Annotated in this window: 38 protein-coding genes, 1 tRNA gene and 11 pseudogenes; 44 read left to right on the top strand and 6 right to left on the bottom strand. The window is 50.7% G+C overall.

Annotated elements, in window-relative coordinates; translation table 11 throughout:
- The 17 genes and pseudogenes from HZB31_02460 to HZB31_02380 all read left to right on the top strand — a co-directional run.
- On the top strand, positions 1-7,899 hold a 7,899-nt coding region (locus tag HZB31_02460), incomplete at its 5' end, for a LamG domain-containing protein (protein MBI5846802.1).
- A gap of 43 nt (positions 7,900-7,942) precedes the next feature.
- Positions 7,943-9,205, top strand: a complete 1,263-nt coding sequence (locus HZB31_02455) for a putative metal-binding motif-containing protein (GenBank protein MBI5846801.1) — start codon at positions 7,943-7,945, stop codon at positions 9,203-9,205.
- A gap of 146 nt (positions 9,206-9,351) precedes the next feature.
- Positions 9,352-10,734 carry a tandem-95 repeat protein gene (locus HZB31_02450; protein MBI5846800.1) on the top strand — a complete coding sequence of 461 codons (1,383 nt, stop codon included), beginning with the start codon at positions 9,352-9,354 and terminating at the stop codon, positions 10,732-10,734.
- A 981-nt stretch (positions 10,735-11,715) separates the two neighbouring features.
- A pseudogene (locus HZB31_02445) lies at positions 11,716-12,261 on the top strand (thrombospondin type 3 repeat-containing protein).
- 171 nt (positions 12,262-12,432) lie between these two features.
- Positions 12,433-12,789: pseudogene (locus HZB31_02440) on the top strand (DUF1566 domain-containing protein).
- A gap of 30 nt (positions 12,790-12,819) precedes the next feature.
- Positions 12,820-13,533: pseudogene (locus HZB31_02435) on the top strand (DUF1566 domain-containing protein).
- A gap of 846 nt (positions 13,534-14,379) precedes the next feature.
- A pseudogene (locus HZB31_02430) lies at positions 14,380-14,841 on the top strand (DUF1566 domain-containing protein).
- Positions 14,842-14,919: 78 nt separating this feature from the next.
- Positions 14,920-15,708: pseudogene (locus tag HZB31_02425) on the top strand (thrombospondin type 3 repeat-containing protein).
- Positions 15,709-15,840: 132 nt separating this feature from the next.
- Positions 15,841-16,152 (top strand): annotated as a pseudogene (locus HZB31_02420) (DUF1566 domain-containing protein).
- Positions 16,153-16,470: 318 nt separating this feature from the next.
- Positions 16,471-16,752, top strand: a pseudogene (locus tag HZB31_02415) (DUF11 domain-containing protein).
- Between the two features lie 132 nt (positions 16,753-16,884).
- A pseudogene (locus HZB31_02410) lies at positions 16,885-17,277 on the top strand (thrombospondin type 3 repeat-containing protein).
- A gap of 138 nt (positions 17,278-17,415) precedes the next feature.
- A pseudogene (locus HZB31_02405) lies at positions 17,416-17,736 on the top strand (DUF1566 domain-containing protein).
- Positions 17,737-18,039: 303 nt separating this feature from the next.
- A pseudogene (locus HZB31_02400) lies at positions 18,040-18,429 on the top strand (DUF11 domain-containing protein).
- On the top strand, positions 18,427-19,644 hold the full coding sequence (locus HZB31_02395) for a choice-of-anchor D domain-containing protein (GenBank protein MBI5846799.1): 1,218 nt from the start codon (positions 18,427-18,429) through the stop codon (positions 19,642-19,644). Before HZB31_02400 ends, HZB31_02395 begins: the two are co-directional and overlap by 3 nt.
- Positions 19,645-19,709: 65 nt before the next feature.
- On the top strand, positions 19,710-20,417 hold the full coding sequence (locus HZB31_02390) for a choice-of-anchor D domain-containing protein (GenBank protein ID MBI5846798.1): 708 nt from the start codon (positions 19,710-19,712) through the stop codon (positions 20,415-20,417).
- A gap of 211 nt (positions 20,418-20,628) precedes the next feature.
- Positions 20,629-21,258, top strand: coding sequence for a nitroreductase family protein (locus HZB31_02385; GenBank protein MBI5846797.1), 630 nt, complete (start codon positions 20,629-20,631; stop codon positions 21,256-21,258).
- Positions 21,259-21,281: 23 nt separating this feature from the next.
- On the top strand, positions 21,282-21,860 hold the full coding sequence (locus HZB31_02380) for a superoxide dismutase (protein MBI5846796.1): 579 nt from the start codon (positions 21,282-21,284) through the stop codon (positions 21,858-21,860).
- Between the two features lie 209 nt (positions 21,861-22,069).
- On the opposite strand, the gene HZB31_02375 is transcribed toward HZB31_02380, so the two are convergent.
- Entirely contained in the window at positions 22,070-23,236 is a 1,167-nt protein-coding gene (locus HZB31_02375) for a radical SAM protein (GenBank protein MBI5846795.1), read from the bottom strand.
- A 43-nt stretch (positions 23,237-23,279) separates the two neighbouring features.
- On the opposite strand from HZB31_02375, the gene HZB31_02370 reads away from it, so the two are divergent.
- The 6 genes from HZB31_02370 (at position 23,280) to HZB31_02345 (ending at position 28,186) form a co-directional block, all read left to right on the top strand.
- A complete protein-coding gene (locus tag HZB31_02370) occupies positions 23,280-23,645 on the top strand; it encodes a hypothetical protein (protein ID MBI5846794.1) in 366 nt (121 codons plus the stop codon).
- A 47-nt stretch (positions 23,646-23,692) separates the two neighbouring features.
- Positions 23,693-24,163, top strand: a complete 471-nt coding sequence (locus HZB31_02365; protein MBI5846793.1) for a ferritin family protein — start codon at positions 23,693-23,695, stop codon at positions 24,161-24,163.
- 11 nt (positions 24,164-24,174) lie between these two features.
- Positions 24,175-25,893, top strand: a complete 1,719-nt coding sequence (locus HZB31_02360) for a 2-oxoacid:acceptor oxidoreductase subunit alpha (GenBank protein ID MBI5846792.1) — start codon at positions 24,175-24,177, stop codon at positions 25,891-25,893.
- On the top strand, positions 25,877-26,728 hold the full coding sequence (locus tag HZB31_02355; GenBank protein MBI5846791.1) for a 2-oxoacid:ferredoxin oxidoreductase subunit beta: 852 nt from the start codon (positions 25,877-25,879) through the stop codon (positions 26,726-26,728). Before HZB31_02360 ends, HZB31_02355 begins: the two co-directional genes overlap by 17 nt.
- Positions 26,728-27,318, top strand: a complete 591-nt coding sequence (locus tag HZB31_02350; GenBank protein MBI5846790.1) for a VOC family protein — start codon at positions 26,728-26,730, stop codon at positions 27,316-27,318. Before HZB31_02355 ends, HZB31_02350 begins: the two co-directional genes overlap by 1 nt.
- A 61-nt stretch (positions 27,319-27,379) precedes the next feature.
- Entirely contained in the window at positions 27,380-28,186 is an 807-nt protein-coding gene (locus tag HZB31_02345) for an alpha/beta hydrolase (GenBank protein ID MBI5846789.1), read from the top strand.
- A 6-nt stretch (positions 28,187-28,192) separates the two neighbouring features.
- Here the strand turns inward: HZB31_02345 and HZB31_02340 are convergent, their stop codons facing one another.
- On the bottom strand, positions 28,193-28,513 hold the full coding sequence (locus HZB31_02340; GenBank protein MBI5846788.1) for a cytochrome c: 321 nt from the start codon (positions 28,511-28,513) through the stop codon (positions 28,193-28,195).
- Between the two features lie 105 nt (positions 28,514-28,618).
- Between HZB31_02340 and waaF the strand changes: the two genes are divergently transcribed.
- The 10 genes from waaF to HZB31_02290 all read left to right on the top strand — a co-directional run bounded on the left by waaF (position 28,619) and on the right by HZB31_02290 (position 37,043).
- Positions 28,619-30,184: a lipopolysaccharide heptosyltransferase II gene (gene waaF / locus HZB31_02335; GenBank protein MBI5846787.1), complete on the top strand. Its 1,566-nt coding sequence runs from the start codon at positions 28,619-28,621 to the stop codon at positions 30,182-30,184.
- A complete protein-coding gene (waaC, locus tag HZB31_02330) occupies positions 30,177-31,202 on the top strand; it encodes a lipopolysaccharide heptosyltransferase I (protein MBI5846786.1) in 1,026 nt (341 codons plus the stop codon). The genes waaF and waaC overlap by 8 nt, the downstream gene beginning before the upstream one ends.
- On the top strand, positions 31,199-31,501 hold the full coding sequence (locus HZB31_02325) for a hypothetical protein (GenBank protein MBI5846785.1): 303 nt from the start codon (positions 31,199-31,201) through the stop codon (positions 31,499-31,501). Before waaC ends, HZB31_02325 begins: the two co-directional genes overlap by 4 nt.
- A 12-nt stretch (positions 31,502-31,513) precedes the next feature.
- On the top strand, positions 31,514-31,690 hold the full coding sequence (locus tag HZB31_02320; GenBank protein ID MBI5846784.1) for a hypothetical protein: 177 nt from the start codon (positions 31,514-31,516) through the stop codon (positions 31,688-31,690).
- Between the two features lie 45 nt (positions 31,691-31,735).
- Positions 31,736-33,427 (top strand): glycosyltransferase family 39 protein, encoded by a 1,692-nt coding sequence (locus HZB31_02315; protein MBI5846783.1) that lies wholly within the window; start codon positions 31,736-31,738, stop codon positions 33,425-33,427.
- Positions 33,428-33,470: 43 nt separating this feature from the next.
- Complete coding sequence (locus tag HZB31_02310) at positions 33,471-34,724, top strand: molybdopterin molybdotransferase MoeA (GenBank protein MBI5846782.1); 1,254 nt, start codon at positions 33,471-33,473, stop codon at positions 34,722-34,724.
- A 103-nt stretch (positions 34,725-34,827) separates the two neighbouring features.
- Positions 34,828-34,902 (top strand) — tRNA-Val (locus HZB31_02305).
- Positions 34,903-35,133: 231 nt separating this feature from the next.
- Positions 35,134-36,369, top strand: a complete 1,236-nt coding sequence (locus HZB31_02300) for an ATP-binding protein (protein ID MBI5846781.1) — start codon at positions 35,134-35,136, stop codon at positions 36,367-36,369.
- Between the two features lie 170 nt (positions 36,370-36,539).
- Positions 36,540-36,764, top strand: coding sequence for a toxin-antitoxin system, antitoxin component (locus HZB31_02295; GenBank protein MBI5846780.1), 225 nt, complete (start codon positions 36,540-36,542; stop codon positions 36,762-36,764).
- A 3-nt stretch (positions 36,765-36,767) separates the two neighbouring features.
- Positions 36,768-37,043: a type II toxin-antitoxin system RelE/ParE family toxin gene (locus HZB31_02290; GenBank protein MBI5846779.1), complete on the top strand. Its 276-nt coding sequence runs from the start codon at positions 36,768-36,770 to the stop codon at positions 37,041-37,043.
- Positions 37,044-37,174: 131 nt separating this feature from the next.
- On the opposite strand, the gene HZB31_02285 is transcribed toward HZB31_02290, so the two are convergent.
- Positions 37,175-38,032: a DUF4878 domain-containing protein gene (locus HZB31_02285; protein MBI5846778.1), complete on the bottom strand. Its 858-nt coding sequence runs from the start codon at positions 38,030-38,032 to the stop codon at positions 37,175-37,177.
- Positions 38,033-38,299: 267 nt separating this feature from the next.
- Here HZB31_02285 and HZB31_02280 point away from each other — a divergent pair, with 267 nt between their 5' ends.
- A complete protein-coding gene (locus HZB31_02280; protein ID MBI5846777.1) occupies positions 38,300-38,662 on the top strand; it encodes a hypothetical protein in 363 nt (120 codons plus the stop codon).
- A gap of 57 nt (positions 38,663-38,719) precedes the next feature.
- On the opposite strand, the gene HZB31_02275 is transcribed toward HZB31_02280, so the two are convergent.
- Both HZB31_02275 and HZB31_02270 read right to left on the bottom strand, forming a co-directional pair.
- Positions 38,720-39,136 (bottom strand): cupin domain-containing protein, encoded by a 417-nt coding sequence (locus HZB31_02275; protein ID MBI5846776.1) that lies wholly within the window; start codon positions 39,134-39,136, stop codon positions 38,720-38,722.
- Positions 39,137-39,147: 11 nt separating this feature from the next.
- Positions 39,148-39,363: a hypothetical protein gene (locus HZB31_02270; GenBank protein MBI5846775.1), complete on the bottom strand. Its 216-nt coding sequence runs from the start codon at positions 39,361-39,363 to the stop codon at positions 39,148-39,150.
- Positions 39,364-39,519: 156 nt separating this feature from the next.
- Between HZB31_02270 and HZB31_02265 the strand changes: the two genes are divergently transcribed.
- Positions 39,520-40,242, top strand: coding sequence for a PilZ domain-containing protein (locus HZB31_02265; protein MBI5846774.1), 723 nt, complete (start codon positions 39,520-39,522; stop codon positions 40,240-40,242).
- Between the two features lie 195 nt (positions 40,243-40,437).
- Here HZB31_02265 and HZB31_02260 read toward each other — a convergent pair whose 3' ends face one another.
- Positions 40,438-41,256 carry a substrate-binding domain-containing protein gene (locus HZB31_02260; GenBank protein MBI5846773.1) on the bottom strand — a complete coding sequence of 273 codons (819 nt, stop codon included), beginning with the start codon at positions 41,254-41,256 and terminating at the stop codon, positions 40,438-40,440.
- 274 nt (positions 41,257-41,530) lie between these two features.
- Between HZB31_02260 and HZB31_02255 the strand changes: the two genes are divergently transcribed.
- From HZB31_02255 to thrS, 9 genes and pseudogenes are all read left to right on the top strand, one after another.
- Complete coding sequence (locus HZB31_02255; GenBank protein ID MBI5846772.1) at positions 41,531-41,689, top strand: hypothetical protein; 159 nt, start codon at positions 41,531-41,533, stop codon at positions 41,687-41,689.
- Positions 41,689-44,808, top strand: a pseudogene (locus HZB31_02250) (type I restriction endonuclease subunit R). The gene HZB31_02255 and the pseudogene HZB31_02250 overlap by 1 nt, the downstream one beginning before the upstream one ends.
- Positions 44,802-46,436, top strand: a complete 1,635-nt coding sequence (locus tag HZB31_02245) for an SAM-dependent DNA methyltransferase (protein ID MBI5846771.1) — start codon at positions 44,802-44,804, stop codon at positions 46,434-46,436. Before HZB31_02250 ends, HZB31_02245 begins: the two are co-directional and overlap by 7 nt.
- A complete protein-coding gene (locus HZB31_02240; GenBank protein MBI5846770.1) occupies positions 46,429-47,703 on the top strand; it encodes a restriction endonuclease subunit S in 1,275 nt (424 codons plus the stop codon). The genes HZB31_02245 and HZB31_02240 overlap by 8 nt, the downstream gene beginning before the upstream one ends.
- Before the next feature lie 833 nt (positions 47,704-48,536).
- A complete protein-coding gene (locus tag HZB31_02235; protein ID MBI5846769.1) occupies positions 48,537-48,791 on the top strand; it encodes a hypothetical protein in 255 nt (84 codons plus the stop codon).
- Positions 48,788-49,198 carry a type II toxin-antitoxin system VapC family toxin gene (locus tag HZB31_02230; protein MBI5846768.1) on the top strand — a complete coding sequence of 137 codons (411 nt, stop codon included), beginning with the start codon at positions 48,788-48,790 and terminating at the stop codon, positions 49,196-49,198. The genes HZB31_02235 and HZB31_02230 overlap by 4 nt, the downstream gene beginning before the upstream one ends.
- Positions 49,199-49,350: 152 nt before the next feature.
- The gene (locus tag HZB31_02225; GenBank protein MBI5846767.1) at positions 49,351-49,509 is read left to right on the top strand and encodes a hypothetical protein; all 159 of its coding nucleotides are present in this window, start codon (positions 49,351-49,353) and stop codon (positions 49,507-49,509) included.
- Between the two features lie 55 nt (positions 49,510-49,564).
- Positions 49,565-49,777 carry a hypothetical protein gene (locus tag HZB31_02220; protein MBI5846766.1) on the top strand — a complete coding sequence of 71 codons (213 nt, stop codon included), beginning with the start codon at positions 49,565-49,567 and terminating at the stop codon, positions 49,775-49,777.
- Between the two features lie 258 nt (positions 49,778-50,035).
- Positions 50,036-51,810, top strand: a 1,775-nt coding sequence (gene thrS / locus HZB31_02215; GenBank protein MBI5846765.1) for a threonine--tRNA ligase, incomplete at its 3' end; no start/stop codon positions are given.

The following is a 51,810-nucleotide window of genomic DNA, read 5'->3' as shown; positions in this document are numbered from 1 at the left end:
TCGTCGAATGCGTACTATCAGCACGACCACCCTGTGTATTACCCCTGGCCCCTTGACTGGCTGCTCCAACCCCCCTTCTCGTCATACAACTATCATCATGCCTGCGAGGTCGGGTACTGGGACTCCAATTGGTATTTGAGCGAGAACGAATGCAGGCAGTGGTATGGACAGAACCCTGCACCATGCTATTCTGCCCCCTTTGTCTTTTCAAGTGCGCTTGATTATAACACTGGTCTCAACAGACCGTCCTTCCCGAAGACCTATACAGAGGACCGTGCTGCCCAGTATCTGTATTCCAGAAATGTCTGCATTGCCAGCGCTACCGGCTATCGTGAAAGCGATGACCGTGCTACGGGTCTTGTGGTGAAATTTGACGAGTCAGACTATACCACGCCCAAAACAATGATTTATGTGTCCGGATATTTCCAGGGTGGCAGCTCGGACGGCAGCAGCACTTTTGACTTCAGGTTTTCTGACGGGACAAATACGAAAAATGCCATGGCTTCCGACATAGGAAATAAGGACCTTTTTGTTTTGAAGATATACGATCAGGGGCCTAATATGTTCGGCAATCCCGCCCCGGTTCCGAACCCGTCGGTTAAGTGGCTTATTGATTCTTCAGGCACAACGTCAAATGATTCGATCTGGGCGAATGCCATTGCGATGGACCCTGACGGAGACCTGTATATAGCCGGCGGGTACAAAAATGCCCCCAAGCTCGGGGCAACACAGCTCCATGATACGACCGGCGGCACGACTGCCCCGGTTAACGCCTTTGTGGCAAGACTTTTCGGCGGCAGCGATGTAACTGCAGCATGGCAATGGGCCAGGTCAGCAGGTCCTACATCAACAGCAAACGTTGCCGAGGCCTTTTCACTGTCGGTCGATAAATTGGAATTGGCCAACCGCGGGGTTTATGCAACAGGTAATTTCAAGGGCAACCTCCAGCTGTATGATAACGGCAGTGTGGTCGATACAATAACCGCCAAGGGAAATGCTCAGAATGATGCCTTTGTTGCAAAGTATTCTGCAGGAAGCGGCGGATTGGCATGGGCTACGAGGGGTGGTTTGTACGACGACGAAAATGTCCGGAGCATTGTCGCTGATGGCTCAGGGACGAACTTTATTGCCGGAAGTTTTAGAACAGCCTCAAGTTTCATCGAAGGCTCAACCATGAGTTTTGACGGCAGTAAACAGCAATACATCTTCGGTGAAGAATCGATCAGCGATACCAGCTACTCTGTTGCCTTCTGGTTCAAGACCGGGGACCCGAATGCAGGTATCCTTTCGATAACAAACGGCGCGAAGGTAGCAAACGGGGACAGGGACATCTGGCTCTCAAACGGCAACCTGAAGGCCAAAGTCTTTAACAGTACAGAAGAGATCATTCAGACGGTCGGGAGTAATTTTGCAGACAACCAATGGCACTATGCAGTGCATACGTTCGGCGGGGCCATAACCCAGAAACTGTATGTCGACGGGATTGAAAGGGCCTCAGGGACAAAGACGAGTTCTTCCAGGACAGTTCACACAGGGGTAACGATAGCCTATGCAAGCAGTGTCAGCGGCACAAATTATTTTACCGGCATGATCTCCGGTCTGGAGTTCGGAAATGTCCTGAGCGCATTGACCATAATGGATAATTTTATAGATCCGAATAATAAGCCAAACAATATTTCAAGCGGCAAGATCCTCTTTTCAGCCGGGAATGCTGATATCTTCCTTGCGAGTGTCAGTCAGCTCGGACGTTGGAGGGAAAGCGAGGTCTGGACAGTCGGACAGGAAGTCCCGATGCCTGACGGAGCAGTGGCCATGAAGCCGGAATTCATGTCTCCTGATTCAGAAGACAACTTTTTCTGGAGCGAGTACAGCAAAAAGCTCTATTCGGTATGGGGCGACGTGGGAGCAGTGATCAAATGGCGTATCTCGACTGACCTTCTGAACTTCTCACGGGTGCTCTCTACAGGGGTGAGCAAGTGGCCTGACAAGCCGCAGATGCATGTCGCCGGTGTGCCGGTTGAGCTCCAGCCGTCAACCACAACCTATAGTTACACCGGGATCCAGCGAACTGGAAACAGCGCTACGGACACCCAGAAGAACGCATCCGGAGGCGCGCTTTTTAATGCATCCAAAGAAGGCTATTCGGTCATTCGCTACGGTAACGGAGGGTTTGATCTGATCAATTTCCCTGTTGCATTTGAGATTGTGAAGACCTATTTTTGGGATAACACCACGGTGTTTCAGGACGATGCGTCCTGCACGGTAGGACAGAGGATAACGGATTTTGTCCATAATGATCCTCTCGGAAAGAACGGATACGTTTATTTCAATAAGTCATTTCACGACGGGTACGGCACGAAGCGGTCTTATGACAAAGAAACCCGGATGGGGCCGATCATCCCTGTAAATGAGGTTACCACAACAAAGAGTACGCATCTGACCGACCCCGATGCAGGACGCGATATGGTGGTTGTCTGGTCAGAGACAAACCTGAAGAACATCCCCTGGCCGGTAAGGTCTGTGCGTTATGACTGCAAATGGCCGGCAGACAGTGTTGTATACAAGATCATTATAGCCAGTGAACTCGGTTCTGATGTGCTGAACCAGCCTGCGCTGGACACTGCGGTCTATCCGGATGCCTATATCTACCGTCAGCCTGACTCAAATCAGGCCGGGTATAATCCGAATGAGGAGCATGCTTCGCTCTTCCCCTCAGCAACAGGCAATGGTTTTGCAGCGGTCTTTGCGCTTAGAAATGACCTCTACAATCCGCTCACCAATCTGCCGTCAAAGCCATATGTAATGCTCAAGTACAAAAACCCGGCAGACAACCAGTGGTCTATGCTGACCTACAAGGTGCTGACAACCGGCTATGGCTATAACTCGTTTAATTATCAGGGAACTGCAGGTACAACGATCAATCCACCGTATCCTATTCGTCTGCTGAGCGGTTGCCCACAGTCATTTGGAGAAGGTGATCCCTACTGGCAGGACAGCGTAAACAACCAGTATTGGGCCCGCTCTGCCGGGACAGTAACCGCGCGGTATTATTATCCGCTTTTGAGTGATTTTGATTATCCGAATAATCCGACATTGCCTCAGATTTTCGACGGCTCTGCCGGGCAGTGTGTAGGCTGGCTTGACAGGCGGTCGGGAGGAGGAGGGCAGCCAATAGGTGTCTCCTATTCCATCAGCTGGCCGGCTGACGTGCCGGTGCTGCATGTGGGAGAAACCCTTTTGACTGCAAAGAGGGGTCTTCCTGACATCGTGAACCAGGCTGGAATCAAGGTAGTCTATGATGAGCTTGATCCAAATGTGGAGGACCCGAATAATTCGCTTGTCCAGTTGATTGATCCGCTGTCTCCGCGTGAGCTGCTCCTTGATGACGGAAACGGGATATGGGTGAACCTTCCTTCAGAGATCAGCACCAGTGAGGATAGCGGACAATTGATCTTCAATGACCTGCCGTTTCATCTGATGGTCAGGTTCTATTACAACCCCTTGACCCGGAAGCTCGGATTTAAGGGCTATTTTGACAATACCGGCATGGGTGACCCGCTCCTTCTTATTAATGTGATGTCAGCGAGCGAGCTTGATGAGCTGCTTGCCCTCAGTGATGACGAGGATTATGTCAGGACAGTCAAGGCATTGTTCAACCTCACGAGAAACCCCCAGAAACTGCGTCTTCAGAATGCATCGGGAGTGAGGCCTGTTGCGCCGCAGTCAGTTGACCTTACGAACTGGGAGAACCTCGACAGTACGGCAAAGCGGACACTGCTTCAGAGTATGCCGTCTCTTATCGGCTTACAGGACTTTCAATATGATACAGAGAAGCAGAAGATGACGGATTTGAACGGCAATTTCCTGAGTGACGGCGTGCCTGAGCGGCTGGAAGCATTGGGTGGAGGGTTTGCCCTGACCGCAGGAGCAGCCGCAGGCACCGGGTTCGTAACGCTTGCTTTTAACGATGACGCGAGTCTTGGGTCGCTGCCGGTCAGTCTCCAGATTATTCGGGTAGACTGTGCGCCCTATCAGGGACAGATACAGGTAGTTCAGTCAGATATTATCTTTGATGAAAAACTGGTGCTGCGGCATAGCGGAGACTTCGGCGGCAGGCCGGAGAATTTCGAGTTTGAGTGGTATTACCACCCTGACCCTGGTACTGGCAGAGGACCTGAGCCGCCGCCGACACCCGAGACCGATGAGTTTTCAACAGCCACGGGCAGATGGCTCCCCTTTAATGTGCCTGATCCATTTGGGGCCATCGATATAACCATCAAGGGTGCTACGGAGACGACGATATCTGACAACTGGTTCTATGTCAGGTATAAGGGGTACCCAGTCTGCAATAACACCTCTGTAGCAACCCCCTGGGCAGGAGACCCTTCAGGGACTGCCGACACACCAAGGCCTCAGCTTGCCGAGGGCTGGATAAAGCGGGTCTTACGTGCCCTGAACCCGTTTGAAGCCCGGGTAAAAGACTTTGCTGCTGCTCCCACGAACACTTTTGGCAGCATGCTTATTCAACTTGGGGAACGGTATGAAGGCGCCGTTGCGATGAATAACGATCCGGATAACCTTAACAGTATGGGGCTGATTTCCGCGTACGAAACTGTGCTTCGCAGGGGCATCGGACTTTCGATCGGCGGCACTCCTCCGATCAATTACGCTCCGGCCAATGCAGCGCTTCTGCTTGCAGCCTCCCGGATATCCGACTTCTACATGCTGCTTGGCAATGAGGCATATGGTGACGCTCAGGATCCGACGATAGGTTTTGGAACAAACAGTATCGAATACGGCTCTGAGTCCTCCTCGATCTTTGCCTTCCAGAACCAGGTCGATTCTCTCCTTGAAGAGGAACTTACCCTGCTGCGCGGTTTTGATTATCGATCAGCGAGGCCGGTGTATAACCGTGCAGTCTGGAATTTCACCTCTAATGACGGTGAGGTGGCATATTCACAGGTCTATAATATCAAAGACATGAACGGTGATGGATTTATCGACGAATATGATGCGAGGATCATGTTCCCGCAGGGTCATGGAGACGCATGGGGCCACTATCTCACTGCTGCAAAAGGCTATTACCGGCTGCTCCGCCATCCCTTCTATACGTGGGACCCAAGGGCTGAATCAGTACTTGTTGCAGGGGCCCCCGTCAGGGTCGATTACCTCGACGAAAGAAAGTTTGCCAGAGTGGCAGCGGCCAGGGCCAAGGCCGGAGCCGAGATTATGAACCTTACGTACCGGTTGAAGTATGTTGATGACCCGGCCGGACAGTGGCAGGGATATAAGGACAACACCCTGACAGACCCTGCTGACCCTCAGTCCGCGCGTGCCTGGGGACTCTCGGAGTGGGGTAGAAGGACAGGGCAGAGCGCGTTTTTTGACTGGGTTGTGGCCAATTCGATATTGCCTGAAGTTGACAATGACCCGCTGCATGATCCGGCTAAAACCGGCACCTATCTGACGAAGATAGACCGGAGGACGGTCAAGGAGCTGTCAGAGATTCCGATGAATTTTCTGGAGGTCCAGGTGCAGCTTGATAAGGCCGACGCCGGGCTTAACCCGCTTGGGCTATCGCGGGATGTTGTCCCCTTTGATATTGACAACACTATATCATCGGGCATGGAGGGAATGACGCATTTTGAACAGATCTATGAGCGTGCAAACGCGGCGCTTCAGAATGTGGTAGGTGTTTGGGATTATGCGAATAAAGCCAGCAATATGCTCAGGCAGAATGAAAATACCCTCTACGAATTCGGCGGTAATGTGTATGTTCAGGAAGTTGACTACATGAACCGTCTGATCGAGATATACGGATATCCTTATGCCGGTGATATGGGACCAACAGGAACATATCCGAGCGATTATGATGGACCTGATCTCCTTCATTACATGTGGATAGATAAGTCAGAACTGACCGGCGAATCAGCTCCACCTGATGACGCTCACGCAGTGACCCTCAGTTTTACGCCCATATGTTACGGGCAGTCTCCCATGGAGACAGTCCTGAACCCCATAATAGCTAAGTGCAAAGCACCGGCGTATCCGCCGGCTAACCCGACTACCAGTAATGTTACCTATCGGTTTTCTACCAGAGGTCTTGGGATTATCAAGCCCGATAACGTGGGGCAGCGCAAAGCAGAGGGAGAGATACAGCGGGCATTTACTGATTTGTATCTTGCCAGAAATGCATATGAAGTTTCCCTGAGGAACTACGAAAATTATCTTAAGGATATTAATGACAAGGTCAAGAGTTTAGAGGCACTCTACGATTTCCAGACCGACAAGCTTTCATTGATCCAGCAAAGCGCTACCATAAGCCTTGGACTGGATGCCATCCTTGGTGTCATGGAAACGGCTAATATCATTATGAGGCGGATTTCTGCTGCGATAAATTTTGTCTCTGAAGATGCAGCCCATTGTCCGCCGAGAGCTGTCGGATTGGCTGTTGATGCCGGAAGCCCTGTTGCCTGCACAGTCGAGATTGCCGGAGATAGTGGGGCCTTTGCCCTTGACACCGTTGTCGATGTCGTAGACATTCTCAAATTATGGACGGAGTACGGAAAGAATGTCTCGGAAAAGGCCTTCGAGATCTCGATCGAAAGGACGGGGCAGAACTACGAGTTTGCAAGTGCATTTGTTGAGCTTGAGACGCTTATCAGGCAGGAGCCTGCAGCCCGTCTGGACGTCTTTGCCCAGAAGGGGGTTGTCCAGCAGGCGATACAGAATTATTATGCAGTGCTTGCAAAGGGAGAGAGACTCCAGTCTGAGATCTATGTGTACCGGGCATGGGTGGCCAGTGAAGTCCAGGAGGCCCGGTACCGGGATATGACCTTCAGGATTTTCAGAAACGACGGCATACAGAAATACCGGGCACAGTTTGATCTGGCATCGAGGTACACGTATCTGGCTGCCAAGGCGTATGACTATGAGACAGGATTGCTCAGAAGCGACAGGGCCTCTGGCCAGAAATTTCTGACCAATATTGTGAAGCAGAGAAGTCTTGGACAGATGATTGATGGCAGGCCTGTTGTCGGAGCAAGGGGATTATCTGACCCGCTTTCCCGCCTTGGCCAGAACTTCGACATCCTCAAGGGACAGCTTGGGTTCAACAACCCGCAGATTGAAACGAACCGGTTCTCACTCAAAAGCGAGCTCTTCAGGCTTACGGATAATGTGGACTGGAGGACCCTCCTTTCGAGCCCTTATGACCCGGCAGGTGGTTCAGGCTTCTATGCCGCTGACCTCTGGCAGATACCTGAGTTCAGGAAATACTGCCGGCCATTTACGATTGACAGCACAGTCCCCCAGCCTGGACTCGTGATCCCGTTCAGCACGGAGATCAATTTCGGACGCAACTTCTTCGGCCAGCAGCTCGGGGCTGGTGACAGCGCCTATGATCCTACGAACTTTGCCACAAAAATCCGGGCTACTGGAGTATGGTTTACTGATTATGACACCACGCAGTTGGCCTTAACTCCGAGGGTTTATCTGATCCCGACAGGCATGGATACCATGCGGGCACCGACCGGTAATATGATGCAGACAAGGCAGTGGAGGGTCGTGGACCAGAAAATCCCTGTACCGTTCCCGATAGGGGCCTCGGATATTTCGAATCCTGACTGGATCCCGCTAAATGACAGCCTCTCAGACCAGCTGAGCGGCATACGGAAGTTTTCAAGTATCAGGGCATATCCCGATTCAGGCGAGTTTGATGCATCTGAAACAACTACGGACGGCAGGCTTATAGGACGTTCAGTATGGAATACGAAATGGATGCTGATCATCCCCGGAGGCACACTGAACTATGACCCTGCGATAGGTCTTAGCAGATTTCTGTCAGGGGTCTCGGATATAAAGATCTTCTTCAAGACTTATGGATATTCGGGGAACTGAGATGAACAAGCGACTACGATACAGAGAGAATCCAGAAGGCGGGGTGAAAGCAATGAGGACGAACAGGATAGTGATGTGCTTGCTGATACTCGGATGTGTTTTACTCCTGGCAGGAACAGGTCTTGCGAAACTCACGGAGCCGGACAATATATTTTATGGGACCATCACGCTCAATGGGTTGCCGGTGATAACCGGCGAGGTTACGGTGACGGTAAACGGCAGCTCTACCCCTATTGCACGCTACACGTTAGGCAGCAATAAAAGTGCAATGAACACATTTATTCTGCGAGTTCCGATAGATTCGCAGAGTCCGCGTGACCCATCGTCTGCGCTTCCGGGTGAACGGGCAAGTATTTTTCTGAACGGCAAGCTTCTTGCCACTGCCACGATAGGGGCACGCGGCGCTGTCACGAAGATCCCTCTTGATGACTGCCCGACGCGGATAACCTATTATCCCGATGCGGACAATGACGGATACCCGGGCTCAGGGATCATAGAATCATGCGTCAAGCCGGCCGGGTACAAGGCTTTGGATGAGCTGTTCTTCAGCGCCCCTGACTGTAACGACCATGACGCTTCGGTCCATCCGGGAGCAGTTGAACGGTGTAATGGCAAAGATGATAACTGTAACGGATTGATCGATGAAAGCGGAGACATCGCCTTTTATCGGGACGCTGATGGAGATGGTTTTGGCGACCCGCTGAATATGTTGCTTGTATGCTCCCATCCTGCAGGATATGTCTCCAATAATGCTGACTGCAATGATAGTGATTCCAAGGAACATCCTGGTCAGCTCTGGTATAAGGATGCTGATGGAGATGGTTATTCTGACATGACAACCAATGATACATCCTGTAGAAGGCCGAATGGCTATAAGACATCTTCTGAACTGATCAGCCTGGCGAAAGACTGTAATGACAATGACGCCTCTGTCTATCCCGGAGCTGTGGAGCTATGCGACCGGAAGGACAATGACTGTGACGGAATCGTGGATAATCAGTGTGTGGGTGATGCGGGCAAGATGTGCAGGAACAGTCATTACCTGAATGTAAGAAATTGGATTATCAGGGCGTATACCACGAGGGAAGATACCGGACTGTATTCAGTATACCTTGAGGTGCTCGACCCAAGCGGTGTACATCCCGCTGCAGCAATTACGGGAATGAATGCCAACCCACTCCTGATTTCGTCTGAGGGTATGGTATCTGATATTACGATGGTATTTGATGAAGCAGAGTCAGCAGCATATATGCTGTATACCACTGCTGCCGGACAGGCGCTTACGAAAGTGCCTGTCGGTCAATAGCATTATGATGGTTCGTGGAACAGGTATTAACGTGTGCGAAATGATGACGGCTCAAGATGGTTCAGCAAGGCTGCGGATTTTCGAAAAAACGGAATCAGAGAAACGGATAACAGCATATAAAATTGTATTGGAAAAGGGAGGCTGCAATGGATAGATCCTGGAAAAAGACAAAATCTTCACAGTTGGCAACATATGGGATAGCTGCATCGCTTCTGCTTGGGCTGCTCTGCCCTGCAGTTGTTTTTGCCGGTTCCCTGAACGCTCCGGCGGGCCCCGGTTCTCAGAGCGTATCGAGATATACGCTAAAAAATATCTACGACCGTCTTTATGACGGGACTTTGGGAACCCCGCTGCCGGCCTCACCCTTTGCCGAGCCGCCTACCGGGGCGATCAGTCCGACCATAAAGAGTTCTGACTATCCGCTTATAGTCCCCACCGACTATCCACTCAACGACATCATGGGTATGCTGCCTGCGGTGGACAGCACACACGGCGCCGCGCTGAGCGAGGTTTGCAATACCAAAACCTTCTGGGGACTGCGCTCCGGGACTGGTTGGGGGCCGAAAACAGGAACGCGGACATGCAACAGGCGGCCTAAGGCAGTGGATGACAGCGCCACCACAAATGAAGATACCATGACCGCAGGCATAACCGTACTGACAAACGATACCGACGATGACGGTGACACGTTGAGCATATCCGGTTTTAATGGCACCTCAGCCAATGGCGGTACCATAAGCCAAACAGGCAACAGCCTTTTCTACACTCCCCCGACCAATTTCAACGGCAAGGACTCGTTCCAGTATACCGTAACTGATGGGAGCCTGACAGACACCGGCACGGTCACGGTGACCGTAACCGCAGCGAATGATTCGCCGACTGCCTCTGCAGGTTCATTTAGCGTATCAGAAAACGGGATACTCTACGGGAATCTCGTCGGAAGTGATCCGGAAGGAAGCTCCCTGACATACAGTATAGTTTCAAACGGAACCCATGGCACAGCTTCGATGATTAACGGCACAAATGCTTTTAAATACGACGCATCAGCGTACGAGCCGCCATCGCAGAGTAATGTTTCTGACAGTTTTACCTTCAGGGTATATGACGGTTCGGCATATTCAGGAAATGCAACCATCAGCATAACAATTAACGCAGGCAATGATGCCCCTGTCCTTGCGACGAATAATACCCTGACAGTGACTTCCGGCAGTTTTGCTGTTATTCAGAACACTTCCCTCAATGTTACCGATGTTGACAATAATACAGGACAGATTACCTACACGGTGACAGCTCTGCCTACAAAGGGACAACTGCAATTAAGAACCAGCGGTACCGGTTGTACTGGCACGGGTTCATGGTCTGCAGTGTTGGTAAACGGCACATTTTTACAGGCAGATATCGATAATTGCGATGTGAGATACAATGACACTGCACCGTCAAGTACTGGCGCTGACAGTTTTACGTTTACCGTATCTGACGGTTCCGGCGGCACAATCGGTACAACGACCTTTAATATAAATATTCCTTAATTGCAGCAACTAAGACTTAACGCAATGAGGAAAATCAGGGAAAATTGACAGAGGATTATTAAAGACAATCATGAATGATAAGGAGCTCATATGAAAACAGCTGGAGCCAGCTATAAGAGTTTATTCATAAAAGCCGTGATGTTGCTTTTTCTGCTTCCGGTGGCCGCTTTTGCGGCGCCACTTCCCGGGACAAACGTCAGCGGCTATGCATGGTCCGAGACAGCTGGCTGGCTGAATGCTGCTGAAGGCATGCAGATTGTTGACAGCAGCACCGGCTATCTGACCGGTTATATCTGGGCTGAAAATATTGGCTGGATAGAGCTTGGGGCGAAGGATTATGTCGGAGCGTCATCTCCTTATTATCTGAATACGAATGGGACTAACTGGGGCGTCAATGTCGATCTGGCGACCGGCTATCTCTCCGGCTATGGCTGGAGCGAACTGGCGGGATGGATTAAATTCAATCCTACGTGTGGTTCGGAGCCATGTCTGGACGTTGTTAAGGCGAAATATAATGTGCCTGCCCTTGGCGGTGAAAATATCGAAAAATTTACCGGCGCGGTATGGTCTGAAAACCTTGGCTGGATCAAACTGACAGGCAGGAAAGGCAACGATCCTCTCACCGGTGAGGAATATGGATTAAAGAAGAGGCCAATCCTGAGCGTTGCAAATGTTTCGGTCAATGAAAACTCTCTTGAAGCCGTACTGACGATATCCTTAAGCAAGGAAACTAACGAGACCGTATATTTCACTTATTATACGCAAGACGGTACTGCCACCGGTAGTGTCAGCGGAGCAACTGATGATTATACAATCAGCGGCACATCCGGGACTCAATTGAACGGTTCCATCCCTCCGTTTACTCCCTCGACTGAAATCAGAATACCGATCAGGAATGACCATGAGGCTGAAGGTGATGAAACATTCACGGTTCACTTCAGTTCATCAAATGCACTGGTCTTCACCGATACTGCTACGGTTATGATTGTTGATGACGACTTCACCCTGGAAGTGAACAAACTCGGCACAGGGAGCGGAACGATACGTTCAACAGCGGTGACGCCGTCCGGTCCTGCGATCGAGTGCACTGGCACCTGTTCTGAGGTCTATACCAAAAACGATACGATCACCCTTGAGGCCTCGCCGAATGATATTGTTTCTACCTTTATCAGGTGGTCAGGCGCCTGCAGCGGTTCATCTCAAACATGCACGGTTGTAATGACTTCAAACCTTGTTGTTAATGCGATTTTTGGGCAGGACACCGACAGCGACGGCATTGGAGATGACGGTGATCTGAGCGGCACCCCCGGAGACCATAAATGCACCGCAGGCAATACTATTAACTGTGACGATAACTGTCCAAATGTCAGTAATCCTGACCAGGCAGACGCCGACGGCAACGGTATAGGTGATGCCTGTGACGGGGATGCTGACAGTGACGGTGTTGCCGATTTACAGGATAATTGTCCAACGGTGTACAATCCTGACCAACTGGATTCTGATCATGACGGCAGGGGTGATGCGTGTCAGGTTGATCTCCCTGATACCGGCCAGATCATCTGCTACGACGCTGCCGGCGGATCAATTTATTGTCCTGCAAGCGGTAGTTTGCTGGCCCAGGACGGAAGTTATGAGATCAAATCTCCCTCGTTCACCGTTCAAAGCGACGGCACCGTGAATGACAATGTCACCGGACTTATGTGGCAGCAGATGACCGGTACTCAGACCTATACCTGGAACCAGGCGAGCGGCACTGCAACTGCCGATCAGCATGACAATCCCGGAGGTGTTGTGAATGTTTGTGGCAGCCTTACTCTGGGCGAACATACGGACTGGAGACTCCCTTCCATGAAGGAACTCGTTACGCTGCTGGATCATGCTGAGCGTGCTGACCAGATGGCGATTGACACCGTCGTATTTCCGTCGACAAAGACCGATTACTGGACAATTGATGCCTTTGCCGTTTCTTCTGATATTGCATGGAATGTGAACTTCTCTACCGGAACATTTCTCCCGGTTGGTAAGTCAAGTCCATCGTATGTGAAATGCGTGAGGGGGAAAAACCTGCATTTTAATGAGTATGCAATGTCTGACAATGGCACTTCCGGTGATACGTCAGATGACTGGGTACATGACAAAGGGACTAACCTTTTATGGCAAAGAGGTTTCTCGGGACCAATGAGCTGGAGTGCTGCAACAACCTATTGCGAGGACCTTACCTTAAGTCAGACCGTGGCAACGGGATCGGTCCGTTTTGTGACCGGCTCGACTGGTTCGGTGACCGGTATTACCGTGAATGGAGTTCAGGTCATGGATACCGGTGCGCCTGTGGCTTTTACGACGAATCTCCAGCAGTTAGCCACTGATGTCGCAGCCAATATCAATGCCTATAACTCTACCCCCGAGTATACGGCATCATCTATCGGACCGACCGTGACGATCAGTGCCGCTCCGCTTACAGGGATCGGTCCGAACACCTTTGCGGTGGTCAGCACGGTAACAGAAAACATATCAAAAGTTGACATGAATATGGCCGGAGGGACAGCGCCCCGCTCAGACTGGAGACTCCCGAATATAAAGGAGCTTGCATCTATTACGAGCCTTGATATGCACAGCCCGGCGATTGATACCCGCGATACGACGGTCTTCCGCGGCTTCCTTGACGACAATGATACTTCCAAATTCTGGTCGTCCACAACTGATGTTGCTGACAAGACGACTGCATGGGGAATCTATTTTGGTTACGGCTACTCTTATCCGTATTACAAGACTGAAGACAACTATGTCCGCTGCGTCAGGGGAGGGCGTGAAGCTGTCCTGACGGTTGAAGTTCTGGGAGATGTGCCGGGACAGGTTACGGCAGACCATGACGGCATCGACAACGATGGAAATTTGATTAACTGTCCGGGAGACCAGCAGGATGCCTGTTTTGACATATATGCCTTTGGCGAAACCGTAATCCTTACTGCAACGCCTAACTGGCCGACAGAAACCCCTCCGGATGCAACCAAGTCCAGATTTGTTGGATGGTCAGGAGGTGGATGTAACAGCATCGGCAATCCGCGGGGCGATACGTGTGCGGTATTGATCAATGCAAATACAACAGTGACTGCTATTTTTGCGTATGATACCGATCTCGATAATGACCTGATATGGGATTCCGTTGATAACTGTCCGAATGTCCCTAACACCGACCAGGTTGATACGGATGACGACGGCATAGGGGATGCCTGTGAACTGAGGCTGCCTGATACAGGCCAGACTACCCATTACGCATCCGTGACAGGGGATGATTCCGATTACCTGATTTTCCCTCCTACACTGATAGATAATGGCAACGGCACCGTAACTGACCTCAATACCTACCTCATGTGGCAGCGGGTGGACGATGATACCAACTATAACTGGTATGAGGCTGCAGGTATCTCTGACGCGTTCAATCCGAATGCAAAACTTGACGTCTGTGGCAGTCTTGGTCTTGGAGGACATTCAGACTGGAAGCTGCCGACAAAGAAAGAACTCTTGAGCATTGTGGATTATCAATTTAAGAACCCGGCGGTTAACAAGACCATTTTCCCCGGGATGAATACGCTGAACTACTGGACTTCCACCTCATATGCAGGTGGTCAGACAAATGCATGGGCTGTGAATTTCGGCAGTGGCCAGGCCAATTTTACGTTAAAGTCAGGGAAATACAGGACGTTGTGTGTCAGGTCTGCGCGGATCGCCTATGGTGATTTTCTCGACAATGGAAATGGTACTATTGAGGACAGGTCTACCGGTCTTGTGTGGCAACAGACACCGGCAACATCCAGAACGTGGGAGGAAGCCATCTCCTATTGCGAGAACCTGGGATCTCTTGCCGGTTACAGTGACTGGAGAGCCCCAAATATCCGTGAATTGGAGACGATTGCCGATGATAATCTCCCTTCGGATACCAATACTTCAGCCGTCGACAATAGCCTGTTCTTTGGAGTAAATTCGACTGGATACTGGTCGTCAACGACCAGTTCAGAATATGTTGATAATGCCTGGTATACTGATTTTGTCAGCGGCAGCACGTCATATGCCCTCAAGAGCGCTCTGAAGAGCATCCGGTGCATACGCGGCGGAAGATCGGGATCAATGGGCGAAGCAGAGCTCTCTCTCCTGAAGGTTGCGGCAACTGATTCGCCGGACCCGGCAGTGGAGAATACCGATATTACCTACTCGATAACGGTATCCAATAACGGACCGTTTGAAGCACATGATGTCGTTCTGACCGATACGTATTCTGCCGGTACATTGGTATCAGGAAACTGGACCGGAGGGAGCGGCTGCAGTCCTTCTGCAGGTACCGTGACGTGTGAAATCGGGACAATTTCATCAGGTGAGGATGTCCTGGTTACGATAGTTATTACCGCTCCGTCAGCACCGGCGACGATAATAAACAGCGCCGTGGTTACCGGATCGACGCATGATGGTGACGCATCGAATAATACGGTTTCTCTCAGCACGGTTGTTGGAAAAGCCCAACAGACACTTACTGCCTCCCTGAAGGGAACCGGCTCGGGGACTGTAACGAGCTCTCCTTCCGGAATAGATACCGCAATTAACGATTATAGTGAGCTGTATCCAATCGGTCCGCCTGAGGTTGTTCTTACCGCGGTACCGAGTATCGGGTCGATTTTTGAAGGATGGTCAGGAGGCGGGTGCTCAGGGACTGGAGTATGCTCGGTTTTGATTAATGCAGATATTACGGTGACAGCCACCTTTATCCTTGATTCGGACCAGGACGGTATCCCTGATGTCAGTGACAATTGTCCTTTTGTCTGGAATCCGGGACAGGCTGACAGCGATGGGGATGACATCGGTGATGCCTGCGATCCTGACAGGGATGGTGATGGTATTGCGGACAACATTGACAACTGCCCCTCAGTGCCGAACCAAGATCAGACCGATACGGATGGCGATGGGATTCGAGACGTCTGCGAGATCAGACTCTCTGATACCGGTCAGACGTCTCACTTTACAAATACCATTGGAGAGGACGCTGACTATACGATAAACCCCCCGTCGTTTATCGACAATGGAGACGGTACCGTAACAGACCGGAACACGCATCTTATGTGGCAGGCAAGAGATAACGATATCTCTTACGTGTGGGACGATGCAGGCACCTACTGCTCAACGCTGATGCTTGGCGGTTTTGTGGGCAACTGGCGTATGCCTTCGGTCAAGGAGCTTATGGGTATTGTTGATTTCGGTAAATATGCTCCTGCCATTGACGGGCAGTATTTCCTGGAGACGGAACCGGTGATTTACTGGTCCGATGACACCTTCAGCACTGGTAGCGGTGATGCATGGGGAATTGATTTTAACGACGGTGCGGTAAACATCTACGCTAAGATCAGCCCGAGGAGGATTCGCTGCGTACGGGAAAGTGTAATCACCTATGGCGATTATACCGACAACAATGACGGGACGGTCTCTGATGCCTCTACCGGTCTGGTATGGCAGCAGTCTGATGATGATACTCCGCGGACATGGGAAGCGGCCATTGACTATTGTGAAAATCTCTCGACGCCGGCATCTCCAGCGGTGGATCATTGGCGGCTTCCGAACGTAAAGGAACTTCAGTCAATGACTGCCCAGGATACGACGAATCCTGCCATATATAAGCCGGAGGCTCCGTCCCCCGCGATATTTGTGGGCACGGACAGCGCAAGATACTGGACTTCAACCACAAAACAGGGGCTGGAAGAAAGCGCCTGGGCAGTTAATTTCGATGCGGGGAGTGTTGCTGCTGTGACAAAGCTTACCCCCTATCTTGTCAGGTGCGTCAGGGGTGGACGAGCAGGGTCGCTGGGAGAGTCTGATCTTGCCGTCAGTCTTACCGGCCCGACTGGTCCCGCAGCGCCGGTAATTGTAAATACTCCTGTAACCTATACTGCGACAGTTCTTAATAATGGCCCGTTTGACGCCGAAGCGGTGATACTGTCCGAAACGCTGCCTGCCGGAACTGCCTTTGTATCAGCTGCCGGCGCGACCTGCGTTGATCTAGCTGGCAATGTAACCTGTGCCATCGGATCGCTGGCAAGCGGCAGTGAGGTTGTCATCAGCCTTATTATTCTGTCACCGGCAACGCCAGGGCTTATCAATAATATCGTTATGGTCAACTCCATCACAAATGATGATTATACGATCAACAATTCGTCCGCTGTGTCCACGCAGATTGATTCAGATGATGACGGCGATCTGGTTCCGGATACCTTAGATAATTGTCCTCTGGTGAGCAATGCTGATCAGCTCGATACGGATGGCGACGGACTGGGTGATGCCTGCGATCCGGACAAGGACGAAGATGGCGTATTAAACGGGGTGGACAACTGCCCGCTAATCGTGAATCCGGACCAGCTCGATACGGATGGCGACGGACTGGGTGATGCCTGTGACCCGGATAAGGATAATGACGGTGTATTAAACGGCGTGGACAACTGCCCGCTGGTCTCTAACTCGAAACAGACGGATACGGATGGGGATCTCATTGGTGATGCCTGTGAGATAAAGTTCCCTGATTCCGGTCAGCTCATATTCTATACCGATCCGCTTATCCCAGGTGAAGACGCAGCCTCTGTGATTAACCCGATCTCTTTTGCCGACAATGGCGACGGCACACTGACGGACAGCAATACCCATTTGATGTGGCAGAAGATTGATGACAATGTTTTAAGGACAAGGGCAGAGGCCAGGGCATATTGTGAAGGGTTATCCCTGGGGCTATATCCTGGCGGCTTCTATCCTGACTGGCGTCTGCCGAGCAAGAAGGAACTTTTGAGTATCGTTGATTTCGGCACCTATAATCCGGCGCTTACTGCCTCATTCCTTGCAGTAAATTCTGCTCCCTACTGGACCGATACGGAATATCAGGCCGGGACGGCAATGGCATGGAACCTCGATTTCTTCATGGGGCATGCAGACGGCCATGACGTCGATACGACAGCGCTGACTCGCTGCGTGCGCGGAAAGACCCTGATGTATCCTGATCTGCAAGACAATGGAGATGGGACAATCACGGACAAGGCCACCGGCCTTATATGGCTGCAGGGAGAAACAACAACAAGAAACTGGGTGGATGCGCTGATATATTGTGATAACCTCGAATTTCCGGATTCAACGGTTAATGACTGGCGGCTGCCTGACGTCAAGGAATTGGAATCTATCACGGTTGACAGCAGCATCCCTCCGGCAACAGATTCGGACTTCTTTACGGCAGTGAGTCATGGTGTATACTGGAGTTCTTCAACCAGTGTTGGTACCGCAGAATTGGTCCCACCATATGCCTATGCCTGGGGTGTATCGTTCATCAACGGTGATGTGATAACCCGTGCCAAGGACCAACTCCTCAGCGTCCGCTGTGTGCGTTCAAAGCCGGGTGGTGCAATCGGTAACGCAGACCTTTCGGTTACTGTGTCCGATAGCCCTGACCCCGCTGTTGTGGGCCATGTCATCACATATACCTACACGGTGACGAATAACGGGCCGGACAACGCAACCGGTATCGTCTTGGAGGATACCCTTCCGGAGGGGACATCGTTTGAGCCTTCAGGGTCAGACGCGTTATGCAGTGTCGTGGGCGGAAAGGTCAGTTGCCTTGTTGGGAATCTGGTTGCAGGCAACACTGCAACAGTACTTGTGAACATTACCGCCCCCATGGTAAGCGGCGTAATCAGCAATACTGCCGTTGTGCTGTCTGATACCAACGATGCTGATACTGCCAATAATACGGTCGCTGAAAACACTACGATCCACTACCGGCTGCTTGTTACCATAGATGGAAACGGAACAGGTATCGTTACCAGTGTTCCGACAGGGACAGGGATAGACTGCGGCGCAGACTGCGAAGAGACTTTCATGCCGGAAACGACGATGACCCTGACCGCGGTGCCTGATGCATTATCTATCTTCTCCGGTTGGTCTGGAGGCGGCTGTTCTGGTGTGGCTGAATGTATTATAATAGTTAACGGAGACATATCGGTGAACGCTACATTTATTGAGGACGAAACCGACCCGGTAACTACGCCTGCTCCTTCAGACGGGCAGTTTGTGTCATCGGTATTTGTGACACTTACCTGTGCTGATTTTGAGACCGGCTGTGATAAAACCTATTATTGCGTGGGGATCGGCTGTACTCCGACAACGGAATATACCGGTGTTCCGATCAGAATTACGTCCACGGATGTTCTGCGTTTTTACTCTTTAGACAATGCTGGAAACGACGAAGGTGTTGTGACAAAGACCTTTACGGAAACGGGCCAGATGGCCAGAAACAGTTATTACCGCCAGAATGATCTTTGGCTTATAACGGCCTATACGGTGCTGGATCCGGCGGCAAACTCTTATGTGATCTATATCGAGATTCTGGATGCAATTACGCATGCACTCGTGAATCGCGAGAAGATCAGTCTGCTTTCTAACCCTTGGCTGGCCATAAGCAATGCCGGCAGAGCAGATATTACCTTTATTTACGATGAGGCCTCGGGCACGGGATATTTAATCTATTACGACAGCCTTGGAAACGAACAGTTTGTCCAGGTGCCTGATATACTGCCGACGAGGCCCAGCTCGCTGCTCATTGCGCCGAAGACTGTTGATATGGGAGTCACGTCGGAAGGCAAGATGACCTCAGCGACCGCTACCATTTCTAATGGAGGGGGGGCTGACCTGAGTATTACGTCGATTACGCCTCCCAGCTCACCATTCAGTTTGTCTGGTGGAACTTGCAGCACTCTGTTGCCTTTGCCTTCCGGAGGCAGCTGTACTTTGGGGATCAGGTTCAGTCCGAAGGCAGTAGGGGAATATACCGGTGAAATAAAGATTTATAGCACCGGAGGAGATGTTGTTATCGGGCTGGTAGGTGCGGCCCGATGAAACAATACACAGGGATTGACAAATTTATGGACTCAAACAATTTAATGAAACCATGGAGGTGCATTGTGAAGCGGATGATGACAATAGTATTGCTTGCGTTTGTCGGGATGGTGAGTGTTGCCTTTGCAGAGGAGACCGGTTGTCTACAGACAACGGACAACTGGATTATCAGGGCGTATTCCGGAGGTACAGCGAGCCCTAATTATACCTTTACCCTGGCGGTCATTGACCCTGTATCTGGCCAACTGGTGCCGCACAGTGACATCAAGGCATTTGTAGGGGCGACGACACCCTGTCTGAATGCCGACAGAGTTACTACTCATCTCTGTGAGATCGAAGCAAATGCTCAGAGCCCTGATATAAGCCTTGCGTGTGATGCTGCGGCAGGGACGGCATATATAGTTCATGACCATGCAGGTCAGCTGACAATAAGCACGATACCTGACCTTGTCAAGTATGCTGCGACAAATCCTGTGCTTCAGGCTACGCCTGCTTCTTTGATTTTTGGGCGGGTAGCAAAGGGCACCAAGACGTTAGTCGTAACGGTAACGAATACCGGGACAGCGCCACTTCACATAAGCACTGTAACGACGCCTGCAGCGCCTTACAGCAAGCCAACAGATACGTGCACGGGCGCAACAGTGGCACCAACGACAGGCTCCTGCAGTATATCGATAAAATTTGCACCTCTTACGGTCGCCTCCTATCCGGGAAGTTTTACGATCAACTCTGACGGAGGCACTGCTACGATTCAGCTGACAGGGTCGAAGTAATCTGCTATCGCTTTTGACAGAAACGGGGCCGCACTCATAGGTGCGGCCCTGAAGCCCATGTCGCACTCTTTTGTTTTTCCGTCACATCCGCATAAGAGAGTTCCTGCAACAATGTCTTTACTGGTTTTGATTACCGATTTGACATAACAGCCCCGTATGGTAACCTGTACAGTATGATTTCCAATCTCTATCGTAATAAAAGGAGCATGCCATGGATGTAGTACAGGCGATACTTGAGCGGCGTTCAATCAATTTTTTTGAGCCAAACAGAGAGATTTCTGACGAAAAAATCAGGGAGTTGGTTGAGCTCGCTAAACTGGCTCCGTCTTCCATGAACCTCCAGCCATGGAGGATCGTTGTCGTAAAGGACCCTGAAAGGAAAAGGGTGCTGAGGCTGTGCGCATTCAATCAACCGAAGGTTGAAGAAGCTTCAGCTGTCTTTATTATGGTGGCTGATCCTGGATCTCTGGAAAATACTCTTGGTCCGGCACTGGCAAGCTGGGTAGAGCTTGGGTTCATGAAACCGGAGATGGTTGAGACGTACAGGGGCATGGCAGCATCGCTCTACAGCACAGAGGATAGTCTCAAACGCAAGTTCTTTGCCGTAAAGAACACTTCGTTGCTCGCCATGAACATCATGATCGCTGCAAAGGGTATGGGCCTCGAAACCCATCCTATGGACGGTTTTGACGAAGATTGCATTAAAAAAGAGTTTAATATACCCCCTGACAAGATCATCCCTATGCTGATCACGGTCGGATATCTGAAGACAGGCATAACCCTGCTGCCACGGGCATACCGGAAGAGCTTCGAGGATTTTGTGACCTTCAACAACTATTAAAGGAAAGAAAAGGAGGAACAATCATGTCATACGCATCTAGGGACTACAGCGCACTGGTTGGTATGGAAGGGTTCAGCGAAACACTTATCAAAAACCATTTTACCCTCTATCAGGGATACGTGACGAACACGAATAAGGTTTCCGATATCCTTGATCAGATGCTTAAGGATGGCCGTACAGGTACCCCGGAATATGCGGAACTGAAGAGAAGGTTTGGTTGGGAATTTAACGGGATGAGACTTCATGAATATTATTTCGAGAACCTCGGCGGAAAGTCTGGCTTACGCAAAGACGGGAAGCTGATAAAGCAGATGCAGGCCGATTTCGGCAGCTATGAAAACTGGGAAAAAGATTTCAAGGCCACAGGAGCTATGCGCGGCATCGGATGGGTTGTGCTTTATGCTGACCCCATGAACGGAAAGCTCATTAATTTCTGGGTGAATGAGCATGATGTCTCCCATCCGGCAGGATGCAGCCCGATCCTGATCATGGATGTTTTCGAGCATGCATACATGATCGATTATGGTCTCAAGCGCGCTGATTATATTGAAGCATTCTTCAAAAACATCAATTGGGCAGGTGTTGAAGCACGGTTACGGTAAATGCCCCCTGATTCACTTCCGTATGAGAGAGCTGAAGCGAGGATACAAAGGGGGCAGACTAAGAAGTCTGCCCCCTTTGTATCCATTCATATGTTGAGCCCTGATTAGCAGGAACTCTTGCACTTACAGGTTGTTGCTGCCTTCTTCGAGACCTTCTTGATCGTCATGCTTCACACCTCCTTTGTGCAAAGATTGGGCTTCGTGCCCTGTCACTTTTCTTTCTTCATTATATCATAGAGTTTACACCGGTAAAGGTCTTTTCCCTGCGCATTGCCGAGGACTTCTGCGCGGAATCTGCAGCCTCCCCTGCACGCAGCGACATATGCACAATCGCAGCTTAGGTCGCCCAGCCTGACAGGGGATATTTTCTGCCAGCATGCACTGAGCCCCTCATGAATTGTGCCGACAGACCTGTCTGCATAAAAGGAGCATTTTGCCATTTTCCCGTCGGCCATGACCGACATCAGGTGAAGACCGCATCCGAATCCTTCACCGCTGCCATGAAGTCCTTCGCCAAATCCGTATTTCAGGTATCTGCCGCCTGTTTCCGGTGTGACCTGGAATTTTGCATTGTCCGCAAGTCTTCCGGAAATGCAGGGCACGTCAACGGTCCAGTCCCTGATTCCCAGTTTTCTGAACGTCTTTTCCATGGTGTCGAAATCATTGAGATTGCCGGTATGGACCATGGTCGATACCGAGACCTCAAAGCCCATCTCAAGGCAAAGACGAATGCTCTCCATAGACCGGGTAAAGGTGCCCGTTCCCCGTAAGGCATCATGCGCCCGTTGAAGCCCGTCGATGCTGATCTGAATTTCATCAACATGCAGATTTTTCAGGACTCGACGGTTCAGGAGGAGCCCATTGGAGAAGAGCACCTTGCGTAGCAGGAAATCGGGCAGCATATGATTGATTGCCTCAAAATCCTTATGAAGCAGGGGTTCGCCGCCGGTTATCATGACCCGAAGCCCCTGGAGTGCTTCAAACTCACGAAGAATAGTCCGTATCTGATCTGCAGAAAGTTCATGAAACGTCTTCTTGTCTGATTCTATCGCAGAGGGGGGATCAATATAACAATGCTTACACTTCAGGTTGCAACTGTCTGTGATCTGGAGTTCAAGATAGCGTAGAGACGGTTCAGGAGATCTCATAACAGGCGGCCGCTGAATTGCAGCGCGATCGGGTACCAATATCCCTTCTTTAGCGCAATAATCGACGAATTCCTGTCCCGCAGGCAGGCATCCATCTGCAGCAGAGCATTTCGTAAGAAAATCGAATGAACCCTCATCAAGCTCGTAAAGTTCGTCAGTTCTCAAATGGTACACTGAGGGCGTTTCAAGCCACTTCAGACAGACATGGGGCGATAAATAATAACGCATTCTCCATTATACAATAAGCCTTCTTTCTGATAAGATGGAACTGATGAAAAAAAAGGATCTCCCGCAACTGCTCTGCGCTTCGTACTGTGCTTTTTATAAGCCGGGCAAGGACGAAGAACTCGCCTGCGGGGGTTTTATTATTATCGAGAGACTTGTCGAGGATGGGAAAGAAATACCTGTCGGCACCGGCAGAGTTGTGCTGAGCAGAGAGAGAGAAGACGATCTTTTTCGGGCACTCTGCAGAACCTGTCCTTTTTTTGAACATGATTGTGACTTTGCTGCATGGAAGAGGGGGGAAAGCATGCAATTGGCGCGTGAGGCTTTGAATCCCTGCGGCGGCTTCAACTGCCTGGGAAATTGCCTTGATCTGGGCACTATAGATATTGACGATCTAAATCGGGTAATCTAAAACAGCTTCTAATTTTGATTAGGATATGACGCTTCTACGGAGGAATTATGGAGAGATTTTCAATCAGGGAAGTAGTTGAGCAGGCTGTCAGGACTGAAAGGCTCGGGTATGAGTTTTATACGACAATTGCGAAGAGATTTGAAAAGAATGAAGGCCTTAAGAAGCTTTTCGATACGCTTGCCGGCAAAGAACTTATCCATGAGAAGATGTTCCTTGAACTGAAAGAGATGATGGGCGATGAAGAGCCGGAGGCCTGGGCAGATGTGTCTGAATATATGAGAGCGATTGTGGAATCCGAGTTTTTCCTGGGCAGGGATAAGTCGCTTCCGTCCCTTGACCATGTGAAGACAGTCGAAGATGCGGTGCGTTTTGCCATGGGCTTTGAGAAGGAAACGCTGCTCTATTTTTATGGGCTCAGGGATGCCGTGAAGGAAAAAGATGTGGTTGATGAGATTATCAACGAGGAACGAAGCCATATCATGTGGCTTGCGAAATTCAGAGACACCTTCATTTCATAACGGCATTGCTGATGGACTATTCTATCAGGATCGGCGGAGAGGCGGGCCAGGGAATCCAGACGGTCGGTGATACTCTTTCCAGAGTCTTTGCGCGGACCGGATATCATGTATTTACCCACCAGGATTATGAATCCCGCATCCGGGGAGGTCATAACTTCTATCAGATACGCGTTGCAGACAGACCTCTGTCCGCTGCGCGCAGCAGGCTCGATATCCTTGTTGCCTTTGATCTCGCCAGCATGGACAATGACGCTGCTTTCGTTGCAGAGCAGGGGCGGATTATCTATGACTCCGCAGTGCTGAAACAGAAATTCGACGGCCCAACATTTCGTGATGTACCCTTTACTGCGCTGGCGGTCGAACATGGTGGCAGCAGGATCATGGCCAACACCGTTGCTATTGGCGCTGTATTGGGCTTGCTCGGCATGGAGATGGATATTCTCCTTAGGATCATTTCTGACACCTTCCAGAAGAAAGGAGAAGAGGTCATAAAGGCAAATATCTCGGCTGCCGCCGCCGGATATGATTTTGCGGTTAAGGATTGTGGTGGATGTTCATTTTCGATGGCAGCAAGGGCTGAGCAGAAACTGCTAATTGCCGGCATAGACGCAATAGGGGTTGGAGCCGTGGCATCGGACTGCAAGTTCTATGCGGCGTATCCTATGACACCCTCCACAGGCATCATGAACTACCTTGCGGGCAAGGCGCAGCAATACGGTATTGTTGTTGAGCAGGCAGAGGATGAGATCGCTGCGATCAATATGGCGCTTGGTGCGTCTTATGCGGGTGTGAGGGCAATGACAGCTAGTTCCGGCGGCGGGTTTGCGCTGATGGTAGAAGGCCTCTCGCTTGCTGCTATGACAGAGACGCCGATCGTGATAGGTCTGGGCCAGAGACCTGGTCCTGCTACGGGCTTCCCTACCCGGACAGAGCAGGGAGAACTCCAGTTCGCTCTTTACACAGCGCATGGCGAATTCCCGAGGATCATCTTTGCGCCTGGCGACCCTGAACAGGCCATGAACCTTACGAACAAGGCTTTCGACCTTTCAGAGAAATACCAGGTGCCTGCATTTGTTATCTTTGACACGTATCTGGCTGACACGCAGTGGACCCATGCAGGCTTGGACCTGGACAAGCTGGTATACACTGACTATCGGCTGAGGGCCGATGCCCTGAACGGTCTTTCGGAATACAAAAGACATGCATATACCGATACCGGAGTTTCTCCAATGGCAGTGCCGGGGGAGTCAAGGCACGTTGTTGTTACGGACAGTGATGAACATGATGAGGACGGCCATATTGTTGAGGATGCAGAGACGCGGAAGAAGATGGTCGGAAAAAGGCTCTTGAAGAAAATGCCCCTGATCCAAAAGGAGATAGAGCCGCCTTTCTTTTATGGGGATGCAGTTGCCGATATTGTTCTGGTCGGATGGGGATCAACCTATGGCGTGATCAAAGAGGCTGTTTATGAGCTTTCAGACAGACAGAAAATAGCAATGCTTCATTTCAGTCAAATATTTCCTTTTCCCGGCAGGGATGCGTTTGATTACCTTGCCCTTCTCGGAAATGCGAAGAAGGCGATATGTATTGAACAGAATGCCACCGGCCAGTTTGCGCGTCTCATGAGGGCTGAAACAGGATTTGAGTTTGCGGCCTGGATAAACCGATATGACGGCAGGCCGTTTACCGTAGAAGAACTTGTTGGAGAACTGCATGTCCAGATTGGATGATTATAAGGGGCAGACACCTGCATGGTGCCCGGGATGCGGCAATTTCAGCATTCTCAAGACATTCAAGGACACGGTCGTTGAACTCGGCCTTGAACCGCACCAATTCACGATCGTCTCTGGCATAGGTCAGGCAGCCAAGTTCCCGCACTATCTCAAATGTAATACCTTTAATGGCCTTCATGGCAGGACACTGCCTGTTGCCACAGGGATCAGGCTTGCCAACCATGAGATGCCGGTATTCGCCGTTGCCGGCGATGGCGACTGCTACGGGGAAGGCGGCAATCATCTGATCCATACCATGCGGAAGAACCCGAATATTAAGCTTTTTGTCCATGATAACCAGGTATACGGTCTCACAAAAGGCCAGGCATCTCCTACAACCCAGGAGGGCACTGTCACAAAAAATTTGCCCTTCGGCGTATTTTCTGAGCAGTTGAACCCGATGGCTTTGGCCGTTGCTCTTGATTGCAGTTTTGTTGCGCGCAGTTTTTCTGGTGACCAGGATCATCTGAAGTCCATGGTCAAGGCTGCGATCGATCACAAAGGGTTCTGTCTCGTTGATATCCTCCAGCCCTGCGTATCGTTCAACAAGATCAATACACATGAATGGTACAAACAGAGAGTCTATCACCTTGAGCCTGAATATGACCCCACAGACAGGGTGAAGGCATTTGAACGCAGCCTGCAGTGGGGCGACAGAATTCCGATTGGTATTATCTATAGAAACAGCCGTCTGTCACTTGAAGAAAGAATTCCGATTATTCATGATATGCCGCTTGTAAAACAATCTCCTGATATCAATAAGTTAGGAGATTTACTTAAAGAGTTTTATTAATGCCTAAGGTCACGTTCAATGGTGTTAATCACCTTGCCATGGCGACAGGTGACATGGACAGCACGATACGGTTCTGGAGGGACTTGCTTGGCATGAGGCTTGTTGCAGGCCTCGGCCAGCCCGGGTACAGGCAGTACTTCTTCGAGATATCAGAGACCTGCGCCATTTCCTTTTTTGAGTGGCCCTCAATAAGTCCTGTGGAAGAAAAAGGCCATGGTCAGGTTGTCTCAGGTAATTTAGTCTTTGATCACGTATCCTTTGGCATCGAGACAGAAGGTGATCTTTGGGCCATAAAGGACAAAATGGCTGCGGCTGGGATCTGGGTTTCAGAAGTGATAGACCATGGCTTTATCCATTCAGTTTATTCATTTGATCCAAACGGTATCCCCATTGAATTCAGCTGCAATGTCCGGGAGATCGATATCAGACAGTCACCGATACTTGCAGACCCTCAGCCGACAACGATTGCTCAAGAGGGCGCTGATCAGAATCTTGATGCCTGGCCGGCGGTAACAAGTGCGACTCCGGTCAAGGAGCGCAGGATTTACCCGGGAGAGGGGCTGCGCTTTTTTAAGGGGTCAAAGAAATAGTCCATGCTCCAGTCACTATCTTATGGCAGTTCTCAGTAAGAAGCTGCCCGGACTGAAACGTATGTTTATCACGGTTATTATTGGCCTTGCCGCTGGTTACTGCGGTCTTGTTGTCTTTGTCTTTTTCCGCCAGCCCAAAATGCTCTATTTCCCGACAAGGCAGATAGAGCAAACCCCGGCTGCCATCAGTCTTCCCTTTGACGAGGTTGCGTTTAAGACTGCTGATGGATTGACCATCACTGCCTGGTATATACCTGCGCCTGCTGCGCGGGCTGTCCTGCTGTTCTGTCATGGCAATGCAGGTAATATTTCTCATCGGCTTGATTCGATCAGAATCTTTCATGCTCTTGGCCTGAGCGTGCTCATTTTTGATTATAGGGGATATGGTACCAGCGGGGGGGAGCCGACAGAAAAGGGCACCTATCTTGACGCAGAGGCCGCCTGGGATTTTCTGGTAAACGATAAGGGGATTGATCCGGCACGCATTCTGATCTTTGGCAGATCTCTTGGCAGTGCTGTGGCAGCAGAACTTGCCACAAGGAGAAAAGCAGGAGCTCTGATCATCGAGTCAGGGTTCACCTCAATACCTGACATTGGCCGGAAGTATTATCCCTATATGCCGGTCAGGCTCATCACACGCTTCCATTATGCGACCATAGACAAGGTCGGCAGCCTTGCACTGCCCAAACTTTTTATCCACAGCCCTGAGGACGAGATAATCCCTTATGACCATGGGATGAAGCTCTTTGCAAATGCTGCCGAGCCGAAGGAGTTCCTCCTGTTACGCGGAGACCATAATGAAGGATTTCTCCTGTCCGGAGAGCTGTACAGCAAGGGGCTGCAGCAGTTTATCTCAAGATATTTCTGAAATAACTTAATTGGATTTCAGAAAGAGAATAATTGCCCAGATCTCAGGATAACTGAGCTGGTCGTACTCCGGCATGCGCGACTCAGGATTGTGAGACCGTGAATTGCTGATCTGACGCATGATCCAGACGGTACTCCGCCTTTTTGTCACATCGGTAAGATCAGGGCCGGCCATGCCTCCCTCTCCCCTGAACCGGTGGCATGTGATGCATTTCTCTTCCCTGAATAACGTCTCACCCTTTGGTATAAAAAGAAGGAAGAGGAGTAGCAGAAATACGCCAAAGAAGCTGATGCCGAGAAGGGTGATCCTTTTGTTTAATCTGTCCATGGCAATGTATCCAGTCTCAAAATTATAGTATCATAAGATCAGTTTTTTCATACATTCGTGTATGCGGAACCAGAACGTTCCGGATAATTGAGGATACTGGCTTTTATGGACAAGCAAAAAATACAGACCGAAAAAAACAACGCAGTCCTGCTCAGGGGTGTTAACTGGATCGGGGATGCAGTTATGACCATCCCTGCGATGAGGGCATTGAGGCGAACTCTTCCGGACGCACGGCTCTGCCTCCTGGTCAAGCCCTGGGTAGCCCCTCTTTTTGAGAAGGACCCCGATATTGATGAGATCATACTCTACGCGGACGAATATAAGGGATTGGGAGGCAAGGTCAGGCTCGCCCGGAAATTGAAAGAGTATGGTTTTGCTGCTGCCGTGCTCCTTCAGAACGCTTTTGACGCTGCCCTGATAACCTTTCTTGCCGGGATCAATAAACGTATCGGCTACCGCAGGGACGGAAGAGGCCTTCTCCTGACCGATCCCGTTGCATTCGATGCCCAGGCAAAAGCACTCCATCATATTGATTATTATCTCAATCTGGTACAGAAGGCCGGATTCAACGGCAGCCCTGACCGGCCATGGCTGTTTCTGGATCTTGAGGAGCGGTTAGGGGCAAGGAGCATGATCGAAGGACTGAAAAGGCCGGTCATAGCCCTGAATCCGGGGGCAGCCTACGGATCATCAAAGAGATGGCTGCCTCAGCGGTTTGCAGAAGTGGCGGGCAGGGTGATAACGGAACTGAGCGGCAGCGTTCTTCTTCTCGGCGGCCCAAAGGAAGCAGGGATTGCCGAGGATATTCTGAAACATCTCGACCCGTCTCTTGTAACGCAATCGTCCCTGCTGAATGTGGCAGGCATTACCTCTCTTCGACAGTTGATGGCATTAATAGCAGAATCTGATGTATTGGTAACGAACGATTCCGGTCCCATGCATATCGGGTATGCGGTCGGCACGCCGCTGGTTGCGGTCTTCGGCTCGACCTCTCCGGAACATACCGGGCCGGTCGGCACATCGGACGTCGTAATCAGGAAGAGTGTCGAATGTGCGCCCTGTTTTGAGCGGCAGTGCAGGAAGAACAATTTGGCCTGCATGGACCTTATCACCTCAGACGAGGTGTATGCTGCCGTGAAAAAACTGACTCTCAGAAAGAGTGCGGTTTTTTTTGATCGTGATGGCACTCTCTGCCGGGATGTCCATTATCTGAGCAGGATGGAAGATCTGGAGATCTTTTCCGAAATAACGGCTCTTTCTGCACTGAGAGATCGTGGCATCAGCCTTATCGGTGTTTCAAACCAGTCCGGGATCGCAAGGGGCTTAGTGCCGGAGAGTGTGGTAAAAGAGGTGAACCGGATATTTTTGGGCCAATACGGGTTTGACGCGTTCTATTACTGTCCGCACCACCCTGATGAGCATTGCGCCTGCAGAAAACCTGAGCCCGCTATGCTGATTCAGGCACGGAACGATCACGGCATAGACCTCAAACGCTCATTTGTGGTCGGGGATAAGGATGTTGACATGCGTTTGGCGAAGGCCGCAGGAGCAAAAGCAATATTGGTGAAGACCGGCAAGGCAGAGTCGTCGTCTCATGCAGATGCCGTTGTTGAGGGACTTGCTGAGGCGGTCAGGACCATATTATCCATGCACGGGAAGGCTGATGTCTAAGAGGGGGGACTGCAGGAAGATACTGATAGTAAAGCCGAGCTCTCTCGGGGATGTGGTGCACAGCCTGCCGTTTCTGAACGCCATGAAACAATGCCTTCCTCAGGCTGAGATTCACTGGGTGATCGCCAGGGGCCTTGAAGGTCTGCTTGAGGGCCACCCCATGATCGATAAGCTGATCATTATCAATAAGGATCGCTGGAAGAAGCTTTCGCGGGCCGGCAGCACCCTGAAAGAGATCAGGGAACTTTTCAAACAGCTCAGACAGGAAAAGTATGACTTGGTGATCGATCTTCAGGGACTGTTTCGAAGCGGGTTGATCACATGGGCAACGCATGCACCGTTGAGGATCGGTTTTCTTGAGGCACGCGAGGGCAGCAGGTATTTTTATACAAAGAACGTCAGGGGCGGCAGGGATATTCATGCCGTTGATCGTTATATGAAAGTCGCTGCGGAACTTGGCTGCGGGACTCCTGATATAGCCTTCCCCTTTCCCCTTTCCGACAGCACAGGCAATAGGGAGGGAGCGCTCTCAGACCCCGGCCCTTATGCTGTTTTGGTGCCGGGCGCAAGGTGGAAGACCAAGATATGGCCGGCAGAGAGCTTCGGTGCAGTCGCCTCAATGCTCCCTATGAGATCGGTAGTCGTGGGGGGCAGTGCAGACAAGGAGATTGCTGATAACGTGGTGCTGCACTCTGACGGCAAGGCCCGCTCTGTGGCCGGGCAGACAAGCCTCAGACAGCTGGTAGAGATTATGCGGACAGCAGAAGTGGTCATTACAAACGACTCGGGTCCGATGCATATTGCGGCTGCGCTCAGCGTCCCGGTTGTCGCCATCTTCGGACCGACAAGTCCGGCCAGGACAGGGCCATATGGCAGCGGTCATCTTGTTCTTCAGTCACCGTTGGAATGCGTGCCCTGCTTCAACAGGGATTGCGGCCATATGCAGTGCATGAAAGATATTTCGCCTGAAGCTGTCTATCAGGAAGTGCTGCGTATCGTGCGGAGACAAAAGATATGATGCTGGGTGTTTTGGTCAATACGGACAGGCATGGAAAGCATCTGGTCGGACTGACAAAGGCGGCGCTTGCACGGAGGCACGAAGTGAGTATCTTCCTCACGGATATCGGGACACGGCTGCTGGGGGATCCGGCAGTGCGTGAACTTGCCCTGCTTCAGGGAGTTACGATAAGTTTTTGTGTCCATAGCGCCAGTAATAACGGTGTCGACTACGAAGGTATCCCTTCCGGGATCATTGCAGGCAGCCAGGTCAATAATGCGATCATGAACCATCATGCTGACAAGGTGATTGTGCTGTAGGATGGAGACGCGATGAAAATCCTCCATATCTTAAATGACGGGCCGACAGAACTCTCTGATGCGATAATCAGGGAGCAGCAGAAGGAACACGAGATCAGGATCATTGACCTTTCGAAAACGGATCTTTCCTACGATATGATTATTGATGACATCTTCTCCTTTGACCGGGTCATGTCCTGGCAGCGATGACCGGGTTTGAGCGCTATATGCTTATGAAGATGACCTGCTGACAGCATGAAGACCGATCAGGACCGGTTCAGAAGTTATGGGACTGCATTTCTTGTTGCGATATCTTCCCTTCTTCTCTTTTATGTCCTCTACATGCTCAGATTTCTTGATGACAGCAGGCTTGTCAGTTGGGATGACGTATTTTCGGTTGTTCCGCCCCTGCGCACAGGAATTATTCTCTGCCTCAGCCTTGCGGCAGCCTTTATGGCTTCGCGCATTGAGCTGATCGAACGATACCCCCCGGCAACCCTGTTTCTCGTTTCTTTTGTCGTCTCTGGCCTGTTCCGGCAGGAGCCTGAGATGATCGTGGATGCATCACGCTATTTTACCCAGGCCAAGCACCTTGAACTCTATGGGTTGGGATATTTTTTGCGGGAGTGGGGCAAGGGTATCAATGCATGGACCGACCTGCCGCTCATACCGTTAATGTATGGCAGTATCTTCCGGTTCTTCGGCGAAGTCAGATTTTTTGTTCAGCTCATCAATATGCTCTTTTTTTCGACAGCAGTCGTGCTCACCTATCTGACAGGCAGGGAACTTTGGAATAGAACTATCGGCTTCCATGGAGGACTCTTTCTGTTGTGCATTCCCTACCTGTTCACTCAGGTGCCGCTCATGATGGTTGACCTGCCTTCCATGTTTTTTTTGCTGCTCTCGATCTATTCCTTTCTTCTTGCCCTGAGGCGGGGCGGCTTCATGGTGCCGACTGCAGGCCTGATCATCTTCATGACTTTTTTTTCGAAGTATTCTGCCTGGCTCATGCTGACGGTCATTCCTGTCATCTATGCCGTCGAACTCCATCAAAACAGAAAGGAAGGACTTGATCGCTATGCCCTGAGGGGCCTGATCGTCTTCTTCATCTCCTTTTTTCTGATCTCGATCGTTGCCGCATTCAAACACGATGAGCTCGTTAAGCAGGTCCATTTCCTGATCTCCTATCAGGCGCCTGGACTAAAGCGCTGGGGAGAGAGTCTTGTTTCGACCTATCTCTTTCAGATGCATCCGGCTATTCCGGTGCTTGCTGCTGTCTCGCTCCTGGCGGCCTTCAGAAAGAAGGATAGTGCCTATATCATCGTTGCCTGGCTGGTCTTTCTTGTCCTTGTTCTGCAGGTACGGAGGATCCGCTATATCATCTTGATATTCCCTCTGTTAAGTCTTATGGCTGCCTACGGCCTTGAATTGATCAGGGATACGATGAAAGCCCGCTACATTGCCTATGCAGCCGTTGCCTTCTCCCTGACGCTTGGCCTCTCCGGATTTCTGCCCTTTCTGCAGCATACGAGCGCTGCGAATCTCAGGGACGCAGCAGCGTATCTGGAGAGTCTTGACGTTCCGGTCGTTGAGGTATTTACCCCGCTTCCCCGGGATTATGTTATGGACCCTGCTGTCTCCGTGCCTCTTCTTGATCTGCATACGAACAAGAAGATCCTGTACCGCTATGAAGATTCTTCATATCCCCTGCCTGAAGATATCGGGATATCTGCACTCCGTTTTACCTGGGCATATAAGAATCCGCGCTACTATCAGGAAGGTCCAAAGGAATACGAAAAAAAGGCCGTTGTAATAATCTCGGACAGCGCTGAAGAGAATTTACCTCCTTTCATTCTTCAAAAAGCGGCAGACCTTTCCCAAAAAAAAGTGTTCGATATCAGCGATGACGTCTTCCGTCATAAAACAGTGGTAACGGTATATCATTAGTCTCGTTACCCCTGTCACCGCATTTTCCACTATAATATCATCCATGAAAGATATGCTCGGTCGCGAAAACGTTATGACCTCGGCGAATGCACTTGATCTGCTTCTCGGACATCTCGCAGGTAAAAAAACGAAGGTGAGTGCGGCAAAGATCGGTGAAGCTCTCGGTATGGTCTGCGCAGAGGATATTATTGCCGCAGAGGACCTGCCTGCCTTTGCGCGCTCAACCGTGGACGGTTATGCGGTTAGGGCGGAAGACACCTTCGGCGCTGCTGAGACCATGCCGGCTTACCTGAACCTTTCACGGGAGATCTTCATGGGCGAGTCGGCTGAATTTGTGCTGGCTGATGATACTGTCAGCAAGATCCCTACGGGCGGCATGCTTCCTGAAAGGGCTGATGCGGTTGTGATGTTCGAGCATATACAGCTTATTGACGGCAAGATGATCGAGGTGATGAAATCTGTGGCCCCTGGCGAAAACGTCATTCAGGCCGGAGAGGATGTAAAGCGCGGTGAGGTTGTAGTCAGCAGGGGGCACCGCATACGGCCTCCTGACCTCGGCGCAGCAGCAGGCATCGGCGTCACGGAGTTGAAGGTATTCGGGAGGCCCGTTGTTTCGATCATCTCGACGGGCGACGAGGTTATACCCGCAGACCAGAGTCTTTCGATGGGCAAGATACGCGATACCAACTCCTATGTTATCGCTGGCATGGTCGCTCAGGCCGGCGGCGTTCCCATAAGAAAAGGCATCTTCAGTGATGACTACAAGGTGATACGCAGCGCCGTTGAAGATGCCATGAAGGATTCCGATGCCATTGCCGTTTCGGGCGGCACGTCTGTCGGAACCAAGGATATGATAGCAAGGGTTATTGAAGATATCGGCAATCCCGGCATTCTGTTTCACGGTCTTTCGCTGAAGCCCGGTAAGCCGATGATCGGCGGCGTCATGAGCGGTATACCGATATTCGGCCTGCCCGGTCATCCGGCTGCGGTCAGTGTCTGCCTGGACATATTCCTCAGACCGGTCTTAAATGCCCTCTGCGGGCTGCAGGAACGCCGTGCTGATCAGCTCAAAGGCGTTGTTTTGGCAAGGCTCTCGAGGAATGTGTCGTCTTCTCAGGGGAGGGAAGAGCATATCAGGGCAGTGATAGAGGAGCGGCAGGACGGACTCTGGGCAGTCCCCCTGCTCGGTAAGTCAGGTCTGATCAGGACGCTGGTGCATGCTGACGGTACGTTTGTGATCCCCGTAAATGTTAATGGCATTGAAAAGGGTGAGATGGTTGAGGTGAGGCTTTTTTAGACAAGCGGTGAAGGCCTTATTTTATGGGCTTTCGCAGGCCTTCCCTTGACAAAAAACAGCCCTTTTGGTTTAATGAGTATCGCCTCGCAGCATCTTCCGATTTAGGCTCGTAGCTCAGGGGGAGAGCGCTACCTTGACACGGTAGAGGTCGGCGGTTCGAAACCGCCCGGGCCTACCATAATATTCATCGAGAAATAAGGCAGTTGCGCAGAGACAGTCGCTGCCTGGTTTCCTTTTGACCACTGTAACCAAAATGTAACCACTTTCCGGCGATTGCTCCTCAATTTTCTTTCAGGTTCGGCTTTTTTCTTTATATATCCAAATATATAACGGCATAACATTAGTATTGCATTACTATTGTTATGCTGCTATTGTAGTAACGTAATACTATAATAGAAGGAGAGGGTTCATGAAGGACGAGCTGTTCAGACTCAGTCAGCATTTTCTAAAGACATACAGACAGGACTATGTCAGGTACTTCCTCAAAAACACACCACTTAATAGCCGTTTTTCGATCATCATCGGTCAAAGAGGCGTCGGGAAGACCACTGCCATGATCCAGCATATCCTCTCATATGCAAAGAACGATATCTTCAGCAATAAAATCCTGTACATCCAGGCTGACCATTTTCTTATCGGCAAACTGTCTCTTTATGAAATTGCAGAGCAGTTTTATAACCACGGCGGCGAGCATATCTGCTTTGATGAAATCCATAAATACCCTAACTGGTCAGGTGAACTGAAAAGCATTCATGACACATTTCCGAAGATCATTATAACCGCCTCCGGCAGTTCTGCGCTTGAGATCAGTCGCGGAAGCCACGACCTGAGCAGAAGGGCAGTTGTTTACAGGATGTTCGGCATGTCTTTCAGGGAATTCGCCGAGCTTTCTCTTGGCATCAGTCTTGAGCCCCTCACCCTTGAAGGCATTGTAACTGGCCATCAGAGATTGGCAACGCGCATAATCAGCGCAATGGAAGGCAGAAAGAAGAAGGTGCTCGCACTATTTGCCGAATATCTCGAATGCGGCTATTATCCTTACTTCAGGGATTATAAGGATAAGGCGCTTTTTGCGCTTACGCTTGAGCAGAATATCCATACAACCCTTGAGAGCGATCTTTTAGCCATATATCCATCCCTGAGTGGAAACAGCGTCAAGAAACTGAAGAAACTTTTGTCAATAATTGCGGCATCGGTCCCGTTCACCCCTGACATGAAAAAACTGAAGTCGCTTCTTGATATCGGAGATGAGAGAACACTGAAGACATACCTGAAGTATCTTGAAGATGCAGGGATCATCCTGACAGTTTCCAAAGCAGGTAAGATGATGAAGGGATTCGAAAAACCTGAAAAGATCTACCTGAACAATACAAACCTGATTCATGCAATTAAGGGGTATGAAACTGCGGACGCTGGCAATCAGAGAGAGACCTTTTTCCTGAATATGCTCCATAATTCGCATAAGGTATCTGTCCCTGCAGCTGGCGATTTCCTGATTAACAATCGATACACCTTTGAGATTGGCGGCAGGAACAAGAGTAATTCGCAGATCAAGGATATCAGGAACTCATTTCTTGCGTTGGATGACATAGAGACAGGTATCGGCAACAAGATACCGCTCTGGCTCTTTGGAATGCTCTATTAACAGGCTTGCTGATATGATGGACCCGGCCAGAAAAATGTTTGTGGCGTTGGATGCCTGAATAAGGTATACGGACAAACATCTCTTTTCTTGGGGACGATCTATTCCCTGCGTATCTTTACATGAATTAGGTAGCGGTGTATCATAAGTGTATCACTTAATGGGAGGCACGTATGCCAACAAACAATCCGAGAGTAAATGTTGTCCTGGAAAAACCACTTTATACAAACGTTGAACGTCTTGCTAAGCGGGATGGCGTTTCGTTGTCTATGAAAGTGCGTGATCTTGTTAGTGCGGCTCTGGAAATTGAGGAGGACATTGCACTGGCGAAGTTTGCAGACGTTCGCGAGAAGTCCTTTAATCGCAAGAAAAGCCTGAAACATGACGATGTGTGGTAGTCCTTGCCTTACGAAGTAAGATACCATCCTGAGGTCAGGGCTGTCGATATCCCCTTGCTGAACGCTGCCCTCAAAAAAAGAATCAGGAAGGCCATAGAAGAACGTCTCATGACAGCCCCTCAGCAATACGGTGAGCCGTTGCGGAAGACACTGAAGGGCTATTGGAAAATGCGAGTAGGTGATTACAGAGTTGTCTTTAAAGTAGTTGAATGTGAGGTTTGGGTCTTGGGGATAATAAACAGAAAAGATGTTTACGACAGGATTCTGAAAAGAGTATAGCGCAACAGTATTGGTTGCTTATTCCATGGACAAACCATGGACAGAATAGACCGTATAATAAGCCTGCAACTAAACGTATTGACCCATACATAATTACGCTGAACGTAACTACGTATGGGTCAATAGTTCCGCTACTTAGAGATGGTCTGCCACTTGTCTTCAAGCACCTTCCATGCACCGCCTTCGTTTATCATCTTGATCGACCCTGTCGAGTCATCTGAACCCTCTTTGCCAGTGGCCTTGAAGGTCGCCTGATCGCCTGATATCGAAGGCTTATCCAGCTTCAGCTTCTCGGGCCGCATCTGCAGGATACCGAGGACCATCTCACGCTCTTTGGCGTCCATGGCTTCGAACTCCTTCAGATTTTTCGCTGCCATATAGTTCTTCATGCCGTCGGTGTTGCCAGCCATGATCGCACGGCAATATTCTTTATATGCCTTTACAGGTGCGCTGTCATCTCCGGAAAAGGAGATCTTCCTGGGAGCAGTTGCCTTCTCAATAGCAGCCTTGGCGGAGAGTTTGAAGGATATATCAAAGGAGAACGTGACGTCTCCCCGCTTTTCAGGTTTGGGAGTCCTGACTCTGCCCTCGATAATAGTATCGTCAGCCTGTTTAAGCTCAAGGGTAGCCTTTTCAGCATCAAATACCACAAAACCGGTCTCTGCATCACCCCCGAAATAGACCCATCGTCCCTCGCTGAATTTCTTGCTCTTCCTGTCCATGATGAAGACCACGGCGTGTACCTTGTTCTTGTCAGCGTAATCTATCCCGATGAAAGGGATATATTCGGCCGGGATGGCCTTGTCTGAAAGGACGATCACCGGCTCCTCAGGTTTCATCATGTCCAGATACCCATGGGTAAGCTTGACCTTCTTTTTGTTGATTTGAAGTGTCCCTGAAACATCAGCAGCAGTGGCAACCGACGAAATATTCAGGAGCAGGGCAGTAATCAGGAATGCTAAAACAGCTGAAACGGTGCGTATACGCATGGTATTCTCCTTCGGGTTAAATAAAAATTGCAGCAATTTCCCCTCTATACAAACACAGGCACATGATATCGCGCATCGGGCAGATTGTCAACGCAGAATACGGGCAATCTCAACACCGGATCCTTCTGTAATTTCACTGCCCCATATACGGGGAGAGTTCTCTATATCTCAACCTTCAGCCTTTATGGCCGCCTTAACCGGTTGTTTGTATGATATAATTTGATAAGTAGTATTGTGTGACGACATGGACAAAGAAGCTCTGGATATATGATCTCAGATGAAAAAGTGGTGACCCGCGAGGTCACTGAAGACTATGCGCTGATCAGAAAAAAGCGGCAACAGTTGTTCCGGCACCGGACTGCCGCCGGAATTGTTGCCGGTCTGTATCTCCTTCTTGCGCTGTTAACGGGCAGCATATTGTTTGTGCTCAAACTGCTGCTCTTTCTCCTTCTGCCCGTTGCTGCGGTATGGTTTTCTGATAACATGGGCGCAATGACGGGTGCACGTTTTGGCCGGCTGTCAGTTCCGGCGGTCACCGCTGCCACTGCCGCAGACATTGTCCGCAGTGCCGGCTGGATCGTGCTCTTTACGCCGGTGGCCGGTTTTATGCTCAAGCGCTTATTAAATTAATGATTGCGTGGCGCTGGTTGCCCGACAGAGCTTGACGACCGTTCAGTTTATCTATACTTATTCCTTGACCGTTATCAACGTATTCGGTTCTCCGGCATAGAAAACGATAATTTCTGCCGGTATACTTCCTTCATTTTTGCCATAATGCCATTTGTTTACAACCTCGACAATTGATTGTCCAGCCTTTAAATGCAATGTCCTGCCATCTTCAGCAACTACGGTCAGTTCTCCGCTGAGCAATACGCCTGCATTTATTACCGGATGGTTATGCAGAGGCAATTGTTCTCCTGCCGGAATTTTGATTCTGAGAATTGTTATCTCCGGTCTGCCCTTTGCATAGTCGGGCAGGGGACTGCCATCCCAGCTCAAACCTGTCTTGGCCAGCACCTCAACCTGGACGGCATTTGGCTTTTCAGCCTGAACATTGCCTGATACCAACAAGAAAAGACAGAGTCCGTATATCAGCTTTTTCATATCAAATCCTTTTATAGCTTTGGTATTCCCGGCAGTCCGCAATAGCCGCGTCTCTGCTCCGGGTGATCGGTCCATTCGGTCTCCTCTGTGCCGCACTTCTCGCAGACATGAGGAGTGTATTCGGCCCATCTCCATGCCATGCATTCAGCGGCGACGCATTGTGCGGCCTTTGATGAAAGCGTTATGTGGCAGAACTTTTCATTTGCTTCTTTTTCGTTCAGCAGCATGGCAACCTCCCTGCAATAATCATATATTCCGTCATTGTACCGCTTTCTCCGCGGCTCTGCAATACCGCCCAGACCGGTTGTCCTGTTATTGCAGGGACAGCGTATGGTTATGAATAACCGAAGATGAAAATATCTGAACCGTGGTAAAATATGCCTGTGAACCAGCCTAACGAAATTGCGCCGGCAGAGGCTTTTGAGTTTCTGCAAAAAAACAGCCTTCCCCTGATTGTTTCTTTCAGCATTGAGGAGGAGAGAGGGCATAGAATAACGGGAAAGGGTCTCTGCTATGTCGAACAGATCTATGGCACCTCCCGGGTCAAACTGGGAAGGTTCTCGCCTCATCGTGCGCTCTATGCCATGAAAAATGCAGGATCTTTTTATGCAACGTTTGATATTGAGGGATGCACGTATGGCTGCATTATGGAAAATATCACGGCAGACAGGCTTTTTCTTATTACGGACATCCCCGGCATTGTCAGTCCCTTCTACCGGAAATTTGTGAGGGTAGAGCCGTCGCAGAAGGCCCCTGTCCACCTGTATGTTTCAACAGAAGAGCAGGGGACCTTCAGTTACCCGATCAGGGACATTTCCGAACGCGGTGTTGGCTTTGTCGTTGACTGGCTTCCGGTTATCTCAAGCAAGCTGACCTGCGGCATTTATCTGCCTGTTGACGGCGGCATTTTTCTGCTTTTGCCTGCTGCTGTTGTCTACTCGCGGGACGTTACGGGAGAGGCAGGCGGTGGCAACAGAAAACAGACGGGCCCGGGTGTTTCTTTTGGGCTGCAGCTGTTTCCTCATCAGGAAGACGAGAAAAAAATACGCCTCTATGTCATGCAGCGCGAGCTCGAGATCCGCAAGAAAATTCAGGAGATGTTGTAGGTGTTTGAGACCCGCGATTGAAACTGATTAGTCCGTTCTTCCTCATAGACCCATGATCCGCGCATGTTTACGCCGGCGGTTGGTTTTATGCCCGGGCACTTATTGTATGGATAGAGACTGGGCGTTATGATCTGAAACGGACAGGGGGGTCTGCTGACCCTCGTTACGGCACAGTAGCCCCCTGTCAGAGGGCTATTATTTAACGGCTATAGCATGGCTGTTTTCAATAATTTGTCTGCCCTTTGGTCCATGGATAAAATCAATGAAATTCTTGACGGCCCCGCTTGGTTTGCCTTTTGTTATAAGCCGGCCTGTCTGGGTGATCTTATATTTCCCGGATTTAAGATTGTCATTACTCGGCTCAATGCCATCAAGTTTCAGAGGAACAATACGCCCGTTTGAAGCGGCAATATCTACGGTGTCTGTAAACCCTATTGATTTTGAATTGAGAAGTGCTGTCTGCATCTCAGGGGACGACTGGATCACAACAACCGATGCTGCTTCCTTCAGATTTTTGAAGCAGGGTATGCTCCTTCTTATTATCTCTTTTGTTAAGTCTGTCTCAGATTTTGTGACTGCGTTTATTTTGCCCGCAGGCAAGCCGAGTTCGCTCCAATCGGTGAGTTTGCCTTCATATATCCTGCAGAGATTTTCACTTGATAGTTCTCTCACGGGAAGAGCCTTGTTAACAGCAGCCACAACGCCGACCAGAGCAATACTGGAAGCCTCGAGGCCCTTTGACTTTTCATCCTCACGTAACGGCCGGTTTGATAGCCCGATCTGATAGGTTCCGTCAGCAACCCCTGAAATGCCGCCTGAAGAATGTATTGCTGTCTGTTTGACCACAAGCATCACATCCTTGTTTTCAATCATATACACCCTCGCAAGTTCTGTAAGCAGGGGGATCATCCCTCCTGCACCTGCAATAGTGATTTTTTCTTTCTCAGCTGCATGAGAACTGCCCAAAGCCAAAAAAAATATAAGGACGGTCACAAGATAAAGGCGCATTTTCATTTTTGGTTCTCCTTAGACGGTTTCATATTGTTTGCTCATAAGCCGGCAGGTCAAACGCCAGCCATTGCCTATATGATATCATACAGCAGAAAAGGTTGAGCGGCTTTTCAATACCCTTCAGGGGCGGGGAGTTGATGATTAAGAAATAGTTGATAAGCTGTTCCTCCTACCCGTATCAACCTGTTTATTCTGTGATATAATCTGCAGAGTTATTTGGGGTAACGACAACAACATGGTGGATAAATATAAATAACACCAGGAGGGGACAAGGCGTTTGACACCAGAAGCAAAAGCCCGGCAACAAATAGATAAACTGCTCGAAAGAGCAGGCTGGGCAGTTCAGCACTTCAGACATGGCAATATCTCCGCATCGTCGCAGTGGGAATTCGAGCAGTTTTGTGATCAGAAAAAGAAATGGGGGTATCTGGTCTGATGGTTTTCAGTGAAGACTCGCGGGTCAAAATCCCCTGCATTCTGCATTTGGTCCGCCTTGGCTACCAGTATCTTTCTCTCAAAAACACCGCATGGGATGAAGAAACCAATATCTTCCCCGAGCTGTTTCGTGCTGCCATCGCCCGGATAAACCCCGGCATTGACGGTGACGACATCGATCGGCTGTTGGCTGACGTCAAACTCTTGCTGGAAAATGAGGATCTCGGCAAGGCCTTCTACGAGAAGATCACAGAACGCTCGGGAGCCCGGCTGATCGACTTCGCCGATTTCTCAAACAACAGCTTCCATGTGGTCACCGAGCTGACCTGCAAGAACGGCGACGACGAGTTCCGGCCCGACATCACCCTGCTCATCAACGGCATGCCGCTGGTTTTCATCGAGGTTAAGAAGCCCAATAACCGCGAAGGCGTGCTGGCCGAGCGCAACCGCATCATCACACGCTGCCGCAATTCGCGCTTCCGCCGCTTTATCAACATCACCCAGCTGATGGTCTTCTCTAACAACATGGATTACGAAGACGGCTCGCCGCAGCCCATCGAGGGCGCCTTCTAAGCCAGTCCATCATATGACGCGCCGATCTTCAACTATTTCCGGGAAGAGGAAGAGCTGGCCCTCACCGACTTGTTGGCTGGCGAGGACGATGCGATTGTAAACGAGGTGCTTAAGGACAACAACCTCAATGTTATCAAGCATAGCCCGGAATTCATCAGCAACAAATCACCCGACACGCCGACCAACCGCATCTGCACCTCGCTGTTCAGCCGCGACCGCCTGGCATTTCTGCTGCAATATGCTTTTGCTTATGTGAACGAGGCCGACGGCCTACACAAGCACGTCATGCGCTACCCGCAGATTTTCGCCACCAAGGCGATCGAACGGAAGCTCGATGCAGGGGTGCGCAAGGGGATCATCTGGCACACCCAGGGCAGCGGCAAGACCGCGCTGGCCTATTACAACGTGCGTTTTCTTACCGATTATTTTCAGCGTCGCGCTATCATTCCCAAGTTCTACTTCATCGTTGATAGGCTCGACCTGCTCACTCAGGCGCAACGGGAATTCGCCAGCCGGGGGCTGATGGTGCACACCATCGACACCCGCGAGGCCTTCTCCCGCGACATCAGGGCAACAAAGGCGATTCACAATGACTCCGGCAAGTCGGAGATTACCGTGGTCAATATCCAGAAGTTCGAAGATGATCCGGATGTGGTCCGCACTGAGGATTACGATGTCAGCATCCAGCGCGTCTATTTTCTCGACGAGGTACATCGAAGTTATAACCCGCAGGGCAGCTTTCTCGCGAACCTGAGCCAGTCCGACCAGAACGCCATCAAGATCGGCCTCACCGGCACACCGCTTCTGGGCGATGACTACAACTCCCGCGCCCTGTTCGGCGACTACATCCACAAGTACTACTACAACGCCTCCATCGCTGATGGCTATACTTTGCGCTTGATCCGCGAGGAGATAGCTACTAATTACAAGCTCTCCCTTCAGGAGGCCCTGGCCGCGGTGGAGCTCCAGCAGGGCGACATCGATCGCAAGCTGATCTATGCCCATCCGCGTTTTGTCGAACCGATGCTTGGCTACATCATCGATGACTTCGAGAAGAGCCGGGGCGCGCTGAACGACGCCACCATCGGCGGCATGGTGATCTGCGACAGCGCTGAGCAGGCTAAAAAGATGTTCGAAATTTATCAGTCCCGCTTTACCTCGAATGTTGTTGAACTGCCTCAGCGAGTCCTGGCCGATGAGCCTGAAGAGCTGCTGATGGTGGCCGAACCTCCCACCAGTTACGGTACGCAGCAAAAGCGGGCTAACAAGGTCAAAACTGGTGCGCTAATCCTGCACGACATGGGCAGCAAGGAAGAACGCAAGGCGTGGGTGGAAGATTTCAAGGCTGGCAAGGTTGACCTGCTGTTCGTCTACAACATGCTGCTCACCGGTTTCGACGCCAAGAGATTGAAAAAGCTCTACCTCGGCCGGGTGATCCGCAAGCACAACCTGCTCCAGGCCTTGACCCGGGTTAACCGCCCTTACAAGGATTTCCGCTACGGCTACGTGGTCGATTTTGCCGACATCCGCAAGGAGTTTGACGCCACCAACAAGGCCTATTTCGATGAACTGCAGGCCGAGTTGGGCGATGAGCTGGAGCATTACTCCAATCTGTTTAAGTCCACGGAAGAGATTGCCCAAGAGATCGAGCAGATCAAGGATATCCTGTTCAGCTTCAATATCGAAAACGCCGAGGAATTCTCCCGGCAGATCAGCCAGATCCAGGACCGCGCCGCGGTGCTGGCCCTCAAAAAAGCACTGGCCGATGCCCGAAACCTTTATAACCTAATCCGCATGCAGGGTCAGTATGATTTTCTTCAGCAACTCGACTTCCAGAAGCTTAACCAGCTCTACCGCGAGACCTGCAATCACCTCGACCTGCTCAATCTCAAAGACAGCATCGAGAACAGCGCCGATACCACGGGGCTCCTCAACGTTGCCCTGGAGGATGTGCTGTTCATGTTCACCAAGGTCAGGGAAGAGGAGCTGGTGCTCGCCGACAAACTCAAGAACACCCTCCGCCAGACCCGCGAGGCCCTGGCCGACAACTTCGACCAGCAGGACCCCAAATTCATCACCCTGAAAGAAGAGTTGGAGCGGCTGTTCAAGAAGAAGAAACTGAATGAGGTGACGCAAGAGGAGATGACCGCCAACATTGGCGCACTTAACGCCATCCACGACAAGGTCAAGGAACTGAACCGGCAGAACAGCCAGCTCCGCGCCAAGTACCACGGCGACGCCAAATACAGCCGCATCCACAAACGGCTGCTGGAGAGCGGCACTCTCACGGAAACCGAGCGCCGCATCTTCGAGGCACTTTCCGGCGTCAAGCGGCAGGCCGATGACCACGTGTTGCAGAACACCCAGCTCTTAGCCAACGAAAGCTATTTTGAGCGGATGATGATTCCGCTGGTCATCGGCGAGTTCCATACCCGCCAGAAGATCAAGCTCAACCCGGATGCTTCCCGCACCATTAATCGGCTGGTCGTCACCGAATATATGAATGAATTTGCTACAGGCAAGAGAATAGGAGCACGCACTTGGTAACGCAGGATTTTACGAAAAAGACAAGAGAGCTGATCGACAGCCTCAAAAATATCTGCGCCGCCTACGGCCTCGGGAACGACGGCAACGAGTTCAAGATAATCACCCAGGTCTTTCTCTACAAGTTCCTGAACGACAAGTTCGCTTTCGAAGCCAAGAAAATCAAGCCGGAACTGGCCCATGCCGAGAGCTGGGAGCTGGCGATCAGCGCTATGAAAGCTGAAGAGCTTGAGATGCTGCAACTCCAGATGGGTGCTGACACTGCCCGCCTGAAGACCGAGCATTTCATCGCCCACCTGTTCGGACGCCAGAACGCGTCGGAGTTCGCCAAACTCTTCGACGACACCCTGCGCGACATCGCCATCAGCAACAACGACATCTTTGCTGTCAAGACCGACGGCGGCGCCAAGGTCACCCTGTTTGACCGGGTGAGCGAATACATCACCGATCCGTCCAAGCGCGACGCCTTCTGCCGCGCCGTCATCAACAAGCTGGTGGAGTTCAGCTTCGAGCGCATCTTCACGCAGAAATACGACTTCTACGCTGCGTTATTCGAATACCTGATCAAGGACTACAACAAGGACAGCGGCGGCAAGTACGCCGAGTACTACACTCCGCATGCCGTGGCCAAGATCATGGCCGCCATTCTGGTACCCCAAAAGGTGCGTGGCAAGGTGAGCAACGTGGGCTGCTACGACCCCTCGGCCGGTTCCGGAACCCTGCTGATGAACCTGGCCCATGCCATCGGTGAGCAACGCTGCAGCATCTACTCGCAGGATATCTCACAGAAGTCATCGAGCCTCTTGCGCCTGAACCTGATTTTAAACAACTTGGTGCACTCGATTCCCAATATCATTCAGGGCAACACCCTGCTGCATCCCTATCACAGAGAGGGCAAGGCGCTGAAGAAGTTCGATTACATCGTTTCCAATCCGCCGTTCAAGATGGATTTTAGCGATTTCAGGAACGAGCTGGATGCCAAGGAGTATCAGGAACGCTTCTTTGCCGGGGTGCCGAACATACCCAAGCAGGCGCTGGATAAAATGGCCATCTACCAGCTTTTTCTCCAGCACATCATCTATTCGCTCAAACCCGGCGGCAAGGCGGCGGTCGTGGTGCCCACCGGCTTCATCACCGCACAAAGCGGCATCGACAGAAGGATTCGAGAGCATCTGGTGGACAAGAAGATGCTGGCCGGAGTGGTCTCCATGCCCAGCAACATCTTCGCCACCACCGCCACCAACGTTTCCATTCTGTTTATCGACGATGCCAACAAGGAAGGCGTAGTGCTGATCGACGCCTCGCACCTTGGTGAAAAGGTCAAGGACGGCAAGAATCAGAAGACCCTGCTCTCGGAAGAAGAGGAAGACCGCATCATCACCACCTTCAACGCCAAGCAGGCGGTGGAGGACTTTTCGGTGGTGGTGAGCTACGACGTGATCGCCGCCAAGAACTACTCCCTGAGCGCCGGACATTACTTTGAGGTGAAGATCGAGTATGCTGACCTGACAGCCCAGCAGTTTGCCGATAAGATGCAGGGCTTCAGCGACAATCTGGACAAGCTGTTTAAGGAGTCTGCGGGATTGGAGAAGGAGATCAAGAAGCAGCTGGCGGCGTTAAGGTATGAGTAAAAGAAAGACGGTTAAACTTGGCGATTTGGCGGCAGAAGGGCGTTCAGTGATTTCGGGACCATTTGGAAGCAACATAGGAAAGCGCTATTTCCAAAATGAAGGTGTTCCGGTTATTCGAGGCAATAATTTAACCACTGACTATAGAAAATTTATCGATGAAGGCTTCGTTTTCCTGACAAAGGAAAAAGCAAATGAGTTGAATTCTGACGCAATCGAAGGAGACCTGATATTCACCGCCGCCGGAACAATCGGGCAAGTTGGAATTATTCCGAAGGATGCGAAATACAAGAGATACACCATATCAAATAAGCAATTGCGGTTTCGTGTAGACACTCAAAAAGCAGACCCCGATTTTATATATGCGTGGTTAGCCAGCCCATGGATTCTTAGAGCAATCACAAACAGAGACACAGGAAGTACAGTTCCATTAATTAACTTGGGAATTATACGTTCACTCCCCGTTATATTACCAGAAGACATTTCTGAGCAGAAAAAAATCGCTGCCGTCCTCTCCGCTCTCGACACCAAGATCGACTGCAACAACCGCATCAACGCCGAGTTGGAGGCGATGGCGAAGACCCTGTACGACTACTGGTTCGTGCAGTTCGAGTTCCCAGACGCCAACGGCAAACCCTACAAATCCTCCGGTGGCAAGATGGAATACAATTCAACCCTGAAAAGAGAGATCCCGGCGGGATGGGGGGCAATACAGCTAAACGAATTACTTCAAAGTCGCACTGATTCAATTACGGCCTCGGAATTGGATAGTGGGTCACCTTACACGCCCATTGATGCACTGCCGATGAAAAAGATGAGCTTTGGCGTTGCGCAGCCTTCAAGCGAGGCAAACACGAGTTTGATTCAATACAAAGAGAACGACATATTGATTGGCGCTATGCGAGTCTATTTCCATAGAGTTTGCATCGCTCCGTTTGATGGTGTCACGAGAACAACAGTAATTGTTTTAAGAGCGAATGAGCCGAACCATTTGCCGTACCTCTATCAGGTGTGTAATGAAGATCGAACCATAAATATCGCGTCAAAAATGTCGGTGGGTACTCAACAACCCTATGTGAATTGGGAAAATGCACTTGAGAATCACGCAATTCCACATCCCGAAAATGACACGCTAGTTCAAAAATATTCTTCAATGTTGTTGAGCGTCACAAAGGATGTGATTAATCGCGAAAAAGAAAATGCCGAACTCGCAAAACTCCGCGACTGGCTCCTGCCCATGCTGATGAACGGCCAGGTCACGGTGGCGTAAAGTGTAGTATAATGTTCCGCACATGAAGTAATGGTTTGACAGCAGCGGTTTGTATTGTAATAATGCATGATTTGACCACGGCAGATTGGAGGCAAACTATGAATAACAACGATCCTTTACTGACAATACGTTTCGATGGTGAAGCTGTAGGCGAAGGAAGAATTCCTGTCTCTCACTTGTTGCGCTTTCTGATGAACATGAATAAAGCACTTCAACGGACGGGATGCGTTCTGGCAGGTATGGCTGAAAGTACTCGTCCTGGTGCGCAGCCGCGCAGCATCAAGGATGAAGTTGATCTTGACCTCGTGTTGCTGACGCACGGCAGCCCTGCGGCGGTGCTCGGTTTCGAGCGAAGAAAACCAGAACTGACGTTCCCAGTTATGGACCGAGGTCTTGATATTATAGAAAAGGCCATGACGGGTTTGTCTTCCGTTCAGGGCGCGGATGATACCTTGCCCGTGGGATACGATGCGGGCGTTCTCATGGCATGGCGTGATGCCGGTACGTTGTTCGCTCAGGGCATTTCCAATATCTCACTCAGCTTGAACCACAGAGCAACTCCGCTTCGGGTCACGCTCACGCCGGAAGGCTTCACACGCATACAGGAGCGCATCAAGGGTCCCCAGACAAATATTCGAACGATTGAAGGCCGACTGCTGATGGCAGATTTCAAGGAGCACGGAACCCGCTGCCGTGTGCACCCGTCTACCGGTGATCCGGTTCTTTGTTTGTTCGATGATGAACAAAGGGATGAAGTGCTGGAAAATATTTTGCAATACGTCCGGATCGTCGGTGAGGCAAAGGAAGATCCTCTGACGGGCAGAATTGCGAGCATCAAGATTCATGATATTGAACGCCTGGAAGATCGGGAGAGCGACGCAGTCGAGCTACTACCTCAAGGGACGCCTATTTCGCGAAGCTTCTGGGAGTCGCCGACACTTGACGAGCTAGCAGAGTCTCAGAATGTCAGGCCGGTTACAGATCTGAGTGTTCTATTTGGCACATGGCCCGGTGAAACGGATGATGGTTTCGAAGACGCCGTGGATGAATTGCGGCATGCGCACTTGCGAACAGGCGGTACGGCATGAGTGATGCCAAGATCATTCTCGATACGAATATCGTATCTTATCTTATGAAGGGCGGCCCCCTAGCTGAAGCCTACAAACCGCATGTCCAAGGAAAATTACTGGCGATTTCCTTTATCACGGTCGGAGAGTTGTACTTCGGTGCGGAAAAGGACCGATGGGGTGAGCAGAAGCGCAAGAGACTTGAAACGACACTCCGCAATTTCGTGGTAATTCCCTACGATCACGATATCGCGCGCTGCTATGGTCGCGTAGTAGCGGAGCGTCGCCGCAACGGACAACCAATTTCTCTCAATGATGCATGGATCGCCGCATGTGCTGTCCGCCATGCAGTGCCTCTCGTCACGCATAATGCGAAAGACTTTGTAAGAATTTCATCGCTGCAGCTTGTTACTGCAACTATTTCGTAAGTTAAAAGAAGCGGGGTATTCAATATCCGCAACTAAACTCTGCTTTATTCCGTGCAGCAATTCGTCGAGTGAATCCACGCCCTTGCACTGGAGCAACGTATCCAGGTGCATGTCGCTTCACACGCCGAGATCGCGCGAAGATCACTGATGCCATGGCCCAAGACACACAGATGTACATCTCGGCCGACAAGGCCAAGCATATTCTAAGGGCTGGGTTGAATGCTGAAGACCCTCAGGTTCATGAAAATGCAGACCGCGCCAGGGAAAATCTCTTGTGGCTCGGCCGCTTTGATTTCCAGAATATGGAGTGAGGGGACGAAGGGGAAATAAAAAGGGGGAAATCTATTTTTCGCAGTGAAAAACGCAATGCTTGGATTAATCTTCTCTCGCACTTCAGGCGCCTGCCATTTCTGCGGTGACCCTGTCATTTTCTCTCGCCGTGGTATGAAGAATGATCAACTCGATGAAGAGCCTAACCTGCCTGAGCCCGGTGTGCTTGCCCGCGAGATCGTTGACGACCTCGAAGCAGCACTTGAGCAGTTCAAGCTGATCGCAGAAGATTTGGGCGAAGAAGCGTGACAGATGATAAAACGGATATCCAGACCCGTGAAGAGCTGATGACTGACGCAGTGAGTGAAGGCTACGCGCGGCTCAGAGTTTAGAGATCGGACGAACCAGTGTTTTAAGACCTGACATTATATATATACTGCCCGAAATTCACTTCCGGCAAAAGGCACTTCACCGGCATCGGTTCCGCCAAAGTGATTGAAATTGCATATACTATCCTGTATCATATCCGCATTCTGTAATGATTCTCGAGTTTGGAGGTAACAGGACATTAACGTACGATTAAGTGATGGAAGTGAGAGAAATTTCAGCGAAATTTCCGATCTCGAAAAATATCTCGCAAAAGCTAAAGCCTTAGCGGTCAGGATCAACGGACACCTTGCAGACCTCAGTTCCCTCAGGGAGATCAAGGATGGCGATACGGTCGAGCCGGTCACCTTTGATTCTGACGAGGGCAAGGATTTGTACCGTCACAGCACTTCCCACGTCATGGCCCATGCGGTCAAAAAACTCTTCCCGCAGGCAAAGGTGGCGATAGGGCCCTCCATCCAGGACGGCTTTTATTATGACTTTGATGTTGACCGGGCCTTTACTCCTGAAGATCTGACCGCCATAGAGAAAGAGATGGAGTCGATCATAAAGAAGAACGCACCCTTTGTGCGCAGGGAGATGACAAAGGACGAGGCGATGAGTCTGTTCTCTGAGAGCGGCGAGACCTACAAGGTGGATCTGCTTCAGAGTATTGAGGCGGAGACGGTCACGGTCTATGACGAGGACGGATTTGTAGACCTCTGCAGAGGACCTCATCTGACATCGACCGGCAAGATAGCCGCGGTGAAGCTTCTGAGCATTGCCGGTGCCTATTGGCGGGGTGATGAGAAGAACAAGATGCTCCAGCGGATTTACGGCACCGCGTTTAATAATCCGAAGGACCTGAAAAAATATCTCGATTTCCTTGAAGAGGTGAAGAAGCGGGATCACCGGCGTCTCGGCAAGGAACTGGACCTGTTCAGCATCAATGAAGAGGTCGGGCCCGGCCTGATCCTCTGGCACCCCAACGGGGCCATGATCCGCAAGACGATCGAGGATTTTTGGCGTGACGAGCATCAGAAGGCTGGCTATAAGCTGCTGTACAGCCCGCATATCGCACGTCTTGACGTATGGAAGACGAGCGGCCATCTCGATTTCTATAATGAAAATATGTTTGCGCCGATGGAGGTGGAGGGCACGCCGTATGAACTGAAGCCGATGAACTGCCCCTTCCATATCTATATCTACAAGAATTCGCTCAGGAGTTACCGGGACTTCCCGATGCGCTATGCTGAACTCGGGACTGTGTACCGTTTTGAACGGTCAGGCGTGCTTCATGGGCTGCTGCGCGTCCGGGGTTTTACGCAGGACGATGCGCATATATTTACCCGCGAAGACCAGATAGAGGCCGAGATACTGCAGGTCCTCGATTTTATCCTCTTCATTCTGCGCACCTTCGGGTTCGATCAGTTCGAAACCTATCTTTCGACGCGTCCTGAAAAATATGTCGGCAGTGACGAACATTGGCAAAAATCTACTGCAGCCCTTGAGGATGCACTCAAGGCTAAGGGACTGAGCTATAATATTGACAACGGCGGCGGTGCCTTCTACGGCCCGAAGATCGATATCAAGGTGAAGGACTCGCTCGGCAGGGCATGGCAATGCAGCACGATCCAGGTCGATTTCAATCTGCCGGAACGGTTCGATATGACCTACCGCGGTTCTGACGGCAAAGAGCACCGTCCTATTATGGTGCACCGTGCGCTTATGGGTTCGCTGGAACGTTTTTTTGGCGTCCTGGTCGAGCATTATGCAGGGGCTTTTCCCCTCTGGCTCGCGCCAGTGCAGGTGTCGGTGCTTACCATATCGGAAAAGCATGGGGACTCTGCTGAAAAGATCGCCGCCGGTCTTTTGCAGAAAGGCATTCGTGTTGAACTCGATGCTGACAGTGAAAAGATCGGCAACAAGATCAGGAAGAGCACCATAAGAAAGATCCCGTATGCCATTGTAATCGG

It is taken from the genome of Nitrospirota bacterium, assembly GCA_016235245.1.
Classification (GTDB): domain Bacteria; phylum Nitrospirota; class Thermodesulfovibrionia; order Thermodesulfovibrionales; family UBA6898; genus UBA6898.
Note: the sequence above shows the minus strand (reverse complement) of the source record. Positions and strands in the feature narration are given on the sequence as shown.

Bases quoted from the DNA above. Each gene is read 5' to 3' on its own strand.
- HZB31_02325 (MBI5846785.1), top strand. From the start codon at position 31,199: ATGATGCTGGGTGTTTTGGTCAATACGGACAGGCATGGAAAGCATCTG.
- HZB31_02340 (MBI5846788.1), bottom strand. From the start codon at position 28,513: ATGGACAGATTAAACAAAAGGATCACCCTTCTCGGCATCAGCTTCTTT.
- HZB31_02310 (MBI5846782.1), top strand. From the start codon at position 33,471: ATGAAAGATATGCTCGGTCGCGAAAACGTTATGACCTCGGCGAATGCA.
- HZB31_02275 (MBI5846776.1), bottom strand. From the start codon at position 39,136: ATGAAAAAGCTGATATACGGACTCTGTCTTTTCTTGTTGGTATCAGGC.
- HZB31_02270 (MBI5846775.1), bottom strand. From the start codon at position 39,363: ATGCTGCTGAACGAAAAAGAAGCAAATGAAAAGTTCTGCCACATAACG.
- HZB31_02295 (MBI5846780.1), top strand. From the start codon at position 36,540: ATGCCAACAAACAATCCGAGAGTAAATGTTGTCCTGGAAAAACCACTT.
- HZB31_02320 (MBI5846784.1), top strand. From the start codon at position 31,514: ATGAAAATCCTCCATATCTTAAATGACGGGCCGACAGAACTCTCTGAT.
- HZB31_02385 (MBI5846797.1), top strand. From the start codon at position 20,629: ATGGATGTAGTACAGGCGATACTTGAGCGGCGTTCAATCAATTTTTTT.
- HZB31_02370 (MBI5846794.1), top strand. From the start codon at position 23,280: ATGAAAAAAAAGGATCTCCCGCAACTGCTCTGCGCTTCGTACTGTGCT.
- HZB31_02240 (MBI5846770.1), top strand. From the start codon at position 46,429: ATGAGTAAAAGAAAGACGGTTAAACTTGGCGATTTGGCGGCAGAAGGG.
- HZB31_02285 (MBI5846778.1), bottom strand. From the start codon at position 38,032: ATGCGTATACGCACCGTTTCAGCTGTTTTAGCATTCCTGATTACTGCC.
- waaF (MBI5846787.1), top strand. From the start codon at position 28,619: ATGGACAAGCAAAAAATACAGACCGAAAAAAACAACGCAGTCCTGCTC.
- HZB31_02395 (MBI5846799.1), top strand. From the start codon at position 18,427: ATGGTAAGCGGCGTAATCAGCAATACTGCCGTTGTGCTGTCTGATACC.
- HZB31_02300 (MBI5846781.1), top strand. From the start codon at position 35,134: ATGAAGGACGAGCTGTTCAGACTCAGTCAGCATTTTCTAAAGACATAC.
- HZB31_02280 (MBI5846777.1), top strand. From the start codon at position 38,300: ATGATCTCAGATGAAAAAGTGGTGACCCGCGAGGTCACTGAAGACTAT.
- HZB31_02355 (MBI5846791.1), top strand. From the start codon at position 25,877: ATGTCCAGATTGGATGATTATAAGGGGCAGACACCTGCATGGTGCCCG.
- HZB31_02220 (MBI5846766.1), top strand. From the start codon at position 49,565: ATGCTTGGATTAATCTTCTCTCGCACTTCAGGCGCCTGCCATTTCTGC.
- HZB31_02380 (MBI5846796.1), top strand. From the start codon at position 21,282: ATGTCATACGCATCTAGGGACTACAGCGCACTGGTTGGTATGGAAGGG.
- HZB31_02225 (MBI5846767.1), top strand. From the start codon at position 49,351: ATGGCCCAAGACACACAGATGTACATCTCGGCCGACAAGGCCAAGCAT.
- HZB31_02345 (MBI5846789.1), top strand. From the start codon at position 27,380: ATGTTTATCACGGTTATTATTGGCCTTGCCGCTGGTTACTGCGGTCTT.
- HZB31_02230 (MBI5846768.1), top strand. From the start codon at position 48,788: ATGAGTGATGCCAAGATCATTCTCGATACGAATATCGTATCTTATCTT.
- HZB31_02315 (MBI5846783.1), top strand. From the start codon at position 31,736: ATGAAGACCGATCAGGACCGGTTCAGAAGTTATGGGACTGCATTTCTT.
- HZB31_02450 (MBI5846800.1), top strand. From the start codon at position 9,352: ATGGATAGATCCTGGAAAAAGACAAAATCTTCACAGTTGGCAACATAT.
- HZB31_02260 (MBI5846773.1), bottom strand. From the start codon at position 41,256: ATGAAAATGCGCCTTTATCTTGTGACCGTCCTTATATTTTTTTTGGCT.
- HZB31_02360 (MBI5846792.1), top strand. From the start codon at position 24,175: ATGGACTATTCTATCAGGATCGGCGGAGAGGCGGGCCAGGGAATCCAG.
- HZB31_02350 (MBI5846790.1), top strand. From the start codon at position 26,728: ATGCCTAAGGTCACGTTCAATGGTGTTAATCACCTTGCCATGGCGACA.
- waaC (MBI5846786.1), top strand. From the start codon at position 30,177: ATGTCTAAGAGGGGGGACTGCAGGAAGATACTGATAGTAAAGCCGAGC.
- HZB31_02375 (MBI5846795.1), bottom strand. From the start codon at position 23,236: ATGCGTTATTATTTATCGCCCCATGTCTGTCTGAAGTGGCTTGAAACG.
- HZB31_02365 (MBI5846793.1), top strand. From the start codon at position 23,693: ATGGAGAGATTTTCAATCAGGGAAGTAGTTGAGCAGGCTGTCAGGACT.